The 53,365-nt window shown below is 39.1% G+C and carries 41 protein-coding genes; 18 read left to right on the top strand and 23 right to left on the bottom strand.

All coding sequences use genetic code 11. The annotated features are described in order from the left end of the window. Nucleotides 1–588 precede the first annotated feature (588 nt). Both IQ236_RS15440 and IQ236_RS15435 read left to right on the top strand, forming a co-directional pair. The gene (locus tag IQ236_RS15440) at nt 589–1,206 is read left to right on the top strand and encodes a L,D-transpeptidase (protein WP_193870062.1); all 618 of its coding nucleotides are present in this window, start codon (nt 589–591) and stop codon (nt 1,204–1,206) included. 150 nt (nt 1,207–1,356) lie between these two features. Beyond that, nucleotides 1,357–1,905, top strand: a complete 549-nt coding sequence (locus IQ236_RS15435) for a hypothetical protein (protein ID WP_193870060.1) — start codon at nt 1,357–1,359, stop codon at nt 1,903–1,905. 98 nt (nt 1,906–2,003) lie between these two features. On the opposite strand, the gene IQ236_RS15430 is transcribed toward IQ236_RS15435, so the two are convergent. The 5 genes from IQ236_RS15430 to IQ236_RS15410 form a co-directional block, all read right to left on the bottom strand. Continuing rightward, entirely contained in the window at nt 2,004–3,122 is a 1,119-nt protein-coding gene (locus IQ236_RS15430; RefSeq protein ID WP_193870058.1) for a site-2 protease family protein, read from the bottom strand. Between the two features lie 320 nt (nt 3,123–3,442). Continuing rightward, nucleotides 3,443–4,429, bottom strand: a complete 987-nt coding sequence (locus tag IQ236_RS15425; RefSeq protein ID WP_193870056.1) for an NAD-dependent epimerase — start codon at nt 4,427–4,429, stop codon at nt 3,443–3,445. Nucleotides 4,430–4,433: 4 nt separating this feature from the next. Next, nucleotides 4,434–5,723: a nucleotide sugar dehydrogenase gene (locus IQ236_RS15420; RefSeq protein WP_193870055.1), complete on the bottom strand. Its 1,290-nt coding sequence runs from the start codon at nt 5,721–5,723 to the stop codon at nt 4,434–4,436. Nucleotides 5,724–5,752: 29 nt separating this feature from the next. Continuing rightward, the gene (locus IQ236_RS15415) at nt 5,753–6,577 is read right to left on the bottom strand and encodes a polysaccharide deacetylase family protein (protein ID WP_193870054.1); all 825 of its coding nucleotides are present in this window, start codon (nt 6,575–6,577) and stop codon (nt 5,753–5,755) included. A gap of 110 nt (nt 6,578–6,687) precedes the next feature. Then, nucleotides 6,688–7,608, bottom strand: a complete 921-nt coding sequence (locus tag IQ236_RS15410) for a glycosyltransferase family 2 protein (protein ID WP_193870053.1) — start codon at nt 7,606–7,608, stop codon at nt 6,688–6,690. A gap of 97 nt (nt 7,609–7,705) precedes the next feature. Between IQ236_RS15410 and IQ236_RS15405 the strand changes: the two genes are divergently transcribed. The 5 genes from IQ236_RS15405 to groL all read left to right on the top strand — a co-directional run bounded on the left by IQ236_RS15405 (nt 7,706) and on the right by groL (nt 17,009). Next, nucleotides 7,706–9,412, top strand: coding sequence for a hypothetical protein (locus IQ236_RS15405; RefSeq protein ID WP_193870052.1), 1,707 nt, complete (start codon nt 7,706–7,708; stop codon nt 9,410–9,412). A 182-nt stretch (nt 9,413–9,594) separates the two neighbouring features. After that, nucleotides 9,595–12,126, top strand: coding sequence for a CHAT domain-containing protein (locus tag IQ236_RS15400; protein ID WP_193870051.1), 2,532 nt, complete (start codon nt 9,595–9,597; stop codon nt 12,124–12,126). A 216-nt stretch (nt 12,127–12,342) separates the two neighbouring features. Further along, the gene (locus IQ236_RS15395) at nt 12,343–13,047 is read left to right on the top strand and encodes a DUF928 domain-containing protein (protein WP_193870050.1); all 705 of its coding nucleotides are present in this window, start codon (nt 12,343–12,345) and stop codon (nt 13,045–13,047) included. A 31-nt stretch (nt 13,048–13,078) separates the two neighbouring features. Then, nucleotides 13,079–15,022 carry a CHASE2 domain-containing protein gene (locus tag IQ236_RS15390; RefSeq protein ID WP_228041664.1) on the top strand — a complete coding sequence of 648 codons (1,944 nt, stop codon included), beginning with the start codon at nt 13,079–13,081 and terminating at the stop codon, nt 15,020–15,022. A 322-nt stretch (nt 15,023–15,344) separates the two neighbouring features. Then, nucleotides 15,345–17,009, top strand: coding sequence for a chaperonin GroEL (gene groL, locus IQ236_RS15385; protein ID WP_193870048.1), 1,665 nt, complete (start codon nt 15,345–15,347; stop codon nt 17,007–17,009). Nucleotides 17,010–17,750: 741 nt separating this feature from the next. Here the strand turns inward: groL and eno are convergent. The 9 genes from eno to IQ236_RS15340 all read right to left on the bottom strand — a co-directional run bounded on the left by eno (nt 17,751) and on the right by IQ236_RS15340 (nt 31,887). Beyond that, nucleotides 17,751–19,040 carry a phosphopyruvate hydratase gene (eno, locus tag IQ236_RS15380; protein WP_193870047.1) on the bottom strand — a complete coding sequence of 430 codons (1,290 nt, stop codon included), beginning with the start codon at nt 19,038–19,040 and terminating at the stop codon, nt 17,751–17,753. A gap of 311 nt (nt 19,041–19,351) precedes the next feature. Continuing rightward, complete coding sequence (locus IQ236_RS15375; RefSeq protein ID WP_193870046.1) at nt 19,352–19,906, bottom strand: pilus assembly FimT family protein; 555 nt, start codon at nt 19,904–19,906, stop codon at nt 19,352–19,354. Nucleotides 19,907–20,090: 184 nt separating this feature from the next. Then, entirely contained in the window at nt 20,091–20,675 is a 585-nt protein-coding gene (locus IQ236_RS15370) for a type II secretion system protein (RefSeq protein ID WP_193870045.1), read from the bottom strand. Between the two features lie 41 nt (nt 20,676–20,716). Beyond that, nucleotides 20,717–21,619 (bottom strand): hypothetical protein, encoded by a 903-nt coding sequence (locus IQ236_RS15365; RefSeq protein WP_193870044.1) that lies wholly within the window; start codon nt 21,617–21,619, stop codon nt 20,717–20,719. 67 nt (nt 21,620–21,686) lie between these two features. Then, nucleotides 21,687–22,388, bottom strand: coding sequence for a hormogonium polysaccharide secretion pseudopilin HpsB (hpsB, locus tag IQ236_RS15360; protein WP_193870043.1), 702 nt, complete (start codon nt 22,386–22,388; stop codon nt 21,687–21,689). A 21-nt stretch (nt 22,389–22,409) separates the two neighbouring features. Next, on the bottom strand, nt 22,410–27,917 hold the full coding sequence (gene hpsA / locus IQ236_RS15355; protein ID WP_228041663.1) for a hormogonium polysaccharide biosynthesis protein HpsA: 5,508 nt from the start codon (nt 27,915–27,917) through the stop codon (nt 22,410–22,412). Nucleotides 27,918–28,419: 502 nt separating this feature from the next. Then, the gene (gene rpmB / locus IQ236_RS15350) at nt 28,420–28,656 is read right to left on the bottom strand and encodes a 50S ribosomal protein L28 (protein ID WP_072718535.1); all 237 of its coding nucleotides are present in this window, start codon (nt 28,654–28,656) and stop codon (nt 28,420–28,422) included. A 165-nt stretch (nt 28,657–28,821) separates the two neighbouring features. Next, the gene (gene htpG / locus IQ236_RS15345) at nt 28,822–30,801 is read right to left on the bottom strand and encodes a molecular chaperone HtpG (RefSeq protein WP_193870041.1); all 1,980 of its coding nucleotides are present in this window, start codon (nt 30,799–30,801) and stop codon (nt 28,822–28,824) included. A 192-nt stretch (nt 30,802–30,993) separates the two neighbouring features. Beyond that, nucleotides 30,994–31,887 (bottom strand): sulfotransferase family protein, encoded by an 894-nt coding sequence (locus IQ236_RS15340; RefSeq protein WP_193870040.1) that lies wholly within the window; start codon nt 31,885–31,887, stop codon nt 30,994–30,996. A gap of 61 nt (nt 31,888–31,948) precedes the next feature. Between IQ236_RS15340 and IQ236_RS15335 the strand changes: the two genes are divergently transcribed. Further along, the gene (locus IQ236_RS15335) at nt 31,949–33,193 is read left to right on the top strand and encodes a glycosyltransferase family 4 protein (protein ID WP_193870039.1); all 1,245 of its coding nucleotides are present in this window, start codon (nt 31,949–31,951) and stop codon (nt 33,191–33,193) included. Here IQ236_RS15335 and IQ236_RS15330 read toward each other — a convergent pair whose 3' ends face one another. After that, nucleotides 33,194–34,306 (bottom strand): glycosyltransferase, encoded by a 1,113-nt coding sequence (locus tag IQ236_RS15330; RefSeq protein ID WP_193870038.1) that lies wholly within the window; start codon nt 34,304–34,306, stop codon nt 33,194–33,196. A 294-nt stretch (nt 34,307–34,600) separates the two neighbouring features. On the opposite strand from IQ236_RS15330, the gene IQ236_RS15325 reads away from it, so the two are divergent. Next, nucleotides 34,601–35,548 (top strand): glycosyltransferase, encoded by a 948-nt coding sequence (locus IQ236_RS15325; protein WP_193870037.1) that lies wholly within the window; start codon nt 34,601–34,603, stop codon nt 35,546–35,548. A gap of 24 nt (nt 35,549–35,572) precedes the next feature. Here the strand turns inward: IQ236_RS15325 and hpsE (IQ236_RS15320) are convergent, their stop codons facing one another. From hpsE (IQ236_RS15320) to IQ236_RS15305, 4 genes are all read right to left on the bottom strand, one after another. Beyond that, nucleotides 35,573–36,511, bottom strand: a complete 939-nt coding sequence (gene hpsE, locus IQ236_RS15320) for a hormogonium polysaccharide biosynthesis glycosyltransferase HpsE (RefSeq protein ID WP_193870036.1) — start codon at nt 36,509–36,511, stop codon at nt 35,573–35,575. Nucleotides 36,512–36,577: 66 nt separating this feature from the next. Further along, nucleotides 36,578–37,525 (bottom strand): hormogonium polysaccharide biosynthesis glycosyltransferase HpsE, encoded by a 948-nt coding sequence (hpsE, locus tag IQ236_RS15315; protein WP_193870035.1) that lies wholly within the window; start codon nt 37,523–37,525, stop codon nt 36,578–36,580. A gap of 107 nt (nt 37,526–37,632) precedes the next feature. Continuing rightward, entirely contained in the window at nt 37,633–38,409 is a 777-nt protein-coding gene (locus IQ236_RS15310; protein WP_193870034.1) for a VanW family protein, read from the bottom strand. Between the two features lie 177 nt (nt 38,410–38,586). Continuing rightward, nucleotides 38,587–39,711 (bottom strand): THUMP domain-containing class I SAM-dependent RNA methyltransferase, encoded by a 1,125-nt coding sequence (locus IQ236_RS15305; RefSeq protein ID WP_193870033.1) that lies wholly within the window; start codon nt 39,709–39,711, stop codon nt 38,587–38,589. Between the two features lie 910 nt (nt 39,712–40,621). Between IQ236_RS15305 and amt the strand changes: the two genes are divergently transcribed. The 6 genes from amt (at nt 40,622) to IQ236_RS15275 (ending at nt 47,233) form a co-directional block, all read left to right on the top strand. Further along, on the top strand, nt 40,622–43,318 hold the full coding sequence (gene amt / locus IQ236_RS15300) for an ammonium transporter (RefSeq protein ID WP_193870032.1): 2,697 nt from the start codon (nt 40,622–40,624) through the stop codon (nt 43,316–43,318). A 397-nt stretch (nt 43,319–43,715) separates the two neighbouring features. Beyond that, a complete protein-coding gene (locus tag IQ236_RS15295) occupies nt 43,716–44,417 on the top strand; it encodes a V4R domain-containing protein (RefSeq protein WP_190524045.1) in 702 nt (233 codons plus the stop codon). Next, nucleotides 44,414–44,686, top strand: a complete 273-nt coding sequence (locus IQ236_RS15290) for a hypothetical protein (RefSeq protein ID WP_193870031.1) — start codon at nt 44,414–44,416, stop codon at nt 44,684–44,686. Before IQ236_RS15295 ends, IQ236_RS15290 begins: the two co-directional genes overlap by 4 nt. 103 nt (nt 44,687–44,789) lie before the next feature. Further along, nucleotides 44,790–45,266 (top strand): globin family protein, encoded by a 477-nt coding sequence (locus tag IQ236_RS15285; RefSeq protein ID WP_193870030.1) that lies wholly within the window; start codon nt 44,790–44,792, stop codon nt 45,264–45,266. Between the two features lie 95 nt (nt 45,267–45,361). Next, entirely contained in the window at nt 45,362–46,027 is a 666-nt protein-coding gene (locus IQ236_RS15280) for a V4R domain-containing protein (RefSeq protein WP_193870029.1), read from the top strand. Nucleotides 46,028–46,072: 45 nt separating this feature from the next. Further along, nucleotides 46,073–47,233: a pentapeptide repeat-containing protein gene (locus IQ236_RS15275; RefSeq protein WP_190524056.1), complete on the top strand. Its 1,161-nt coding sequence runs from the start codon at nt 46,073–46,075 to the stop codon at nt 47,231–47,233. 17 nt (nt 47,234–47,250) lie between these two features. On the opposite strand, the gene IQ236_RS15270 is transcribed toward IQ236_RS15275, so the two are convergent. The 3 genes from IQ236_RS15270 to IQ236_RS15260 form a co-directional block, all read right to left on the bottom strand. Then, a complete protein-coding gene (locus IQ236_RS15270; protein ID WP_193870028.1) occupies nt 47,251–47,733 on the bottom strand; it encodes a globin family protein in 483 nt (160 codons plus the stop codon). A gap of 67 nt (nt 47,734–47,800) precedes the next feature. Next, on the bottom strand, nt 47,801–48,298 hold the full coding sequence (locus IQ236_RS15265; protein WP_190524062.1) for a 2Fe-2S iron-sulfur cluster-binding protein: 498 nt from the start codon (nt 48,296–48,298) through the stop codon (nt 47,801–47,803). A gap of 123 nt (nt 48,299–48,421) precedes the next feature. Beyond that, complete coding sequence (locus IQ236_RS15260; RefSeq protein ID WP_190524065.1) at nt 48,422–48,733, bottom strand: hypothetical protein; 312 nt, start codon at nt 48,731–48,733, stop codon at nt 48,422–48,424. Between the two features lie 109 nt (nt 48,734–48,842). Here IQ236_RS15260 and IQ236_RS15255 point away from each other — a divergent pair, with 109 nt between their 5' ends. The 3 genes from IQ236_RS15255 to IQ236_RS15245 are packed head-to-tail and all read left to right on the top strand — an operon-like array spanning nt 48,843 to nt 53,169. Then, nucleotides 48,843–50,783, top strand: coding sequence for a serine/threonine-protein kinase (locus IQ236_RS15255; protein WP_193870027.1), 1,941 nt, complete (start codon nt 48,843–48,845; stop codon nt 50,781–50,783). A gap of 23 nt (nt 50,784–50,806) precedes the next feature. Then, complete coding sequence (locus tag IQ236_RS15250) at nt 50,807–52,432, top strand: hypothetical protein (protein WP_193870026.1); 1,626 nt, start codon at nt 50,807–50,809, stop codon at nt 52,430–52,432. 47 nt (nt 52,433–52,479) lie between these two features. After that, nucleotides 52,480–53,169, top strand: coding sequence for a GvpL/GvpF family gas vesicle protein (locus tag IQ236_RS15245; RefSeq protein WP_193870025.1), 690 nt, complete (start codon nt 52,480–52,482; stop codon nt 53,167–53,169). Here the strand turns inward: IQ236_RS15245 and IQ236_RS27790 are convergent. After that, nucleotides 53,157–53,365 (bottom strand): hypothetical protein (locus IQ236_RS27790; protein WP_228041662.1); only part of this gene is annotated, 209 nt, incomplete at its 5' end. The two genes, IQ236_RS15245 and IQ236_RS27790, sit on opposite strands and share 13 nt — an antisense overlap.

The following is a 53,365-nucleotide window of genomic DNA, read 5'->3' as shown; positions in this document are numbered from 1 at the left end:
CTGTCATAACTTTTGTTGGTTAACCCAAAGATAGCTTAAGAAACCCGGTTTCTGTCATAACTTTTGTTGGTTAACCCAAAGATAGCTTAAGAAACCCGGTTTCTGTCATAACTTTTGTTGGTTAACCGAAAGATAGCTTAAGAAACCCGGTTTCTGTCATAACTTTTGTTGGTTAACCGAAAGATAGCTTAAGAAACCCGGTTTCTGTCATAACTTTTGTTGGTTAACCGAAAGATAGCTTAAGAAACCGGGTTTCTGTCATAACTTTTGTTTCTTAACCGAAAGATAGCTTAAGAAACCCGGTTTCTGATTATTTCTTGATTCTGACCTCAGTTTAAGGAATAAAACTAAAAGGGGAGGTTGAGAAACTCAGTTTTTTGATTGTGACGAAACTTTTGGAACTGTTTTAAGTTTGCTTAGTCCTATTTTTTAGGGTACATTATAACAATTGCCAAAACTTAGGATATAGACGCTTGACGGGTACGAGTGGGGAACCTTGCCCCTAGGACTGTTAACTGTCTGTTCTCCACACCTTTCTTTTTCTCGTGTTTCCTACTATCAATATTATTTCTGAGTGAGGAGTCCAATATGACCGCCAGAGTCAACACTCAATTTTTATCTCAATCTTTTATCGCTACTGGTATTAGCCTAGCCACTTTATTCTTATTAGGACAACCCTTGAAGGCACAAACGCCTATTTCATCGGAAACGGTCAGTTCTGCGTCTTCTACGGTTGTTCCTATCCTTCCCGCTCAAAACCTCAACCCGGATGTTCCCCCCTTAGATGACCCGGGTTTATTTTTGCCCTCCTTAGAACAGCCAAGACGTCTAGTTTTGCGGTTGGGCCAACGTCGGGTTTATCTGTATCAAGGAGAACAAGTCGTTACCAGTTATCCCGTTGCTGTGGGTAAAGAAGGATGGGAAACGCCGACGGGGAATTTTAAAGTCATGCAAAAGATTGAAAATCCCGTTTGGCAAGACCCCTGGACAGGAGAAGTTCGTTCTCCAGGGCCTAATAGTGCGTTAGGATTGCGTTGGATTGGGTTCTGGACAGATGGAAAAGATGTGATTGGATTTCATGGAACCCCGACAATCAATTCAATTGGACAAGCCGCGTCTCACGGTTGTGTACGGATGCGGAATGAGGATGTTGTGGCTTTATTTGAGCAGGTGGAAGTCGGGACTCCCGTTATTGTTGAACCTTAATCTAATTTAGGTGTTATCGAGATTTTGAGGAATCAAATTGAGTTCAAACTCATCTGATTCCTTTTTTGATTGTCTCAAAAGACATCAAAGATCTGATAAGCTAAGGCGTATTAAGGTTATTTGAAAATTAATGCTCACCCAAGGGGAGGAATGATGGCGCGGAAACGTCTTTCCGATATGGTACGGCAAGAAACTGAAAAAAGTGCAACGGCTGAAGTGGAAGTTGTCGTCGATGAAAGTGGGGTTGGAGTTCAATCAACTGCCTCACCCACAGAATTTGAGGCTCAACCCGACTTATTAGAGAAAATTGTTGAGTTGAAAACAGATTTAGAAACGGCTCAAAAACAAGAACGTTCCCTTCAAGAAAAAGTTTTAAAATTACAAGCTGAATTAGATGATAAAAATCAATTTATTGACCGCATGAAAACCGAAATTCAAGAGGCAGATTTAAAAGGAAAATTACAAAAAGCGCAAGAGGCTGCGTTACAATTATCCGAGGCAAATTCTAAATTAATTGATGAATTAAAAAACCTTAAAGAAGAGAATGAATCTTTAAAACAAGCTTTACAACCGAAAGCGCAACCACCACAATCTAAAGCCATTGTCAAACCCAAGGCTCAAATCATCCCTCGTCCCTATTCTTCCCCCTCTCAACCTGTTTCTAATGATGATTTTTCCAGTAGCACTTGGTTGCTGTAGAGACTAATATAAAAGGGCGAGGAAACCTCGCCCCTACATTAGATAATAATTTTAAGGGTGAGGAAACCTCGCCCCTATGTTAGTCAATCGGTTAATTTCTAAGCGGGATTCGCTTGCAAACGTTGCTCTAATAAACGGCGAATCGATGCTTTTTCAATAAATCCCACTAACACCCCATTGCGAACAACGGGTAATTCATTTAATTGTTGTTGTTCCAAAACATTCACCACATCTAAGAGGGGTTGTTTGGCATCAACAGTTGTTGAAAATTCCACAGGTTGCATCACTTCTTGAACTTGAATTAACGGCCATTGAGAGGTGGGAATTGGTTTCAGGTCATCCCCACTAATTTGACCGACTAATTCCCCCGCTTCATTGGTGACTAAAAATTGACGGGTTGCGGTTTTTCCAATAATATAATCGTTGACAAAGGTTCGTAAAGAAAGAGTTTGAGGAACAATCGGATTTTCATCAACTAGGGCATCCTCTGCGGTAAATTGAGATAATTGATTGCGGAGGGTGGCATCTTTGGCTAAAATTCCGGCATTACTTAACAGGAACCAACCGATTAAGATTGTCCAGAAATTAATCGAACCTCCGGCAAATAGAGGTAAAAATCCTAATAAAATTGCTAACCAACCAAATCCTTGACCGACGCGACTAGCAAATACAATGCCTTTAAATTGATTACCTGTAATTTTCCAGATGAGTGCTTTGAGAATATTGCCACCATCGAGGGGTAAACCGGGAATTAAGTTAAAGATAGCTAAGGCTAAATTAACATAAGCCAAGAGATTAATTAAGGCTGTTAATGGGGCTGCTAAGGTCAAATAAGAACCCATCAAAGTTAACCCAACAAACAGGAATAAACTCACTAACGGCCCTGCAATGGCAATCCAAAAAGCCCCAGCAGGTGTTTTTGCTTCTTGGTCTAAACTGGCTAATCCACCAAACAAAAATAAGCTAATTGATTTAACGTTAATTCCTTGTTTGATGGCGACAACACTATGTCCTAATTCATGGGCTAAAACAGAAGCAAATAACAGTAACGCAGCAATTAATCCTAATAGAAATGGCAGTCCTAAACCCAATTGGGGAAATTGGGCTGCTAAACTTCCGCCATAACTTAAGGTCATTAATGCCAGAACAATAAACCAGGAAACGTTAATATAAAAAGGGATTCCGAATAAATTACCGACGCGAATAGAGCCATTCATGTTGGCTACCTCTCAACTCATCCAAAAGCTAATTTAACTTCTGGCTGTTCATAACCCTATCGTAACGAATTGTAAAAAAACTGAGCAATCCGCCCCAGGTTGTAAATACTAGACGATTGAGTACGGTTTTCCGCTTTGTCTTAGAAACCCGGTTTCTGTTCTAGTTCAGGGGATAACATCAAAATTAGAGTTAAGAAACCGGGTTTCTGTTCTAGTTCAGGGGATAACATCAAAATTAGAGTTAAGAAACCCGGTTTCTGTTCTAGTTCAGGGGATAACATCAAAATTAGAGTTAAGAAACCCGGTTTCTGCGGTTAACTTTAAACTTGATAATAAGAACGATACCACTCTACAAACCGTTGCACTCCGACTTCAATGGAAGTATTGGGTTGAAAGTTTACATCTTGAATTAAAGCATCAACATCAGCATAGGTCATGGGCACATCTCCGGGTTGAATGGGCATAAAGTTTTTAATGGCAGTTTTGCCTAATGCTGTTTCTAATACTTCAATTAAATGCAACAATTCAACGGGTTGATTATTACCAATATTATACACTTTATAGGGGGCTGTTGTCTGGGGATTTTCACCCGGTTGAGGAATTCTATCTAAGGTACGAATGACACCTTCGACAATATCATCAATATAGGTAAAATCCCGTTGCATTTTGCCATAATTAAATACATCAATGGGTTTATCTTCGAGAATAGCTTTGGTAAAAATAAACATCGCCATATCAGGACGACCCCAAGGGCCATAAACAGTAAAAAATCGTAATCCCGTTGAGGGAATATTGTATAAATGGCTATAACTATGGGCGATTAATTCATTAGCTTTTTTGGTTGCTGCATATAAACTAACGGGATAATCTACGTTATCTTCAACGGAAAAGGGAATTTTCTTATTTTCCCCATAAACGGAACTGGAAGAGGCATAAACTAAATGTTGAATTTGGGAATGGCGACATCCTTCTAAAATATTCAAAAAACCCACTAAATTACTATCGAGATAAGCATAGGGATTTTTTAAAGAATATCGTACCCCAGCTTGGGCGGCAAGATGAGCGACTCGTTGAAAATTTCCCTCTGCAAATAACTGATTCATTCCCTCTCGGTCGGCTAAATCTAGTTTTTTAAAAGTAAATCCTTCCCGATTTTTTAATAGGTCTAAACGGGCGTGTTTCAGAGAGATATCATAATAATCATTAATATTATCAATTCCGATAACAGTATCTCCTCGGTCTAATAACCGTTGACACAGATGAAATCCAATAAACCCAGCCGCACCAGTGACTAATAAATTTGCCATTTTTTTATAAACTCCAGTAGTGGATATAAGAGGGTATTAAATTAGGGTTAAGAACAGATTTGACATCCATCAAAACACCTTGATTTCCTAAACATCCTAATAGTTGTTCTAAAGGAAGGTCAAGGTACGTTTGATGGGGAACCGCGAGAATCATTGCATCTAGGTTCAATAAATCTGACCACTGTACTAATGTCATAGCATATTCTTGTTGAGTGGCAACAGGGTCAGCGAAGGGGTCATGAATTAACGGTTGAATTCCAAATTGATTCAGTTCCGCTACAATATCAGGAACACGGCTATTGCGTAAATCAGGTACGTTTTCTTTAAAGGTTAATCCTAAAATTCCGACTTTTGCATTAGGAATGGAACAATTGGCTTGAATTAACAGTTTAACCAAGCGTTGAGCTAAATAAGTCCCCATGCTATCATTAATCCGTCTTCCTGCTAAAATAACTTGGGGATGATAGCCCATTTCTTCTGCTTTTGCTGTTAAATAATAAGGGTCAACGCCAATACAATGACCGCCTACTAATCCAGGGGTAAAAGGTAAAAAATTCCATTTGGTTTTAGCTGCATTTAATACATCTTGGGTACGGATATTTAAGTGATCAAAAATGATAGCCAATTCATTCATTAAAGCAATATTTAAGTCCCGTTGAATATTTTCTATTACTTTCGCTGATTCTGCGACTTTAATTGAAGGTGCACGATAAACCCCGGCTTGAATAATTTTGCTATAAACTTCAGCAATACTATTTAAGGTGGGTTCATCTTCTCCCGAAACCACTTTCACAATTTTTTCTAAGGTATGGGATTTATCCCCAGGATTAATTCGTTCTGGAGAATAGCCTAATTTAAAATCAATATTTTGTTTTAAACCGGAAGTTTCTGATAATATTTTACCACAAATCTCTTCTGTCACCCCTGGATAAACCGTTGATTCATAAACAATAATATCTCCGGGTTTAATCACTTTTCCTAAGAGTTCTGAGGCTTTAATTAAGGGTGTTAAATTAGGTTGATTATTCTTATCAACGGGGGTGGGAACTGCTACAATATAAAAGTTACAGTCTTTTAAATCCTGAAGAGATGCTGTAAAGTTTAAAGGTGAATTTTTTAACCTTTCATTGTCAATTTCTCCGGTAATATCAATCCCTTGTTTTAAAGCTTCTACTCGTTCTAGTTTAATATCAAATCCAACGGTTTCGGGGAAAACTTCAGCAAAGGCAATAGCAACGGGTAAACCGACATATCCTAAACCAAGAACAGCAATGCGATAGGAATGAGAATACATTATTATTTTAAAGATAAAAGATTAGGGGATTATGATATTGAATAAGAAGTAATCACGTCACCCGCCGTCTTAAAAGTATACCCTAATTGTTGTAACCAATATAGTAAACGATTTAGGGTTTTTAAGGCTGAACCTTGTTGACGAGTATACCATAATTTTGCTCCCCAGGGAATTGATAAATCTTCGACAGAATAGGCAGGAATAAAATCAAAGGGGTGCATATAAACTTGAACAATAGGCGGAAGGGGAGAAACAGAGGATAACAGTTGAATTAAGGATAATTGAAATAAATCAATCCATAATAACCCCATTGGTAAGGGAATTAAGGGTAAACTATTAACGGGGATTTCCCAAATATTATCTTGTAAATAGGGTTCAATGGGAACATTTTGATTATTAAACCGAGAGGGCATTTTTCCGGCAAATACGGAGGAATCATATTCATAATTAGTTTGTTTTAAATAGTGATATAATCCTTGAGGAATTCGAGCTTGGGGCGCACGAAACCCTCTAATTTTTTGACCTGTATAATCTTCTAAAATCGCTTTTGATTTCGTTAATTCTTCGATAATTTCATCCTTTGATAATTCAGGCATTTTTCGATGGGTAAAGCCATGAGAACCGATTTCAAAGCCTTTTTGAATCGAAATATTAATTTCTTGTTGAATATAGGGAACAATTTCTCCATTAATAAATAAGGTCGCCGGACATTGATATTGATTTAAAATCTCAAAAATCTGGGGTAAACCTACTTTAACTCCTCGAATTGTTTCAGCAGAAGCGGGAAGTCTACCCCCCCAGTCCGTTTCAACATCAATAGAAATAATCGCTGTTTTAGATAAGTTTTGATTCATGATTTTATTCTCTTAACTCTTTAAGGGCGGGAGAACCCCGCCCCTACGGGATCTTGGGTGGGAGAACCCCACCCCTACGGGATCTTGGGTGGGAGAACCCCGCCCCTACATTATTGTTTCATTTCTCGACGAATTGCTGATAATTGATCCGCTAATATTCCATAGAAAAAGATGATGATTCCTGATAATAATATAATCACATCTCGATCTGCTAGGTTGTCTTCTAATATAATTCCTGAAATGGAACTAATTAAACCTGCAACAATTAAAAATAAACTGACGGGTAAAAACACTCTTAAAGGGGCAAATAACACCACAATTCTAATAATTAACAAAATGGTATTTAACCCATCTCTAACAATTTTGACTGAACTCGGACGACCGACTCTTGGATTAATAATAATCGGAACCCACTGAATTAACCAACCATTATTAATTAAGGCAATGGTTGTAGTGGTACTAAAGGAAAATCCATCGGGGGCAAGGTGCATACAATCAAAAATTGCCTCTCGTCTCATGACTCTTAACCCCGAATTTAAGTCAGGAATCTTCCATCCTGTCACCCAATTTGCCACCCATTTTAAGATTAATTTTCCGGGTTTTCTGATAAATGGAACTGGAGAATTATAACGAGTTCCTATCGCAACATCTGCCTCTCCTAACGCTATTAATAAACTGGCTAATTGTTCCGCATCGTGTTGACCATCGGCATCTGCAATGGCAATTAATCCATATTTGGCTTTACGAATTCCTGTTTTTAAAGCCGCACCATAACCGCGATTTCTTCCCTGACGAATCACTTTTGCTCCCGCTTGCTTTGCCTTTTCTGCTGTTGAATCCGTTGAACAATCATCAACCACTAAAACCTCAAATTCGCCCCCAGTCGGTTTCAATAACTCTATCATTCCCGTCACAACCGTTGCAATTGCGGCTTCTTCATTAAAGGCAGGAATGACTAAAGACAGTCCTTTTCCTTCCGCTAAGGTTGTTTGAATTGCTGTTGTTAACTCTCCATCCACCACTTGATACATATTGTTTATCTGCTGAATTTCTCAACCTATTGTATTATCTGAAAGGATCAGACTCGGATTTCGGGTCAATTATATCTGATTTTGGATCGATTTTTAGATGCTAGTATCCCGCCTCCAGAAGTTTTTAACCGCCCCAGAAGATCATCGATTTAGTCCTCGAATGATCTTTTGGTTGACCTTGAGTCTGGTTTTCTCCATTAGTTTTGCCATTCCGCCTCTACAAAAAGCCTTCAGTGGAGAATATTTAATCATGGATGACGCCCGACAACATCTATTTTGGATGCAACGGTTTGTTGACCCTGATTTATTTCCTAACGATTTAATTGCTGATTTTTATCAATCCATTACGCCTTCGGGTGTAAGTGGATTCTATCATTTAATGGCGAATTTAGGGGTTAATCCGCTACTTTTAAATAAAATTTTACCTTTATTTTTAGGATTATTAACCACTATTTTTTGTTTTGGGATTTGTATTGAACTTTTACCTGTCCCAACGGTTGGTTTTATTGGGTCTTTACTGCTGAATCAAAATCTTTGGTTACACGGTGAATTAACAACGGCCGTTAGTAGTGGTTTTGCTTATCCGGCGTTTCTATCTTTTCTCTATTTTCTATTACGTCGATCTCCTCTGGGTGTGGGAATTTGTATGGCAATTATGGGGAATATTTATGGCCCCTTAATGTTAGTTGCTTCTGGGGTTTTAATTCTGCGGTTAATTCAGTGGGACAAAGGCAAATTGCAACTTTCTAATCATCGTCAAGATTATATCATTTCGGCTGTCGGTTTAGGGGTTGCAACGTTAGTGATTATCCCTTATTTTTTCTCCACTTCTGAATATGGCCCTACCATTTCTGCCCAAGAAGCGAAAACGATGCCCGAATTTTTAGATAAGGGAAGAACAGGATTTTTTTATGGCAATAGTGGGTTAAATTTCTGGTTTAAAAATAGTCGCAGTGGGATGAAAATTTCGTTGAATCCACCTTTAGTTATATTAGGATTTTTCTTACCAATTTTCTTCCGATTTCCCCGTCAGTTTCCGTTGGTAGAAAAAATCAGTTCTAAAATTAATATCCTGTTGTACTTAATCTTAACATCTTTAGGGTTATTTGCGATCGCCCATCTCTTATTATTTAAGTTATTTCTTCCCAGCCGCTACACCAGTCATAGTTTTCGCATCATTTTAGCAGTTTCAACAGCCATCGTTTTAATTGTTGTCTTAGATGGAATATTTCAAGCTTCCCTTAAACAAATTATTGCTTTAGCATCAACGTTTGTATTTAGTTTTGTGTTAATTTTTTATCCGTTTTTTATCTGGGGAAAAGCCTTTCCCAGAACTGCTTATACCATTGGAACAGATCCGGCTGTTTACCAATTATTAAAACAGCAACCGAAGGATACTTTAACGGCTTCTTTGTCCTTAGAAGCAGATAATTTACCCATTTTTTCTCAACGTCCAGTTTTAGTTTCCTGGGAACACGCTTTACCGTATCAACAGGGCTATTATCGTCAAATTAAACCTAGAGTTTTAGATTTAATTTCTGCCCAATATAGCCCCAATTTAGACACCGTTAAACAGTTTATTCAGAAGTATGACGTTGATTATTTTCTGATTGATCAAAAAGCGTTTACTCCTGAATATATGACCGAGAATGTTTGGTTTAAACAATGGCCGGATCAAGGAAAACAAGCCTTAAGCCAACTTCAAGGAAAACAGAAACCGATCCTGTTACAATCTTGGAATCGTTGTACTATCTATCAAAATCAACTCTATCGTCTGGTAAAAGCAGATTGTCTCATCCAATAACCCGTAGGGTGCGTAAGCGCAGCGCACGCACCACCGGACATTTTATTATCGCAGTTTTTAGTCAGGTAAGGTACAACCACAAAGACACTAAGACACGAAGAAAGAAGGGGGGGGATTCAAGATTTATAGGGGTTTTTGTTACACTCACTAGCTAACAATAGGCTAATTTAGGGAGGTCAATCATGTTAAAAAAAGGTTTAATTAATCTCGGAATTTTACCGATTTTTTTGTTTAATAATTTTACCTTAATTTCCCTCAAAAATCAACCTCCGAGCCCTGTTGAAAGTTATAAACCTGATCCAGCAACATTATTTAACCAAGGAAAACAATATTATCACCAAGGACAATATACTCAAGCTGCTGATATTTTACAACAAGCTATTTTAGGGTTTTCTCAACAAGGAGATATTGTTAATCAAGCGATCGCATTAAGTAATCTATCTTTAGTTTTACAACAGTTAGGACAATGGGAACAAGCCGAAAAAGTTCTACAGGAAAGTTTAGGGTTAATTCAAGATTTATCCTTTCCTAAACAGCCTTTAATTCTAGCTCAAATTTTAGAGATTCAAGGTCAATTAGAATTCACAAAAGGACAACCAGAACAAGCTATTAAAACTTGGAAACAAGCGTTTAAACTTTATTCACAAACGGGAAATTGGTTAGGAGAAATTACTAACCAAATAAACCAAGCAACGGCTTTACAAACTTTGGGACTCTATCGTCAATCTTTAAAAACATTAACAGAAGTTAATGAAACCCTGAAATCTCAACCGAATTCTTTAATTAAAGTAACGGCTTTATTGAGTTTAGGAAATGCCTTAAAAAAAGTGGGAGATTTAAAAACGGCTCAAGCTGTTTTGCAACACAGTTTAGAGTTAGCTAAAACTGCTAATTATTCTCAAGTTTTAAGCCGAATTTATTTAAGTTTAGCCAATCTTAATCGCGCTCAAAATAATTCTGATCTCGCTTTAGAAAATTATCAAAATGCAGTAAAAACAGCCTCAAATGGTTTAGAAAGACTGCAAGGTTTGATTAATCAATATAGTTTACTGATTGATTTAAAACAATACAAAGAAGCAGAAACTCTATCGCAGGAAATTCAAGATTCTATTTCTCAAATTCCGGTGAGTCGGAGTTTAGTTTATGCTATGGTTAATTTTACCAATTCTTTAATCAAGTTAAATTCAACTTCTAACGATTCTAAAATTATTGATTTATTAAAGACTGCAATTCAATCTTCTAAAACCTTAAAAGATCTCCGTTCTGAATCTTACGCTTTAGGGAGTTTAGGGAAATTTTATGAACAAAATCAACAACCCTTAGAAGCTCAGAAATTAACCGAACAAGCTCTATTAATTGCTCAATCCATTAATGCTTCTGATATTGCTTATCAATGGCAATGGCAACTGGGAAGACTCCTGAAACAACAAAATCAGAAACAAGAAGCCATCGCCGCTTATACTGAAGCGGTTAATACTTTAAAATTTCTCAGAAAAGACTTAGTTGCGATTAACCAAGATGTGCAATTTTCTTTCCGAGAAAGTGTAGAACCTGTTTATCGAGAATTAGTCGATTTAATTTTACAATCTCCGACTCCCGATAACCTAAAAACCGCCCGTGAACTGATAGAATCCTTACAACTTGCTGAACTCGATAACTTTTTCCAAGAAGCGTGTTTAGATCAAGAAATTAAACCTCAAGAAATTGATCAAATTGATCCCAATGCAGCCATCATTTATCCGATTATTTTAGCCAATCGTTTAGAAGTTATTCTCTCAATTCCGGGTCAAGATTTACGTCACTATTCTACCGAAATTTCTCAACAACAGGTTGAAAATACAATTCGTCAATTACGACTGTCTTTTCAACCGATATTTTCGACAAAAGAACGGTTAGAATTATCGCAAACCGTGTACAATTGGCTCATCCGTCCAGCAGAATCTGATCTCAAAAATAGCTCGATTAAAACCTTAGTCTTTGTCTTAGATGGTTCTCTGCGAAATGTGCCAATGGCTGCCCTTTATGATGGCAAAAATTATCTAGTTCAAAATTATAATTTAGCTCTAACTCCAGGTTTACAACTCCTGGCTTCTCAATCTTTAAAACGAAATCAACTTAAAGCCTTAACCGTTGGGTTAAGTGAAGCTCGTCAAGGGTTTTCGGCTTTACCTGCCGTTGCGTCTGAACTTGAAAAAATTGAAGCAGAAGTTCCGACAAAAGTTTTATTAAATCAACAATTTACTCGTGAGGCTGTTCAACAACAAATTCAAGAAACCGCCTTTCCCATTGTTCATTTAGCGACTCATGGACAATTTAGTTCTAAAGCGGAAGATACCTTTTTATTAACCTGGGATAGTCGGATTAATGTTAAGGATTTAGATGATTTTCTCAGCCGTCGCCAACGGGGAGAACAAAATCCGGTAGAATTATTAGTCTTAAGTGCTTGTGAAACCGCAACGGGAGATCAACGGGCTGCTTTGGGATTAGCGGGTGTAGCGGTGCGTTCTGGGGCACGGAGTACCTTAGCGACGTTATGGCAAGTTAACGATATCTCCACCGCCTCCTTGATGGCAGAATTTTATCAAGAATTAACTCAGCAACAAATCAGTAAAGCCGAAGCCTTGCGTCAAGCCCAGTTAAAGCTGTTACAACAGGCTAAATATCAAGATCCCTATTATTGGGCGCCCTTCGTTTTGGTGGGAAATTGGCAATAGATTTGTAACTCTGAAGATAGGTTAATAAAATTAAAGTATTAGTGCATCATCCAAGACCCGTGATCTAACAGGAGTCCTCTTGACTCTAGTTCAATTCTTTCTGAGTATTCTTTGGAGACCCATACTTTTATGTTTCACAACCGTTTGCACCAGCACTGGATTAGCCTATCTCTCCTGACCCTTGTGGGGGGCGCTTTTGTTCCGCAACTGTCCGTTATGGCTCAACCAAACCCTTCAGAGGGAATCCAAATTAGTATGGCCTTTGAACCCCCACCAGGGGAAGGAATGCCCGCTCGCACCGCCGGAGGAGGGTCTCGCGGTCAAACTCTGGCTGCGATTCAAACCACACCCCCCTTAATGGCCTTAGTTCCAGCGTTTTATTCTCAAACCAATGGTCAAGAAACGGATATCAAAGGATTGACGCTGGCGGCTACCCCGACATTCTTTTTCTATGTTCCTGCAATTCCGGCAAAAGAAGCCGCTTTTAGCTTAAAAGATGAAAATAACAACGATATTTACCAAACTCGTTTAACGCTTCCCAATCAACCCGGTATCGTCAGTATTGCTTTACCAAAAGATACTCCTCCGTTAAAAATTGGTCAAACCTATCGTTGGTCATTTGGGGTGATTTACAACGATGAAAACACGCAGGAGCCTAAAGTTGTGTTTGTGAGCGGGGAAGTCACCAGAACAGAACCCGATGCCATGTTAAAAGCTAAACTACAACAAGCTAAAGCCCTAGAACAAGCTAAAATTTATGCTGAAAATGGAATTTGGTTTGAAAGTTTAGCCACCTTAGCCCAACTGCGTCAAAATCAACCGATGGATGAAACATTAACCAAGCAATGGAATGAACTGTTACAATCCGTTGGTTTAGAATCCATTGCGAATCAACCGTTTGTGAATGCCCTTGAGAACTAATTAAGGTTAAACTCAAATGAAGTATGGAGTTATGAAACAAAAACAAACGGTCTTCAGACTTCATACTTTCAGATGGAAACCTTCTGGGCAATGGCTGAAGTTATTTCGTTATTTATGGTTAAGTCCTGTGATAACAGCTTCAGTTATTGCCTTGCAAAGTACAGGATTTTTACAACTTTTAGATTGGGCAACCTTTGATCAATTTGTGCGGTGGCGTCCCCTAGAACCTCCTGATTCACGGATTGTCATTGTTACGATTGATGAACCGGATTTAAAAAAACTTGGACAATGGCCGATTCCTGATGCTATTTTAGCACAATTAATAGAAAAAATAAAGCTTCAAAACCCGATTGCGATTGGATTAGATATTTATCGAAATTTACCCGTTCAACCGGGACATGAGGATTTAATTAAGGTCTTTAAAACTACCCCGAATTTAGTGGGTGTAGAGAAAGTTGTTGAAGATCAAAATCGAGCTTCTATTGAACCGCCTCCGATTTTAAAAGATAAAGATCAAGTGGGGGCGGCGGATTTAATTTTAGATGCAGATGGCAAAATTAGACGGGCATTATTATCAATCAAACCCCCAGAACGTCCTACTATTTTAAATTTAGGTGCGACCGTTGCTTTAATTTATTTACAAACTCAAGGGATTACCCCTAAAATGACCGAAAATCAGCAAGTTATTTTAGGAAAAGCTGAATTTACACGATTTACAGAAAATGATGGCGGTTATGTTCGCGCTGATGATGATGGCTATCAAATTTTATTAAATTATCGGGGATCGCAGGATAATTTTCATAAAATTTCCATGACTCAAGTGTTAAACAATGAGATTCCACCGGATTTTTTTCGTGATAAAATTGTATTCATTGGCCCCTTTGCCCAAAGTTTAAATGATCTATTTTTTACCCCTTATACCAGTAATTTATTTAGTATTAATGATCGTACACCGGGAGTAATTATTCATGCTAATATTGCCAGCCAACTGATTAGTAGCGCTATCGATGGACGCACCTTAATTCATGTTTGGTCAGATCGGACAGAATGGTTTTGGGTGTTTCTTTGGTCAACGGTTGGTAGCAGTTTAGGATGGATTTATGGGGGAACCCGTTGGACAGTTTATTGGTTGATTTTAGCCAGTGGAGGTTTAATTATTATTTCTTATAGTGCTTTTATGAGTGGTTGGTGGCTTCCCTTAGTTTCTCCTTTATTAGCATTAGTCAGTTCTGGGATGGTGGTTACGGCTTATATTGCTAATGTTGAACGTCAAGATCGGAAAATGGTGATGACGTTATTTCAACGGTATGTTACCCCCAAAATTGCGGAAACAATATGGCAAAATCGAGAGGATTTATTACAAAAAGGTCAGATTTTAGGGCAGAAAATGATAGCAACTGTCCTGTTTACGGATATTAAAGGTTTTAGTACCATTGCTGAACGTATGGAGCCCGCAATGTTAATGACTTGGTTAAATGAATATATGAATGCTATGGCGAATATTGTGTTTGAACATGATGGGGTTGTGGATAAATTTATGGGGGATGCTATTATGGCAGTGTTTGGAGTTCCTATTCCTCGAAATAATCCTCAAGAAATTGCTCAAGATGCCACTTCGGCGGTATCCTGTGCCTTAGCAATGGGGGAAAAGTTGCGAGTGCTTAATCAACATTGGCAACAACAAAATCAACCCTTGATTTCTATGAGAATTGGTATTGCTACCGGAGTTGTCGTAACCGGAAGTTTAGGCAGTTCTCAACGGATGGAATATACAACATTAGGCGATAGTGTTAATATTGCGGCTCGCTTAGAAAGTTATGATAAATCCTTTTATAGTGAGGGAATCTGTCGAATTTTAATGAATGAAGAAACCCATCAACAAATTAATGGCAAGTTCCCCACTCGTTACGTCGGTCGTGTGCAATTATACGGACGTCAACAGTTAATTAATATTTATCAAGCTATCAACGATTAAAAGGGAACAGGGAACAGGGAACAGGGAACAGGGGTAATACTTCTAGCTGTTTCATATCACTTTTAAATTATTACAACCTATTTGGGATTGCTATATATATGATTTTTAATATTAGTATTTCTGCTTTCGCCCCCTATTCCCCATTCCCCAATCGTAATTCGTAATTCGTAATTCGTAATTGCCTATTGCCTATTGCCTATTGCCTGTTCCCTGTTCCCTGTTCCCTGTTCCCTCTTAAAACTTAAGTAGGACGGATTTCCGAACTAGCACTCGGAACAGTTGAGTGCTAAAGTAACCTATTGGTGATTAACAATATTGTAAGATGGCTAAAATTGTTTCGTTTAGTGAAGAATCTCGTAAAGCCTTAGAAAAAGGCGTAAATGCCTTAGCCGATGCGGTGCGCGTCACCCTTGGCCCTAAAGGTCGCAATGTCTTATTAGAGAAGAAATTTGGTGCTCCTGAAATCGTTAATGATGGCATCACGGTTGCTAAAGAAATTCAACTCGCTGACCCCCTCGAAAATACAGGCGCTCGGCTGATGCAGGAAGTCGCCTCCAAAACCAATGAAGTTGCTGGAGATGGAACAACAACCGCCGCTATTTTAGCCCAAGCCATGATTCATGAAGGGTTAAAAAACGTCGCAGCCGGGGCTAATCCGGTGGCCCTGAGACGGGGAATGGAAAAAATTGCTCAAATTTTAGTCCAAGAAATTCAAGCCGTTGCAAAACCCGTTGAAGGAGATGCGATCGCCCAAGTCGCTACAATTTCCGCCGGAAACGATGAAGAAATCGGTCAAATGATCTCCCAAGCCATGGAAAAAGTCACCAAAGATGGGGTGATTACCGTTGAAGAATCTAAATCCATCACCACTGAATTAGATGTGGTGGAAGGAATGCAACTAGATCGGGGATATATTTCTCCTTATTTTATTACCGATAATGAACGGATGGTGGTGGAATTTTCTAACGCCAGAATCTTGATTACCGATAAAAAAATTAGTTCTATTCAGGACTTAGTTTCTGTTTTAGAAAAAATTGCCCGTTCGGGTCAACCGTTGTTAATTATTGCTGAAGATATTGATGGGGAAGCTTTAGCAACTTTGGTAGTCAATAAAGCCAGAGGCGTGTTAAATGTTGCTGCCATTAAAGCTCCGAGTTTCGGGGAACGTCGTAAAGCTTTGTTACAGGATATTGCCGTTCTTACAGGCGGACAATTAATTTCTGAAGAAGTGGGATTAAGCTTAGATACGGTTTCTTTAGAGATGTTGGGAACCGCCAGCAAAATCACCATTGAAAAAGACAATACCATTATTGTAGCTGATAGCAAAACTCAAGCCGATGTGAAAAAACGGGTTGAGCAGATTCGCCGTCAATTGGAAGAAACCGACTCTGAATATGATGCCGAAAAACTCCAAGAACGGATTGCTAAATTAGCTGGTGGTGTGGCAGTGATTAAAGTGGGTGCTGCTACGGAAACGGAAATGAAATCTCGGAAACTGCGAATTGAAGATGCGTTGAATGCAACAAAAGCCGCCGTTGAAGAAGGAATTGTTCCGGGTGGTGGAACAACGTTAATTCATCTGGCTAAAAAAGTCGATGAAATTAAATCCCAACTCGATGATGAAGAAAAAATTGCGGCGGGAATTATTTCTAAAGCTTTAGAAGCTCCGTTATATTATATTGCCAGTAATGCTGGGGCTGAAGGTGCTGTTGTGGTAGAAAATGTCCGTGACACTGAATTTAGCATGGGTTATAATGCCTTAACGGGAATATACGAAGATTTAATTGCTTCTGGAATTATTGACCCGGCAAAAGTGGTACGTTCTGCACTGCAAAATGCCACATCTATTGCGGGATTAGTGTTAACAACTGAAGCCTTAGTTGTCGAAAAGCCTGAGAAGAAAGCCGCCATGCCCGATATGGATGCCATGGGCGGTATGGGTGGCATGGGCGGTATGGGTGGCATGGGTGGCATGGGCATGATGTAGAATGCCGTGATCTCTCGGTGAACTATCCCAGAAGCAACGGATCTACTCGGGTCATTGAGAAATATCCGTTGCTTTGATAATTTATTTTAATCAATTAGGCAAAATTATTTTGTTTTTTAAAAGATTGTCAGGAATTTTTGATATTTTATTGAGAATTACTTTCAAAGAGTTGACGAGATTATCGGGGTTCTGCTATCCTAGAAAAAACAGCACCCAAGGGGTTATTGTGTCTATTCGTGAAAATACAGGCTAAAACCCTTGTTGTGTCGTTAAATCTGTTGGTTTTATGACTAAATTTCGGCGTGGCGATGCACGAATTTTGGGAAAGGAAGGTTAAGCAAGGGATAGGAGTATTGACAAAACAAACAATTTATGCTATTCACCTCAAAAGCTGGGTTGGTAACAAACTAAAATCTCGGTTTGAAGACCCCCACCACAGCATCAGACTTCGGCGTGAGATCATTAGATGTGGGGTGATCTGCTTTTTACCCCGCCAGCATTTCAACAATTATCAATTTTTGATTTGTTGAAATAGATGGAATCCCCGTGCGTTCACGCCGGGGCGGATGTCAAAGCCATGAGCACGGTAACAAAGTAGATCACCCTCAATTGTAGAGACCGACCATGATCGGTCTCTACAACGAAAAGAGTTCAGCAAGCGTGTTGCATACTCCGTCAACCACCATCTCCCGTCAATCACAAAGCGATGTGACGGTGAGAGTGTCAATAAATGTTTTTCACTTATTTAGAAAAACGGGGGCCTAGGCCAACGGCTCCAGCATAAACCGCTTGGGGGCCGAGTTCATCTTCTATGCGTAATAAACGGTTATATTTAGCAATCCGTTCACTGCGACACAGAGAACCGGTTTTAATTTGTCCCGCCCGGGTCGCAACGGCCAGGTCTGAAATAGTGGTGTCTTCGGTTTCCCCAGACCGGTGACTAATCACCGAGGTATACCCATTACGGGTTGCTAAGTCAACGGTGGCTAAGGTTTCGGACAGGGAACCAATTTGGTTAAGTTTTACCAAAATAGAATTGGCAACTTTCTGCTCAATACCTGTTTTCAAGCGGGTCGGGTTCGTCACAAATAAGTCATCTCCCACCAGTTGCACTTTACCGCCTATTTTCTCCGTCAGGGATTTCCAATTTTCCCAGTCATCTTCCTGTAGACCATCTTCAATGGAAACAATCGGGTATTTGCCAATTAATTCACTCAGGTAGTCAATCAGTTGGGCCGGACTGTGGGGTTGACCATCGTAGGTGTAGGTTCCGTCTTTGTAGAATTCACTGGAGGCGACATCCAGGGCGAGGGCGACCTGTTCACCCGGTTTGTATCCGGCGATTTCAATGGCTTGGATGAGAATATCCAGAGCTTCTTGGTTGGAACCGAGGTTAGGGGCAAAACCACCTTCATCCCCAACACCCCCTAAAAGTCCTTTTTCTTTTAGCACCCCACTTAAGGAAGCAAAGACTTCCGCACCCCAACGCAGGGCTTCTTTAAAGGTGGGCGCACCAATGGGAACGATCATAAATTCTTGGATATCAACGTTATTGGCGGCGTGGGCACCTCCGTTGATCACGTTCATTAAGGGAACGGGGAGAACGTTGGCAATGGGGCCACCTAGGTAACGATAGAGGGGTAAACCGACGCTTTCGGCGGCGGCTTTAGCAACGGCTAGGGAAACACCCAGGATGGCATTGGCACCGATATTGCTTTTGTTGGGAGTGCCATCAAGATCGAACATGATTTGGTCGATGATGGTTTGTTCCAGGGCACTGACTCCGTTGAGGGCTGGGGCGATGATTTCAGTGACGTTTTTAACGGCTGTGAGAACGCCTTTACCCCCATAACGGCTTTTATCGCCATCCCGCAGTTCATGGGCTTCAAAGCTTCCGGTGGAGGCGCCGCTAGGAACTTGGGCGAGTCCATAAGCTCCGTTATCCAGGTAGACTTCGGCTTCCAGGGTGGGGCGTCCGCGAGAGTCAAGGATTTCACGGGCAATAATGGTGTTAATCGCGCTATCTGACATATCAATCCTTTGTAATGACGGATGGGGTCTCGTTGTTGAAATTTTTGAGACTAGAGAAAAGTTACCAGGTTCTTAGTATATCGGGTTGCAACTGTTGGAACATTTTAAGGTTTTGGTTAGCTGTTGACGGTTGGCTGATAGCCGAGATTGTCAAGATGAACCGATCGCAATTCTGACAACTCATATACCCACGTAGAGACGCGCCATGGCACGTCTCTACAGGGGACGGATGCGTAGCCAAGATTTTAAGGATGGAATATTAGCGCTAACCTTTAAAGGGTTTTGGGATGAAATCATTATTCAATTTTGGCTCAATAGCAATATTTTCCCTCTTTGGGTTTAGGATTGTTTTGAGCTTTTCTTAATGTTCCTAATAAAGTAGATACAAACACACAGCGTTTGGCTGGGCTACCATTCCGCAGGGATAATGTTACCCGGCCTAACTGACCATTGGCACGACCTTTATAGTCAAATTGCATTCTCCAAATTTTGGTGGTTTGATTTTGATAGAGGGTTGTTTCTGTGGGATCTATTTGAACATTTTGATCCAGGGTGATCCATTGAGGTTGTGTGGGGGTATCGTCTCGACGATGTATCGCCCATTGAACGGTATTATTTTGATCTCTCAAGCTGATTTGCCAGATTTCTTTGCTGCGTTTGGCTTCTTCACGGGTCATTTGCATCGCCCAATAAATTCGATCAATAGAAGTGGTGAGGCGTTGATGGTTGATGAAGGTTAACCAACTAGGGGCTGCAATGGCACTCAAAATACCCATCATGGATACAATGATGAGGTTTTCTAGTAGGGTAAATCCGCTATTGGAGGAGGTTAAGGAGCGATCGCAGGTTTTTTTTGGATTAATCATTGCAGCACACCTGATTTCAACTAAATAGTTATGTTTTCTAAACGAACTTAACTATTAGTTTCGGAGAAATCAGAGGTTTTGAATAGGTAAAAATTACGGATTTTTTATTGTTATTTTGGACATTGAAAGGTTAGTCAATTAGTGAGATTACGGAGTTAAGGAATGCGATCGCTTATAAAAAACTTTAAGATGGAACTCGACAACCTGTTTTATTAGTAGAACTGTTATAGTCTCCTGCTCCTATCCTCGTTCCTCCAAGTAGACTGTCTACAATAACACAGCGTTTACCTTTTCCATCAGGAAGGGAGATTGTTGCTGTGAAGGGGAGTGTTTGACCAGATTTAATACTTCCTCGATAATCAAAAATAATCTCTGAATCTGTAGCAACTGTTGTATCTCCTGCACCTGTAACAAGTTTGATTGTTCCTGCTTTAATTTCCCCAGAAACATTAAGTTTCTGTACATTACCCTCATAACTAACGGTAGGTGGATCAACTGGAGGATCATTAAATTTTATAGTAACATCACCTTTTTTACGTTTAGCTTCAGCTTGAGCCGATTTAATCGCTTGAAATACCTGATCATTAACAGTTTTAAGGCGTTGTCTGGTTGTAAATGCTTCCCAACTGGGGGCGGCGATCGCTGTTAAAATTCCAATTATTAAAACCACAACTAATAATTCAATCAGGGTAAATCCCTGATTAATCTGATTGGGATTTTTTTTTGATTGATTGATTAACAATCTATTTAATATTAGTTGAATTTTCATAATTTATCCTTTTTTATTATTGAATAACCTTTGAGTTGATTTTAATTTCCAAGACCACTTAATCCGCGCAATTGAACTGATGATTTGGGACAATAGGGTGAGTCGGGATTATTGGTACAATCTGCTTCAGCATCATTACGTCTGAGTGCATTTCCTTGAATCGTTAATTTAGCTATGTCATTTGTTGAGCTAGGATCTAGTTCAAATTCTTCAATGTAGTTAACTAACACCTGATTTGCCGGGAAATTAGCTTTATTAGTCACATTTTCCAAGGGTTTAGATAGACTAAAACTCTTATTATAATCTGTAATATTTTCTTCGGCGTATTCCTGAAGTTCAGTTGTAAGTTCAGCCTTTTTGTAGTAAGTTCCATCAGATTTCTTTAACCCATCAGAAATTTCATATCTAACTATTCGACTAGGACAAGGTTTATCTGAAGCTGAAGGTTGACACCAAATTGATGTTTTATCCGTTTCTGGAAGTAATTGATAACTGACTAATGACAAAACGTAAGTATCATCACAAGGCGTTGTTGTTGTGTTACAATCTTTAGGCTGTTTACTTGTATCTACTGGAACAGCATCTTCTACTATTTTTCGTTTCCAAAATACAAGAACTGGGGCTCCATCAGGAGGTAAAAAAGTTTTAACTGTTGTGTCAATATCCGATTTTGTGTAGATATGTAGAGCTTGACTAACATCTTCTCCAATATAATCTAATGCAGATTGAATTTCTTCTTCGGTGTTTGCTTTAGCACTTTCTCGTTGATCATCGTTTAATAGACCAATGACCATTCCCATTAATGGCGTGATCACAATAAAAGCAATAACTGTACCCACTAAGAGTTCAATCATTGTCATGCCTTTGACTTGATAGTTTTGATCAAATTTTGCCGGACTTGACCTGATTTTATGTTTAAATAATAATTTAAGAAAGATACTCATTTTTATTGCTCCATTAACTTAAGAAAAGTAGGTGAATTAAGTTAGACTTAAAATATTACGGTGAAGATTAAGGTTTTAGTCGTTTTTGAAGGTCTTCAAAGGTTGCACCCGGAGGCAAAACTTCAGTTTTCATAACAACTAAAGGTAAACTGCGATTACCTAAAGCATTGGTTGTTAAGCTATCCGATTTTAGAGGATTATCAGCAGTTGGTGTTTTAAGAGCAATACCTGAGCCAAAAGAGTTGGCTCGATAAACTCGAACTGCTAATTGATAGCTCTTAGTTTTTGTAATAGTGGAACCAGAGGTAGAATCATAGACAATTCCTTGCACGACCATATCTGTAACACTAGGAGTGTCACTTTTACAACCTCCTCCATCAAAATCCATGCAATATAAACCCGATGGAGTTTCACAGGCGATCAGGATTTTGTCAGGATTTGGGTCGGTAGTTGTTACAGTGGGTACAGAACAGCTTAAACTTGCGTTAGCTGGAGGATCAGCATTCTGCCATGAGTCTTGAGTAGTTTTAAAAGATAACTGATCAATCTCAATTTTGCCACTTTTCACCTTATCCACATAACTTCTGGCGGCTTGAGTTGCTAGTTCAACTCGTTTCGCTTGTACGCGAGTCCCCACAGAAAAGGCAATTACAGGGCCAATAGCTAACAACATGACAGATACAACAATTACCGCCATTAGTCCCTCAAGGAGGGTATAGCCTTCTTGGGAAGGTAAGCGTTGATTGAGTGGGCGTTGCTTTAAAAACATGACTTTTTCCTCCTATAAAACTTAACCACCATATTTAGCATCGCAGACTTGACTCGGTATTGCTTTAGTTGTGGAGATATCTTTGGTTGGGTCTACTACTTTAGAACACAACAACCCTTGAATCCAATCATCATCTCGGCTGACTTCGCGGAAATATTCATCCGGTGCAAGCGTTTCATCCGTTAAAGAGAATTTCTGGGCAAATAAATCCGGGGGTTGAGATAACAGACCCACATCAAAACCCCAGTTCCGAGTCGGGGGTAAGAAGTAGCCAATCTTACCACCCCCGGCATTACTTCTGTATCGACTCGCATTGTTACCCGCATTGCCGAATATTCCGGGTGGACGTTTACCATAGGTATAAGTCGCATTCTCATCCATGAGGCTCAAGTAAGGAGCGGAACCATAGGAACTGCGATTGGTCTGAATAAAAGCACCTGCGATATTAGAGGTTGCGGCTGGAAATTGCCAGTTTTCCAGGAAGCGCGGTAAGTTTTGCAAACCACCATTATTATCGCCAGGGCGTACTGGAATGTCTCCGGTCGCCATCACTAAGTTAAACTCTGTTGTTCCAGCCAAAATCCCCCATCGATTATTTTTAACGTCAGGATTATCGCCTACGGGAAATATTTTTGTTGCATTTGTCTCTGTAGCTGTAGATATAGTTGTCGAGTTAGTGGCGTGGATTTGCAGGATCGGCACTAACAGGGGTTGTTTATTTTCTAGCCCCACGAAAGTAGATACGGAAGTGGTAGGTGCTTCTGGATTATAATACCAGAGGGGATTAGCACCGTTAGTATTTCGGTTATTTCCGTTACGAGTTTGGAACCAAAGAGTGTTGTTTTGATTGTTTCTAATATTAGCAAAAACGTTAGTAATGTCTCCAGCAGCAGTAACTCCCAAGGGTGTTGGTAGATTACTATTCAAAATCATTTGATTAGTAGGATTTCGGCGAAAGGCGACACGGCGAGGAAAACGTTGATACTGTGCAGCAGGTGGAGTTGCGGTTGTGCCTGATAACAGAGAAGCTACGGGTACAACAGTATTGTCAAGATTTCGGGTTGGGATCACGCTACCACCGAAAGCAATAACAGACCAATCACCAGTCCCACAAGCAGACACAGGAAGTTTCAAACAAATTTCGGTCAGAAACTCCTTCGGATCATTAGTATTAGGCTTGGGTACACCAGTCGTAGAATTCTTCTCAGGATCAAGCCGTCGCTGAATGGGAGTAACAAAGTTATTGAAGTAGGAACTATTCAGAATTGTTCCTGTAGTTGAACGGTAATTCTCATCGGTAGGGGTAGAGCTTGTCCCAGTATCAGCAAAGCGACCTGTTGGCCCTCCACTACTCAAACCATTAATAGCATAGTCATTATTCAAAAAGCCATTTAACTGACGTGCCATTTTAGCAGTAATGACAATATCTGTTTCCTTGACTGCCGTATCAGTTTTGTCTCCATCACCATTCAAGTCAATGCCATATTTTGTTTCATCAAATGCTGCTGGTACTGGAAATAGAGTTTCTGTGAGTGGTTGTTTAACTGTTGGTGTGACTGGTGGTGGTCTGAATTTGAATAAAACATCTGTTTCCATGACTCCCGTATCGGTTTTGTTTCCATCATTATTGAAGTCAAAGTCATATTTTGTTTCATCATACTTCATCACAAAGTTAACTTCTGTTTCCTTGACTGCCGTATCAGTTTTGTCTCCATCACCATTCAAGTCGAAGCCATATTTTGTTTCATCTCCTGCGGGATCTAATGCGCTAATAGTGCCATTTCCATTCAAATCATGACCAATTCTGCCCATGAATAAAACCTCTGTTTCCTTGAGTCCCGTATCGGTTTTGTCTTCATCTTTATTCAAATCAAGGTTATAGGTTGCTTCATCAACTGTCGGATCGGTGTCGTCAATTTTGCCATTGCGGTTGAAATCATAACCAGCAGTAGCACTAATAATTCCATCCCCGTTTAAGTCATAACCAGCAGTAGCACTAATGATGCCATCCCCGTTTAAGTCATAACCTTTGATAATGGGGCTACCCGCATTATTTCTGAGATCAAAATCCCCTTCATCTCGATAACCAAACCGGAAGTTATCAGACAGCAGGGTAATAGCATCGGCTAGGACGTTAGCGGGACGCCAATCGTCTCCAGTATCACACTTGAACCCCGCAGCTTGAATTCTTGGATCTCCAGCATGACAAGCAAAGTTAGGATTGAGAGCACTGGCTGGACGACCATAGTAATCGGCAAAAGTCCAACTAAAAGTCCCTGTAAATTCCTGTTGGGTATGTTTATTAAAATTCCCTTGAACATAAACAGGCAGGTTAGAGACTAAAGTAAGTCCTTTGTCTTGAACAACCTCTTGCACTGTAGGAGATGCAGGCAACGGACGCTTTAAGACAGCACCATTAGCCAGAAGAATCCCATTCGGGCGACGGGTCGGATCTAATTTTAAGTCCGCCGCACTTTCTTCAAGATCAGCCGGGGTATCGAGGGTGTTGGGTTGGGCACTCAAATCAGGTAGCGCATCATCCCGACTCGCGTAGATAATCCCACTAAAAGGCAACAGGTATTCTTTACCCCCACTGGTTTTTGGCCCTGTAGTTACACCTTGGGTAATCTCTTGATTTCGCAAGGCTCCTAAATCAATTCGAGTCACGCGAACTTCCTGGGGCATCCGTTCTTCCAGGGGCAGAGTAGCACGGGCATTTAATTTCGCTTTCTGGGCAGTATTAGGAGGGCTGCTGAGGGTAAAGGTTTCATCAACAGTTGTGCTGGTATCATCCGGTTCATTGGCTTTGACTTCTCTGGCATTTAAAAGCGTAGCTTCCGAAATCGCTCCATGAGGAATTACCGTGTCAGATGGGGTAATGTCCCCACTGAGAATATCTAAAGAACAAAGGGTACTATCAATAGCGGCTTGATTCGCTAAGGTCAGATCATCTCCGTCTACCAGGGTTTTTAAGGCATCTCTCAAAGCTGGATTGGCAAATCGACCATCGGGAAAAACATAGTTAGCTTGGGTTCCCAGTTCAGCAGCCCCACCAGAGACGGTATAGAGTCCTGTTGTAGAACTGTAAGAGGCAGAAGTCGGTCGGGCTGTTGTCGGTTTGGGGTAGGCTACACCGTTATTAGATTTACCATTGGTAGTATCTTTTCCAAATCCTCCGTCAACGTCAATGCTATTTTTAGCGGTGATTCGATTGGTTGGGTCATAGTAACTACTAACACAAGCAATCGGTTGTTGATCGGTATCGTCATTGGCAGGATCATAGAAATCTGAGGAATAGTGGTAAACGACTGATGCCCTCATCCGCAGGTCTCCCTTAGCATATTGGGGAGTATTAGGATCAATCGTTGGGGTTTTAGCCGCAGGTAAAGTTGTGGGTAAAGTAGCCCAACTGTCAGATCCACTATTGTCATAAACCTGAACTCCACCAACACCCGTCACTGGAGACATGGGCATGGTATCAGGCCAGACAATGGGAAAAGTTTCCGTTGCTGATGTGGCAGGATCATCATAGGTATCAACAGTTGAAGCCCATCGGGGTCGTGGTAAAAATGAGTTTCTCGGTTCATACACTCCTGCACCTGTAATCACCCGTAACCCCCCAATAGAATCTAGTGGAGCTTTGGGTTTTTGGGCTGCGGCTTTTTCCCAATAGCCATCTCGTTTGGTATCTCCTAAGTTGGGTAAAGCTTTAACTTGGGTGCTGCGAGTTCGATCCACCGTATTCGGGTCAGTCCATTTTTCCGCACCAACAGGGAGGTTTCGTGCCGTTTTCCAAGGAGGATTGATAGTTGAATCGTACTTAAGGGCAGGTAAGTTATTCCCAGCTACGACGCGATCGCCTAAATAGTTTTCTTTTCCATTTGTCTTCTGAGTCTCTGGTTCGGTTTGCTCAAGTTGACCAGCAATAAAAGTTACACCAGAGGTACTGCCTGTTCCGGCTGCGTTAGTTGGTAACATCCAAGTATCTGTGGCGGGTCTTAAATCTTCTGTTCCTAATCCTATTGCCACTGGAGCAGTTGTAGTACCTGCTGGAATCGTTTTATCCTCTACTTGTGTGACTTTCCGAATTCTAGCTTTAAAATAAGCCCTTAGTTGTTCTTCACGGACTGTATCAGGTTTTAGTGTTGAATCTTCTGTTAGACGCTTTTGAACCACTGCTTCAAGTGAAGGTGGCATATTACTGGCCTGAATTTCTTTATCTCCTGTAGTTGCCCTCAAATCATCAATCAAAGCTTTGAGACGCGCTTTATAAGCAGCATCATCATACATCGCATCATTAACAGCAGTGCTGACTGATTGGTTTGTCGTGCTAATTGTTTGATCCTTATTAGGGTTAGTTCCGGCTCCTTGGTACAAATGCACTCCGACTGTTTCTGGCTTAACTTGATCTGTCATTCCGTTGAGAACGTTACCCGCTACAATGATTTTGCTATTTTCTTCTCTATAGAAACAAGAGTTAATCCCACTAACTTGATAAAGTGTTAAATTTCCAAAGTGGGAAACTATTAAATTACTATTAGTAAAAATTCGTCCATTTAAGTTAGCATCAATGGGCGTAATAATTAAATCATCTTCATAAACAACGGCATTATTAGTTAGGGGAACCCGTGAAACATCAACTTGATATTCTAAAGCTGAAAAGCTAGGAGTCCCTTTATAGAAACTATATGTTGTATCTAAATTAAACGCAGTAATATCTGCTTCAGTAATTGGTACAGTTGTTGTATAAACAAAAAAAGCTTTTTTTAGGTTCCCATCTGTTCTTGACCACCCGGAATCATCTACTAAAGTGCTTGTTCCTCCAGAGGAAAGAATTGCTTGACATTCCTTTGTCACTCCTGAACTCAGGGTCATCGGAGGCGTTCTAGCATCTAAAGGGTTTCTAGTTCTATTGGTTCCAGGTTTGCGAAAGAAGATCCCATAGTAGGTAAAACTATCAAATTTGCCATCATTATTTGTATCTACTGGAAATCGCCAAGCGGTTTGAATAGCGTCTTGATCTTCTAGTGGTTTGAAATTCGTGCCATTCTTGACGGTTATTCCAGCGACGTCATCAACGTCATACTGAATTTGCAAGCGTTCCTCATCACCTAAATCATAAAAAACATCATTTAAAGCCCGATTTAACTCATTATCAGATGGTGTTTCTCTAGGTAATGATTTATCGTTTCCTGATAACAAATATTTGATTTTCTCTCTAGCCCGATCTAATGCTGGGGTTGCCGCTTGTAGAACTTGTTCATCCACCCGCCGATATTGAGCCATTTTTGCCCGATCCATTGACCGGAACATAATGGTTATAGTCAACAGCACCACCACCAATAATACCATCGCCACCGTTGGCAACACAAACCCAGCCCGACCATAACGGTCATGACGATTTATCCTCATCCAACCTCGCAGAAGCGATCGCATTGTCCCTCGTGTCATTCGTTTGACAGCGATCCGGATCGCACTGAACAGAGACAGAATCAGATTATGGAATTTGTTGTTGTGACGCTTTGACATAGATGCCTACCTAACCTTTGATAGAAATGGTTGTGCTGGCTAATAAAGGATTCTTAAAAGTTCACAGTTACCTGTGGGAGTTGAGACAATATGCCTCAAACTAAAATTTAAGTAGATTTATAAACAGATTAAAATTTATTAAGACGAGAAAAACTCCCTATCTTTAGTTGTAGCATTCCTCCCCCTAAAATTACCTTAGTAAAAATACGGGTTTTTTAGACTTCAGTTTGGTTGAAATCTTACCGATTACCACGTTCTCCAGATACTCACCCTTTTATAAAATAACGCTTTTAGCTGGATTGGGACTGTAAATTATCACTGATTTGTTGTGTTTGCTATCACACTCCCCATCCTCAAAGACCCCTTAAGGGACTTTCCTCTATTTCTTAGAATGCCCAAAAAATTAGGAAAAGCGATCGCAGAAGCCAAAAATTAAGACATTGCAAAAATAACCCCCCAGTTGTTGCGGGGGGGTGAGGAAATCATTGCTATTTTGCCTCAGTTAAAATTTATTCAAATCAATTCCGGCTTTTTTCGCCATTGCTTGTAACCCTTTGAGTTCAATGGTTTTAATTGCTTTTGTAGATAGTTTCAATCTAACCCAGCGTTTGCCTTGGGGCCACCAAATCCGTTTCCATTGTAAATTTGCTTCTTGTAGCTTGTGGGTACGACGGTGGGAGTGAGACACAGCCATTCCGTTATTGGCTCTCTTTCCCGTTAACTGACAAATCCGAGACATGGTTAACTCCAGTTTAGTATTTTCTCAAAAGTCCAAACCTTTATTATACAGAGTTTTCGTTTGAGAAACCCAGTTTTTGGGTAAACCCTAATTACAATCCATGTGAGGGTGAGGCGCGCCTCACCCCTACGACACCCGAAATGCAAGTTCAGAGCTTGGGTGATTTTAATTGGACGTTAACCGCGTCAACACTTGGTTAGAACGTTCTACAAAGTCCTTCATTCCCTCCCCATCAAAGCCTTTTTGAGCAATTAAGGCTAAGTCATAAACATGATGACAAATCATTTTTGCTAATTCCGCCGATGGAGACTCGCCACCTTCTTGAATAATTGCTCCTTGACTCAAATTAACTAAATTTTGAATCAACGGATGGGCGGTATTAACTAACAGAATATGTTCTTCGGGAAATTCGGCTTTTTGTTGTTGAATTAAGGCGGTCATATCCTGTAACCGTCGCATAAATTCCGGTAATAAAACCATTGCGGGGGGTGTATTTTCTGATTTTAAAGATTCAGTCCGAATCGTTAATTTCGGTTTATTTAACGCTGCGGTAAATAAATCTTTAATTTCTTCACTGCGGGTTTTATTGGTTTTGGGGTCAACAATTTCGCTGTTGTTATCCTTATCAATTAAATTGTCATCCAGTTCTGCATCCACCCGTGAGAATTTAACATCGGTATGTTCCCGTTCTAGGAAACTAATAAAATGACTATCAATAAAGGAATCTAAGAACAGGACTTCTAACCCTTGACTGGTGTGTAACTGGATATAAGTGGCTTGAGTGGCTTCATCAGTACAATAAAACACCCGGTTTTCATGGCGTTGTTTATTGCGTTCGAGATACTCGCTTAAGGTGGTGTAATAACGTCCTTTTTCATCGGTATTTTCAGGGGTTTGGGACGCTACCTCCTGCCAAACATCTCCTGCTTCAGTTTGCACCTGTACCTCAACGGCTTTTTCTTCACTGTTAGAGATTTCTGGGGTGTAGGTTGTCCGATAAATTAGAATATCCTCAACTTGTTTTTTAAACTTATCATCGTTGAGGGAACCAAACTTAACAAAAGTCCCGATATCTTGCCAACAGCGAATATATTCTTTGCGGTTATCCCGATACAATTCTTTGAGACGGTCTGCAACTTTTTTCGCTACATAATCAGCAATTTTGCGGACGGTGCGGTTGGTTTGTAAAGCACTCCGGGAAATATTAAGGGGAATATCGGTACTATCAATTACCCCCCGTAAAGGCATTAAGAATTTAGGGATAATATCTTCACAGTGGTCACTAACAAAGACTTGATTACAGAAGAGTTTAATATTGCCTTGGGTAACATCGACATCCGGTTTGAGTTTGGGGAAATAGAGAATCCCATTGACAATAAAAGGATAGTCGGTATTCAGATGTACCCAGAGTAAGGGTTCTTCTTGGAAGGGATAAAGATAGCGATAAAGTTCTAAATAATCTTCAGACGTTAAATTATTAGGAGATTCCCGCCAAGGTGCTTTTTGACGGTTAATGGTTTCCCCATCCAATTTAATCGGGACGGGCATAAAATCACAATAGGTTTTAATTAATTGACGAATCCGGGATGTTTCCAAATATTCGGTTTCTTCATCCATCAAGGTTAGGGTGATGGTAGTTCCCCGTTGAATGCGTCCAGAGTCTTCCAGTTGAAACACCGGAGAACCATCGCACGTCCAGTGAACCGCTTGGGCTCCGTCTTGGTAGGAGAGGGTATCAATTTCAACTTGACGGGCGACCATGAAGGAAGAGTAGAACCCTAAGCCAAAATGACCGATGATAGATTGGTCAGAATTGGCTTTATATTTTTCGACAAATTCTTCAGCGCTGGAAAAGGCGACTTGGTTAATATATTTTTTCACCTCGTCGGCGGTCATCCCGATGCCATTATCCGTCACGGAGAGGGTTTTATTATCTTTATCGACGGTAATGGTGATTTCAGGTTCGCCAATATCCCCAGAATATTCCCCAGACCGGGACACCATTTTCAGTTTAGCAATGGCGTCAACGGCGTTAGAAACAAGTTCCCGCAGGAAGACTTCATGGTCTGTGTAGAGGGATTTTTTGATAATGGGGAAGATATTCTCGGTATGGATGGTAATCGTTCCCTGTTCAAGTACGGTCATAGTGATGTGAGGTTATCTATAAAATTAGGGTTGTATTTTAGATTGTGTGCGATCGCTTAACCCTGATAAACGTAATCCCCCTACAGTTTTGATTCGGTTTTCCCTACGTTCAGGTCGTCTAGCCCCCATGATGCTCATCTTACAGAAAGTTGGCCTATTGGGTTTTTTGTAGTGATATTCTAGGGCTGTTATCTATTCAATGAAAAGCTGAAATCTAGCTAATTTTTGGCTAAATTCAAAATTAGCTTCAGAAAGTTCTTGAAGAATATATTGTTTTTGTTCTTCGTTAAACAGTTGATGAAATTTCTGACCAAAGGGATTATAAATTCCTTGTTGTACCGAAACCTTCCAAGATTCAAAGGGTAATGTTATTGTTTCAGCAGCTTTTTGATAATTTTGCAGCATTGTCGGTTCATAGTCTACGCCAATAAACTCACAAAGTTTCCCTAAAACCAAAGGTTGATTTTCAATCAGTTGTTCATATTGAATTAAAATATGATTAGGTTTATGGAGATGGTGACAACTTAAACGAACATCTTTAATCCATTGTTGAATACAACGGTCTAAATCCCAAGCTCCTTTCCAGTCATCAGGATATTGATGTGTGACATCATACAGGGAACTGACAACATCAACTCCATTGCGGACTAAATGAATAAATTTAGCCCCGGTAACTCGTTTTTCAATATAGCTAATATAATATAAATTTCCAGGAGTTTTCTCTAACCATAAATGTTTTCCCTGCTGTTGGGTCAATTCATCTAAAACTCGAATAAATCCTTTTACATACTGAAGGGTAAATATGGCTGTTTGAGGTAAATATCGTTTCAATTCAGGATGACCTATTTCTTCTAAAAATTGGTTAAATCGTTTTCGAGCTAAAGGAGAAGCAATCCTCAATTTTGTCCGCAACATTGAACGATTTCTTAACAAATAACGAAAAAAATGGGATTCAGGAAAAGATGCAATTTGAGAATGGGCTGCTAATAAACTTTGTAATAGCGTTGTTCCTGAACGGGGACAGCCAACTAAAAATAATCGCGGGTAAGAAGGTTTCAACGGAAGCCAGACCTCAATCGATAGCATTGGGTTAACTTGTATCATACAATCTGTTTAGACTAATTGTCATCATAAAAGGTGAAATTTAATGTTAAATACTTCAGTACGGACGTTATTTATTACCCTGGATTTACCCTATCCCCCCAGAGCCGGGGCTCCCCTACGCAATTGGCAAAATATTAATCTAATGCAGAAATATGGGGATGTAGCTGTATTTTCTATTTTTAAGGGCCAACCGTCAGAAAAAACCTTACCCGGAATTAAACATTGGTATCACTATAATTTAGGAGAAAAGCGTCCTTTGAAAGAACGCTTAAGTCGCCGTTTATCAATATTACAACCCTGGAGATATTGTTATTCTGACTGGTTTTATACCCAACCTGCTATAGATATAGTAAACGAAATCCTTCAAGATTTGCAGCCTTCAATTGTAATTTTTGAGCATTTATGGTTATGTCGTTACCTTCCTATTGTTCAACGTTATCCTTGTAAAATAATTTTTGATGATCATAATATAGAAGCAGATTTATTTGAGCAAAAGATCAGCCAAATCAAAGAATTATTCCCAAAAATCAAGATGAATTTACAAAAATATTCTATTCAATTAATGGAAAAAAGAATAATGTATAAAGCAGATCAAATTTGGGTCTGTAGTTCATTGGATTCTGAAAAACTGAAACAGCGATATGGAAAAAATCTTAATCCCTATATTGTACCTAATGGAATTAATATGAGTAACTATGATAATGTGCGCCCAGGTGAATCTATTTTGGCTTTCGAGGGAAAATATAATCCCCATACTTTGATTTTTATTGGCACATTTAGTTATCTTCCAAATGTTGAAGCGGCACAGTTTCTAACTGAAAAATTTTATCCCAAAATTAAACAGCTTTATCCTGATACTTTATTAATTCTTGTTGGCAAAAATCCTCCCCCAACTTTAAGAAATGCAACCCAACAGGAAACCGGAATTTTATGGACAGGATTAGTTGAGGATGTTAAACCTTATTTAGCTGCTGCTACCGTTGTCATTACTCCTTTGTTTAAAGGGGGAGGAACACGCCTCAAAATCTTAGAAGCTTTTGCCATGTCCCGTCCCGTTGTGAGTACCTCAAAAGGTGCTGAAGGACTAGAGGTTGAGGATAAAAAACATTTATTAATTCAGAATGAAGTAGATGGAATGGTTCAGGCTGTTGATCAACTATGGTCAAATCCTACCTTCTCTCAATACATTGTTGATAACGCTTATCACTTAGTTAAAACTCAATATTCCTGGGAAGCTGTTTCTCTCCGAATTGAACCTTTAATTCAAAAATTAATTTCTCAAGCTTAATTAATATTGACCTAGAATAAATTGATAAAACTCGGCTGTTTTTTTGGCAATTAAGTCCCACTCTAAAGCATCACATTTTTGTTGAACTAATAAACTTAAAGTCGGTAAATCAACAGTTGTGCTTTTTTGTAAGGCTTTTAGTAAACCTTGTTCATCTTTGGGGTCGTATAAAAGTTGACTAGCAATACCCAAGGTTTCTGCAATTCCGCCTAAATCCGGTGCAATAATAGGTTTGTTATAAGACATGGCTAAAATTAAACTTCCTGATGTTAAAATCTTTTCAAAAGGAAATACAATCACATCCGCAGCACTTAAAAAAATAGGAATATTATTGGGTTCAACAAACTCTGGAATTAGAATCAATCCAGGGATATTTTTAGATAATTCTTCTAATTCTAAATAATATGATTTATTCACAGGCTTACCTACAATCACTAAGGTATCATTCGTAAAAAAATCTTGGTTATTTTTCCATATAGTTATCAATTTCTCTATCTTTTTATAAGGTTTTAAATAACCTATATTCATATAAATACGACCTGTTAAGGGCAATCCTAACTGTTTTCGAGACTCAGTAGAATTAATAGAAGCACCATAAACATCTCGATAATGTCCATGAGGAATAACAATTGATTTTTTCTGATTAAACTGAAAATCACTTTCGACTAATTTAAAGCTTGAATAACTATGAAAAATAATCCCATCTACTAACCGAGACAAAATATTTCTTGTCCAGCGTTCTAATTCGGGGAATAAATCATCATGAGAGACTTGGTTATGCACAGTCCAAATAATTTTAACGCCGAGCATCCGCACTAAAATCATATCCAATAAAAATTGAAGACAAGCCAGAAATTTAGATAACTTTTTTGGCTTATTGATATAAAATTCAAGCCAATGAAGATGAACAATATCAATAGAACGAATTTTGTTTTTTAACACACCTCTTAAAACGGGGAAATAATTTAGATAGTAAGACCAAAACTTAACCTGAATTTGTTCTTGACCTAACCCTTCAGAAAGTAAGGATTGATAGGGGTTATCCTTGCGAAAATCTGGCAGCATTAAAACTTTGATAGGAGAAAAAAATGCCATATACCGAGAACTCATCATTTCAGATTGACCGTAAAAATATTTTAATCAGATAAAATTAGGATAGAGGTAAAATTCAAACAACCTTATTAATGGAAAACGAAAAATTTCTATCCTCAGTATGAAGCTTTAATCTAAATTATGCTCTATGTAGTGTTAACTTAACATAGATAATCTTGTTTTAGTGGGAAAAATTATTAATTTTTTTAACCTTTTTTAAAGTTTTATAAATAACTTGTGTTGATCATTGATCAATTAATATAATTTTGATATAAATTTTATATTAAAAGTTAGTCTGCAAAGTTAATTTTAAATATGGCGATAATTTCAGTAGTCATCCCAGCTTATAATGCAGAAAAAACGATTAAACAAACAATTGATTCTATTTTAAATCAAACTTTTCAGGATTTTGAAATTATTGTAATTAATGATGGTTCAACAGATTCTACTTTAGATATTGTTTCTCATATTCATGATCCTCGAATTCAAGTTTTTTCCTATCCTAATTCTGGTGCTCCAACGAGCCGAAATCGAGGACTTGCTCTAGCAAAAGGAGAATATATAGCCTTATTGGATGCGGATGATCTCTGGACTCCTGATAAATTAGAATCTCAATATCAAGCTTTAAAAAACCATCCTCAAGCTGCGGTAGCCTATAGCTGGACAGATTATATTGATGAGTCAGGAAATTTTCTAAAATCCGGTAGACATTTAACATTTAATGGGGATGTTTATGCTGAGTTATTAATACAAAATTTTTTAGAAAATGGTTCTAATCCTTTAATTCGTCGGGAAGCTTTTGCAGAAGTTGGAGAATTTGATCCATCCCTATTAGGAGGACAAGATCGAGATTTATATATTCGTTTAGCTGCTCGTTATTATTTTGTAGCTGTTCCTCTGGTTCAGGTATTTTATCGGATGTCTCCCTATTCTATTTCATCTCAAATACTTAGACAAGAAAAACAATGTGTAGCGGTGATTGAAAAAGCCTTTTTGCAAGCTCCTTCGTCATTACAACATTTAAAAAAACAAAGTTTAGCTAAAATTTATAAATATTTTATTGATCGAGCTTTAGAAGGATATCCATCTCCAGAAAAAGGTCGTGCTACTATCGGTTTTTTATTCAATTATATTCGATATGATTCCTCCGCCTTACAACAATGGCGATTTTGCCTGATAATTTTTGTAAAAAGTTTAATTATTGTTTTATTTCCACCTGCTATTTCCTCAAGAATATTATCCACTTTAAAAGAAATCTTTTAATTCGATTGTTTTAATTTAAGAAAATCAAGATTTTTTGAAGATAGCTTTTTGTAAGAAATAAAAAGGACTGATAGCACTGGCTCTAAAAAATTTTAATTCACAAGCAGCAACAATATCAAAATTTATATCTTTTTGATGCTGAATTTGATATTGAATAGCTCGTTTAATCCCGCCTAACATCACCTTAAAAAATACTAGGGGTTTTTTCCAAGTCGGCGTAATTAACATTCTAAATTCACAGGATTTTAAACCATATAAAGAAGCTAGGGATAACAAATATTTTTTATCTAGGCGCTCACTGGGAATATAATGATCAAGGTGCATCTTGGGGTTATACCAAATTTCCCAACCTCCCCGATATAAATTCAAGGAAATTTCATAATCATTGCCTCCTCGCCCTGTATTGACTAATTTAGAAGGAACGTGATCTAACCAAGCTTTTTTCCCCACGACTAAACCAGCACCGGATGGTAATTGTAACTGTTCAGGACAAAATAAAAAAGGCTGATCACCACTTTCTCGAATTGCTAACAGTAAATGTTCAACTCGTTTAAAATTTTGAGGAGGCTCCACTTGATAATTTGCATGAATTTGTCCCCCATAACTCCCTGCTTTAGGATGTTCTTGACCAAATAAGTAAGCTTGTAATACCCAATTTTCATCAGGAAAATTATCATCATCGAGAAAACCAATCAATTCTCCTTGACTTTCTTCTACTCCTCTTTGTCTAGCAAAGGCAATACCCTGTTGTTTCTCAAAAATATACCGAAGTGTAAACAATTCATCCCATGATGTGATAATCTCCTGAATAATATTAGCGGTTTGATCATGGCTATTATTATCCACAACAATAATTTCCCAAGTGATATTTTCTGTTCCCTTTTGCGATCGCAATTTTTCTAAAACATCAGGAACACGAATAGCGCCATTATAGGTAGGAATAACAACGGTAAAATCGATCATAGTTCGTAAGTCTTCTTTAGAATGAGTTGATCCTATTTTATAACTAGAAAAATTAATAAGTTTCGGTTAATCTCGTTGTTTCCACTGCCATAAATAAAAAGGACTGATCACACTACTTCTTAAAAACTCCATTTCACAAGCTGCGACCACATCAGTTTTTAATGCTTTTCGATGTTTCAGATAGTAAGCGATCGCTTTTCTAATATCATTCACTAACCCCAAGGGACATAATAAGGGCCGTTGCCAAGGTTTTAACCGTAACATCCGAATATAATGTCGTGCTAACCCCGTATTACGACTTATATTAATCAAATAATTTCGTTCTAAACGATAAGCCGGAATTTGATGATAGGTTTTTAACATTGGACTATACCAAATTTCCCATCCTTTTTTTTGAATATATAGTATCGCTTCAATATCTTCACTCGCTAACCGATTATCTCCCAAAGGGCCAGTTAAAAATGTTTCTTCGGGAACACTTTCACACCAAGCTTGTTTACGAACAACTAATGCCAATCCCGGCGGTAATACTTTCTTTTTAGGATCATAGAAATAAGGTTTATCTCCACGTTGAGTTATCCCTAAAAAGCCTGCTATTCGCTCAAAATTTTGCGGAGGTTCGATTTCATAACTCCCATCAACTTGACTAGCATAAACTCCCGCTTGTGGATATTCTTGAGCAAATTGATAAGCTTTTTCTACCCAATCCAAGGCAGGTAAATTATCATCATCTAAAAAAGCAATTAGAGGAGCTTGAGATTCTTTTATTGCTCGTTTTCGGGCAAAAGCAACTCCCTGTTTTGTTTCTAAACAATATTTTAAAGGAACATTTATCTGCCTTTCTTTTTGATGATTTTTAATCAATTCTGCTGTATTATCGGTGCTATTATTATCAACAATTAGAATTTCCCAGTTGATGTGTTCTGTTCCTATTTGCGATCGCAATTTCTCTAACACCCCAGGTAAGCGGGTCGCCCCATTATAGGTAGGAATAGCAACAGTGATATCAACCATAGAATTGATCTCGATTAAGGTTGTTGCTTTTGAGTATAACCTATATTTTAGGCTGAGTTTGTTCCTCACCCATTACTTCACCCACCAATGGAATCCCATTTTCACAACTACTCTATTAAGCTAGGGTAGCAATTAGACGTAATTAAAACAAATTTATTTTCTATATTATCCCAACGAATTGTATTCACTTGTTTGAGTCCTTGTTTCGCTTCAATTTGAAACTCAATCTTAAATTCCTCTAGGGTTTCGGAAGAACATAAAAATCCAATGATTTCTTCCTCTAACAAATTAAACCGAAAATAAATAGGAATAGATAATGTATTTTGAAACCGTAGATCTTTATATCCATAAACCACTGTTGCATCTGAACCTAAAGGTGCAAATCGGCTTTCTTCGGTATAAATATCTTGGGAATGGGGGTGTCTTTCTAAGGGGATCAAACCTGCTTTTAAGATTAAATAATAAATCAATCCAGAAAGTTGACACAAACCCCCACCAATATTAGATTGAAGTTCATTATTAACAATTGCTCGTCCCTCTCGATAGCCATTTTTAGTATGAGGTTCTCCGACTAAATACCAAAAAGAAAATATTTCTCCTGGTTGAATTAAACGATTTTCAATTTGAGCGATCGCTGTAGCTAAATTATGTTTTTTATTTTCAAAATGGCTCGTTTTTTTTACGGCTTGACTAATTTTAATTTGTTCTTTAAAATCTTGCTGTTCTTCAATTGTCAAAATTTGTCGTTGAACAAACTTACTTTTTTGTCCTGATAACTGATCTATAATTTCTCTTTCTATAGATTTTAAATATCGTCTAAAATCCGAAGAAAATAATATTTTTAAATTAAAATTCGATGAAACTAATCGCAACGTTCTTTTCATATTCTTATTGACTTGATCATTTTAATTCATCAAGAGTTTTTATAGGCTATTTAACAGCTTTTTCTTGATGGCTTAATAGGGTAGTATGAGGTGATAATAACTTTCCCTATCCTAATTTATTCAGGTATAATTAATGGTTTTTAGCACAACTGAGGGCAGTTTGTGGAAGTTTATCAATTAATAAAGCTCATACTTTAATAACGTGCAGGGTAAGGAACCATTATAAACCGCAATTCTCCGAGAAGTTCTTAACCCGACTTGTTTTCCTAATGTTTTGTTTCCGGTCAAGATATAAGCTGTCCAACCTTTAAAGCGTTGCTTAAACGTATCCCCTAACTGTTTATATAAACCAGCTAATTCCTCCACCTCTCCCAAACGTTCACCATAGGGAGGGTTACAAATAATAACACCGTGATCCGCCGGAGGTTCTATTTGAGATAATTCCAGTTGTTGTAAACGAATTTGGTCTGCAACGCCACAACGTTGAGCATTCTCAAAGGCTTGATTCAGAATATCCCCATCTTGATCTGAACCCAGAATTGGGGCGGGTAAGGTGGTTAATTGTGCCTCTAATGCTTCATGTTTTAAAGATTCCCATAATTTAGCATCAAAATCTTTCCATTTCATAAACCCAAAGGTTTCTCGGAATAACCCGGGTGCAATATTTAAAGCTTTTAAACTCGCTTCTATGGGTAAAGTTCCTGACCCACATAATGGGTCTAAAAACGGTAAATCAGGATGCCATTCTGCCATTTCTAATAACGCAGATGCTAAACTTTCTTTTAAAGGGGCAAGTCCAACGGCGGGACGATATCCCCGGCGGTGTAAACTGGTTCCAGAACTATCTAAACTTAAAATTCCGTGATTTTCATGGAGATGAAGATTAATCCATAAATCAGGATTATTAAGATTAATATCAGAACGTTCCCCAAATTCTGAACGCTGTTGATCAATAATGGCGTTTTTAACCTGAAGAGCGGTAAAGTGGGTATGGTTTAAGACTTCATTTTTGCCTGTACAATTAACGGCAAAAGTATTCAGAGGGGATAAATACTCAGTCCAATTAATATTTTGAACTTCCTGATACAATTGTTGGGCATTGGCACAGGAAAATTCAGCAATCGGGACTAAAACCCGAAATAGGGTTCTTCCCCAAAGATTCACTCGATAAAGAAGCTTGCGAGAACCCGTGAAATGAACTCCTGTAAATTCAGGACGAACATTTTCAGCCCCTAAACGTTCTAACTCTTGAGCAGCAATAACTTCTAAACCCTTGGCAACCGTTGCAAAATACTGGGTCATTCAGGAGACAATTTTGGCTTTTACTGTGTAACAATCCCAGAATCAAATTAAGCTTGATCCAGGTTGCTTGCTAATATTTTAGGGTTTTGACTTTATAGCCAAATTCCCATATATCCCCAGCCGCTAAACCAGGGAGAAATAACTGTCTTGACACTCCCTAGCCTGAAGGCGTAGGGATTCGTGGTTCAACGAAACCACTTAATCAAAGTACCTTGCAGTGCTTTAATTAGAGGTGGGATTCTCCCCAAGCGTAAATTCGGGTATGCCCTACCCTATTCGCAGTTACGCGAGTTCTTTTTTCTTACTTGAAACTAATCGTTCCAAAAACTGTTCGTTGAGCTTCCCATGAATCTTTTACCCACTGCTGGGAAAAACTAGAACTGTGCAGTAGAACCGCCTAGATTCAATTGTCAAGGTGAGCGTGTTTTGCCGTTAAGCAACTAGGTTTTTAGACAGGTTTTTTACCTTTCCTGCTATGGGAAATAGTAGCACGATCAGATGTCAATAGACAACCCACCAATATAAAGCCTAACTAGAAGTTAGGGGTTTTAAACCCATTCTCTTGATAAACCGAAAGCAATTCTTCAAAATTAAAATTTTTTGAAGAACGTATGTTTCCTTCTGATCAGAAAGGACACCGGCGACTGGCCGTGTTTCGTCTCGGTGTCCTTAGCTGGTTCGCTCCTCACACGCTTGTTACTCTACCCAAACCGAGTTCCCTTTGTCAACACCTAAAGTATTTTTTTTCCTGATGAAAAGTTTTTTGCTTACGCCAGCTTGATTTCGGGCGGATGAGTCTTGTTCCCCAACCCCTTAACTCAACGGTTTGTAAATTAACTGTATAAAATTCCACAAAAACTTCTAGGATAAGTTGAGACAATCTTAAATTAAGTGAGTAATCGATAATTCAGTGATTGATATTCTCTGGCTGCTGGTCTGTTCGGGCTTAGTCTTTTTGATGCAGCCCGGATTTATGTGTTTAGAGTCGGGTTTAACCCGCTCCAAGAATAGTATCAATGTTGCAGTCAAAAATTTTGCCGACTTTGGGATTTCCGTAGCCCTGTTTTGGGCTTTTGGCTATGCCCTGATGTTTAGTAAGACACCCACAGGAGGAATTGACCCAGGATCTTTCTTTTTTGACACCACCTCTTCTCCAGGGGTAGCGGCTTTTTTTCTATTTGAAACCATGTTTTGCAGTACCGCCACAACTATCGTTTCAGGGGCATCGGCGGAACGCATGAAGTTTGGGTCTTATCTCTTGGTTGCTGCTTTAACTTCTGGAATTATTTACCCCATTTTTGGTCATTGGGTGTGGAATGGACTAGAAATCAATCAGGTAAGGGGATGGTTAGGAGAAAAGGGGTTTGTCGATTTTGCTGGGTCTACTGTTGTTCATAGTATCGGGGGATGGGTTTCTCTGGCGGTTGTGTTGGTTATTGGGCCACGAATCGGACGGTTTTCCCTCGATCAACCCCCCCAACAAATGCGGGGCTCAAACCTTCAGTTGTCCGTGTTGGGGACAATGTTGCTGTGGTTAGGATGGTTAGGATTTAACGGGGGAAGTTATCTACATTTAGATGTTCGCGTCGCTTCGATTATTGTCAATACCGTTCTAGCCGGGACATCGGGAATGTTAATCGGGGCTATGTTGGGTTGGCTACTGCATCGCCGACCCGAAGTAGAACTGATTATTAATGGTTCTTTGGCTGGTTTAGTAGCAATTACGGCATCTTCCCCCGTAGTTTCGACTCCCATAGCCCCCATCATTGGAGGAGTTGGCGCCGGAGTCATGGTGTTGGTTTCCCTAACCCTACAACGATGGCAGGTTGATGATGCGGTGGATGCGATTGCGGTTCATGCAGGCGGTGGGGTATGGGGAACTTTAGCGGTGGGTCTGTTTGGTAATCTAAGTTTACTCAATACGGACTTATCTCGCGGTCAACAAATACTGGTTCAAGCTTTAGGTGTTGGGGTGTCTTTCCTCTGGGGATTTGGCTTAACCTGGCTAATTTTATACACCATCAATCGTTACTTTCCCCTGCGAGTCTCCATTGAAGCAGAAACAACCGGATTAAATATTTCTGAACATGGAGCCAAAACCGAAATTTATGACCTATTTGAAGTTATGGAATATCAAGCTCGTACCCAAGACTTTAGGCGACGGGTTCCCGAAAATCAATTCACAGAAGTTGGTCAAATAGGCTTTCGATATAACCAAGTGATGCAAGCTTTGGAAGATGCCTTAACCCAAACCGAAGCCATCATTCACAATGCAACGGATGCCATGATTACCTTTTCCAACCCAACGGGAAAGATTTTAACAGCCAACCCCAGTGCAGAAGAAATATTTGGATATCCGGCCACAGAATTAATGGGAATGTCAATATTATATCTGTTTGATTGGCCGACTTCCGAAATCACCGAACAGCAAACCTTATTAGAAAAATGGTTATCACAAAGCCGTCAAGCCGTTATCGGTCGTCGAGCCAATGGAACTTGTTTTCCCCTAGAAGCCACAATTAATCAGGCAAAATTTAGCCATCAATCTTTCTTTATGGGAACTTTTCGGGATTTATCTGCCCATAAACAAGCTGAAGAAGCCTTACAACAAGCTGAAGAACGATTAAAAACTTCTCTGGAGTTAAAACGAAAAAATGATCAACTTAAAAATACCCTGAGAGAACTCAAAAAAACTCAAGCTCAATTAATTCAAGGTGAAAAAATGTCGAGTTTAGGTCAACTGGTTGCCGGAATTGCCCATGAAATTAATAATCCCGTTAATTTTGTCTATGGTAATTTAATTCATGCTGCTAACTACACCCGTGATGTTCTGAATTTACTGGAAACTTACCAACAAGAATACGCCCATCCTAGTCCTAAAATTCAGCAAGAAATTGAGTCGATTGAGTTGGAGTTTCTCAAGGAAGATTTTCCTAAAATTGTGGAGTCAATGCAGGTCGGAGCCGACCGGATTCGGGATATTGTGCGGTCATTGCGAACCTTTTCCCGTCATGATGAGGCGGAACTCAAACCCGTTAATATTCATGATGGATTAGACAGTACCTTAATGATATTGAAAAGTAAACTCAAACCTCAAGGCAAATTAACGGGAATTGAAGTCATCAAAGACTATGGAAATATTCCTTTAATTGAATGTTATCCAGGGCCCTTAAATCAGGTGTTTATGAATCTGATTAATAATGCTATTGATGCTCTGCACGATTCAATGATCCAAGATAAGTTTTCTTTACTATCCTGCGATAAATCCCTAATTCAGCCTCAAATTGTAATTCGTACCCTATCAACACACCATCAACGAATTTTGATAGAGGTTTCTGATAATGGTTTGGGGATTCCTAAAGAGATTCGGTCTAAGCTATTTGATCCTTTTTTTACGACTAAACCTGTCGGGAAGGGCACGGGTTTGGGTTTGTCCATTAGCTATCAAATTATTGTCGAACGCCATAAAGGTCAAATTTGGTGCGAGTCCCAATTAGGGGAATATACTAGGTTTCTGATAGAAATTCCGGTGAAACAGGGGGAGGGGATGAGAGGACAAGGGGATGAGGAAGCAACTGTCAAGACTTCCTCTGTAAAAAAAATGTGATGTTTCACCGCCAAGAATCGAGTTAAATTAGATACAGAGGTGCGTCCATGTTTCTGTTTGAGAACTGGGTAGAGACGCGCCATGGCACGTCTGTACATGGCACGTCTGTACATGGCACGTCTGTACATGGCACGTCTGTACATGGCACGTCTGTACATGGCACGTCTGTACTAGACAGGCTAATTCGATTCCTGACCCCGCGAGAAGAACCTGCTTTTACGGCAATAGACGCACCGCAAGAAGCTTAAGTCTTGCTTGTTGAGGTGAACTATTAGCAGCAACAGCCGCGACCCTCAATCAACGTTGCTCTGCTACAGTCTACTTCAATGATTCCCTATAAATTAAGTGTTGATTTTCTTGAATCTTACCTTGTTGATTAAAAAGGAGTATGCAGCAGATGGTGTTAACCACCGCAACCCAACATCCTATCGAGAATTATTCTAAACTTAAAAAAACTCATCCGAAAGCCCATAATCATTATCGGTTTCAAGACTTCTTCAGCTTTGACTCATCAACAGGTACAGTCACAGACTGGAATGAAATGCGAAACATCTTTACCAGTGAAGACTTTATTATTGGTTTAGTGGAGGGATTAGAAGAAGAAGTTGGCAATGCCTCATCCGTAATTATGTACACTATTGGAAAAGAATGGGGGGTTAAGGATGCAGAGTTTTTCCAACACTGGTATGAAGCCGAGTTTGGTCAAAGTATTCGCCAGTCTAACCTCATGTTTTTATTAGAAACTTGGTGGTGGCCCTTCACCTCCCAAGGCTGGGGACGTTGGGAAGTCGATATGAGCGATCGCAAACACGGCTGTATTTTCATTAACTTATTTGACTCCGCCGTTGCTCGTAGTTTAGGAGACATAGGAAAACCAGTTTGTCATATTTATGCTGGATTATTTGCCGGATTTTTTAGCAAATTAGTCAAAAAAAGTCTCAGTTGTATTGAACTGCAATGTTATTCCATGGGAGAAACTTATTGTAAATTTCTCTTAGGAAACCCTGATCGCATTGATGCCGCAGGTTTCTGGTTAAACGAAGGCGCAACAGCCAGAGACATTCAACGGAAACTACAAGATGGAGTTGTCCTACGATGAAAAATCAAAACACCTGGATGAGTGAGTCGGTTCAGGACTTTTTCAGTAACCTCAACTGGCTAGGTACACCCTCACGGGTACTACAAAACAGTCATTCTCCGACTTCATCCCAGATGAATTTAACTTTATCGGTCAGCGATTTTTTTCAAGGAATTGATTGGGAAGGCGTTCCTCAAGTGGGGGTTATGCCTATCTCCTCTTCTTCCTCTACTCCCGTTTCCTTGAATGATCCTGATGTCACCATTGAGGATTTAATGGGATTATTTTAAACACAAAAGCCGTCCACCCTGGCAAATAGGGGAGCATCAACAATGGCTTTTATTTCCTCTTCGTAAAATTTTCCATCAAATTCATGAACTTGATCAAATCTGTATGCAAGCCGAATTAAATGAGTTATTAGTTCAAGCGGAAAATCGCTATCTTCAAACAGAAGAATTAGTGGGTTTTAAAAGTTATGCAGAAACTTTAGCCCAGCGATTAAAAATTTATGAGTTCCTTCGGGATCGAGAAATAGCTATTTTCCAACCGATTGCGGATCAAATTTCTAGCCAATTTCCTCACGAAAAGGAAGAACGATTAGAAGAAATTTTACAGCAATGGATTCTGATTCTTCGTCATAGTGCAATGGCAATGTTATTAAATGATTCCGAATATCTTCAGCAACGAGTTATTGAGTGGTTATCGGGTTTAGTAAAAGCTCATAATACCCAATCAATTGATACTCAAATTTATCAATTGCTCACGGCTCGTTTAAACGAATTAATTTCTCCAAAAGCCACCGTTTTCCTGCAACCTTTCTTAGAACAAATCAAAACGAACTTACTAGAAGGAGGAACCGAGAAATCGTAAACCCTGGGAAACTAACGGTTTTTTCTTTGCATTTATTCCTCTGTTTGTCAACGGTTAACGGTTAATTGTCAACTGTCTATACAGCCTGTTTTATTATGATTGAAATCACCAACTTACTGAGTAAGCCCCAACTTCCAGGTAACTATTTCGCCTACAATGCTTATATTAAAGGAGACTTAGAACTAGGTTTACTAGAAAATCGTCTCGGTTCCCGTCTATTGGGGCTTCCCTTAACCCTACTTCAGGCAATCTATACTGGGTTAGAACAAGAAACAGGTCAAGCTACCCCCTTAGTTTTATTCAACTGTGGTCGTTGGTGGGGAAAAAACTTTTATGTTCGCTTTTGTGAAGAAACCAGCGAATATTATGGTAAAGCTGTGGCCCAGATGGAAATGATTGAATTCATTCAGTGTTTACAACAATGTTGGAAAACTCATGGATGGGGAACTTTTGATTTAGATGCACGCTATACTAACACGGGATTTCTAATCCTGATGACTAAAAATTCACCTTTTGCCAGCGCGGCTTCCCATGTGCCCCAGCACCCCGCTTGTTTTTTAGAAGCTGGAGTTTTTAGTTCCTTTTTTAGTCGATTAACCGGACGGGATCTCCATTGTGTTCAAACCACCTGTGAATCAATGGGAGCAGATTGTAATTACTTTATTCTCGGTTTAAGTAATCGTTTACAAGCCGTAGAAGCTTGGGTTGATGAAGGAAAAGATCATGAAACGATTCTGAAACAACTCTGTGAAACATCATGAGGAAGGAATAACCCGTTGATAGGCGAATTATTTTAGGTTAAACCCATGGATGCTATTGAACTGCTGAGTCGATATGCAGATGGAGAACGGGATTTTAAAGGTGCCAATCTGCGAGGGATTATTTTGAGCAGCAATTCTTATCGGCCTAATGCGGTACCGACTCTGGGTTTAACTAATATTCGAGAACCCCAAAATCGACCTCATCTAATTGGTGCAGATTTAAGCAATGCTGACTTAAGCGAAGCCCATCTCTGTTTGGTGAATCTGAGTAAAGCGAATTTGACCGGAGCTAATTTAGCAGGAGCAAATCTGAGTGGAGCGAGTCTGAGTGGCACAATCTTAACGGGGACGAACCTGAGTCGGGTTAACCTCGAAGGTGCTCACCTGAATTGGGCAAATTTGCAAGAGGCCGACCTCAACCATTGTAATCTCAAAAGTGCAGATTTTAGTTCTGCAATTCTGATAGAAGCGGTTTTGACTCAAGCCTGTTTGATCAAAGCTTATTTAATTAAAGCTAATCTCCGTCAAGCCATCTTAAAAAACACGGATTTAACCCAAGCGAATTTGAAAGATGTAGACTTATCAGGAGCGGATTTGTGTCAAGCTACTATTGTCCGAGCGAACTTAAGTGGCGCGAATTTAACGGGGGCTGATTTAACGAAAGCTCAAATGTTAAAAACCAATTTAAGACACGCTGATTTAACAGACGCTTTTTTGAATTCTGCTACTTTATTAGAAGCGGATCTCAATGAAGCTAATTTGAGCCGAGCTAACCTGAGTAAAGCAAATTTGAGCAAAACCTATCTGCGGAATGTGTGTTTAAATGGGGCTCATTTAAGCGGTATTAATTTAAGTGGTGCAGATTTAGGTGGAATTGATTTAAGGCAGAAATTATTAACAGGAATTAATTTAGCAGGGGCTTATTTAAGCGAAGCTAATTTAGCAGGAGCCTTACTCATGGATGCTAATTTAAGCGCAAGTAATTTAAGCTCGGCGAACTTAATTCAAGCTTGTTTAATTAATGCTGACTTAAGAAATACTCATCTTACTAATGCCAATTTGACAGAGGCTAATTTAATGGGGGCTAATTTGAGTAAGGCTGATTTAAGAGGGGCAAATTTGAAAGGAGCAATTTTAGCAAATGCGGAAATTAAGGGGGCACAGCTACAGGGTGCTATCTTACCCAATGGAAAAGTTTACAAATGATTTAAAGTCTGAAAAATTCATGATGTTCTTTTTTTGCACAAAATAGCGAGATTAAGTTCAATCAGAGGAAAAAATACATTTTTTTCCTCTGGTGTCAAATAATCTTCCAAGACATCGGACATGGCTTGGTAAGTCAATTCAGTAATATCTTGGACTTTAAACGCTTGTAAAATCGTGGCGAACCAAATTAATAAGCGTTCCTGTAAATAATCAGGATCATTTATTAATAAAATCATGGCCGAATATCGTAAAACTCGGATCGTATCTAAACGCCATTTTGAGGTAAAATTAATAGATCCTTTCATAAAAATTTGAGGATTAGTTTTGATGAGTTTATGGTGTATTTTTTGAAGAATTATAGGTTCATACTTTTGAAGTTTTTGATAGGCACTAATCCGGTATCGAAAAGTCTCCAAATAAGACTTTAAAAATTCTAATTCTTCGGGTGTTGCATAACGGCCATCAGCCTCAACACTCAAACGTTGTAACTCAGTTAGCATAAATACAAAAGTTCTTATTCCCTATTAACTGATCACTGATAACTGATCACTGATAACTGATCACTGATTAAGAGGCATCATCTTTAGCGTTACGAGTTCGAGCTAAATATTCGCCAACTTGCAAACGAGTATCTTTCAACTGATTCACAATAGATCGAGTAATCAATTTTCCCGTTTCCACCACAACTTGCCCCGTAATCGGATGCAGCAGTTCTTGTTCTGCTCGCCGTCCAATCAGTGATTCTACATCTTCGATGGCATCAATATACATCCCCGAAGGTAATTCAACAATAATTCCTTCCCCAATCACATGAGCTTGACAAGCTAAACGGGAATTGGGTTTGGCTGTTGTAATTACTTCCAAGGTTCTTTGTTCACGACGGCTGACCTTAGATAAACCCTCCATGCCATCTTTAATGAAAACATGGCAAGTTGCACACATTCCTCGTCCTCCGCATTCTTTCAGAACGTGCAGTTCCTTAGTCATTAATGCCGAAAGCAAATTAGAATTAGTCTTAACTGCCATTTCTTCGGCAATTGGTTCTAGTCGAAGTATTTTAGCCATTTCCAGTAAAAATTAAATTAGAGAACCCACTGAGCAGAAAGAATGTAGACTGCACAACTGAACCGCTCAATTCAGGATAACAGGAGCGTTAACTCCTTAAAATCGCAGCACAATACCGCGCATTTAGGCTTTAGAACGATGCAGTTCACCTTGAGGCTCTTTCACCCAAATTGCATATCCCTTTGGGGTTTTTGTAATTACCGTGCTGTCTCCTCCAGTTCCTAGTTTAGCCACAATTTCTAAGGTTTTATCAGCACCTTCTACCGCTTTAAAAAAGCTGTAGTATTCCTGATCAACACAAACCCCAGGAACCGGTTTTTCTAAATCCGGTACTTTGATTTGGCAGGTTCGATATTGGCTTTGAGATTGTATGATTTTAGTAGGGGCAGGCCCCTGCTGTAGTTTCGTAGATTCCGATTCAACGGGAGAAAACATAAGCACTCTTCATCGCTGGCTAACGGATTAATGGGTCAGTAATGCCTATATTTTAGGTATACTTTAATACTATCGGAAATACCGTTAATGAGGTGGTCTAAAATACACCATGCAGGCTTCTCGATACCGAATTTTGGGGTTAGTAGGACAAGGCCAGTTTGGTAAAGTTTACTGTGCCAGTGATCGTCGCACTGGACAACTGGTGGCTCTGAAGGAATTAAGTCATCAGCGCGCACCTACTCACCAATTCTTGCAGGAACTGTGGTTCATTATTAGTCTACAACATCCCCACATTGCTGCTTGTCTCGGTTTAGAACATATCCAAACCGGACGTTATTTGGTCATGGACTATTGCGAGGGGGGAACTCTGCGCCATCTTCTTGAACAACAGGATTCTCTGCGACTACAAGAAGCGTTAAACCTGATCATTGGTGTTTTAGACGGTTTACACTACGCTCATCAACGGGGTATTATTCATTGTGACATTAAACCTGAAAATATCCTACTGACTCTACAATCCCAAGGATGGTCTTCAAAATTATCAGACTTTGGAATTGCCCGTCGTCTGCCCCTCGTAGGCAAATTATCTATTGCCCAAAAAGCCTCCACCTTTACCGGAGGATCTCCAGCTTATATGGCCCCAGAACGATTTTATGGCCTTTATTCAGCCCGATCCGATATTTATGCGGTTGGAATTGTCTTATTTGAACTGTTAGTTGGCGATCGTCCCTTTCATGGTTTACCCGGTGAGTTAATGTGGGCGCAGTTAAATCAACGGTTGCAGATCCCTAACGAGATTCCTGAAGCGTTACAAGCTATCATTCAAAAAGCTTTAGAAAAGCTCCCGGCTCGTCGCTACAACACCGCAGAACAAATGGCAGAAGCCTTACGCGAAGTCATTGTTCATCCCCAAATCCAAAGCCTTGCTGATTTTATTGTTCCTTGGAAAAACTCTGATTTACCGACTAAAAATCCTACCCAATTAGCAGGAGTCTATACCTCTGTTTCTCCTCTGATCTTACATCACTCTATCTCTTTGCCCTCGGTTCATCAATCTAAATTCCCCTTCAATTGTATTGCCAATTTTCCTTATCTTTATACAGGATTTGGTCAGGCTTTAGAAATTTGGTCTATCCCCCAAGATTTATCTCCATCGGTTCAGCAAGTTGCTATTTCTTCTCAAGAAAAAATTCAATTTCCTGAACCTATTTTGGGGATGCTTCCCCTGGGAAATGGCTGCTGTGTTTTAACTCCAAATCGAATTTATCACTGCGCTCCTTTTCAAAAAAAATCTCAATCTTTGTTAAATCTAAGTTCGATTCAATCCTTACAATCTAATCATCAGCAATCTCCTATCTCTCCTGACTTTTCCGGGGAAAATGAAGATTCAACCTCTGTCATAAAAACCTTTTCTCCCGATTTATTATATAAAATTGCGATAGAACCCAATAGTCGCTATATGGCTTTAGCATTTTCAGGACAATTACGATTTTATTCTTTAACCCAAAAATTAGACTATCTTGTTCTCAAACCCCTGAAAAAATTATCCCTAGCCGTATCTCAAGTTCCCGAAATTGTCTTCTTAGATAACAGACATTTACTTTGTGTTTGGTTAAACTTTAAACAACAAAACTTTAATATGTTCAGGGTCTATACTCGCCGAGGAATGCCCATTGGAAATCTTAAATTATCTATTCCTTTAAAGCAACTTCTACCTACTCCTCAACCCTATACTTTATTAGGGCTTGGACTTGATGATCAACCTTACCTTGTTCTCTTACGTTTAAAACCCCTGAGTGTCATTCGCATTCCTTTAAGTTCTCCCCCAACTGTTGCTTGCGCTACCTCTTGGGGATATGTTATAGCAGATCAAGAAGGAAAATACACCTTTTTTGATTTGGAAGGGAATTTAATCAGTTATGATTTTGGCCCTGTTAATCCTAAATCTCTAGCTTTCTGGGGAAAAACGGGATTAGCCATTGTTACTTATACCGAACAACAAGGTTATCTACATTTTGTAAAATCTGTTAATTTTGAAAGAGACTTATGAATAACAACCCTTTGATTCCGTCAATGAATTCCCCCGATCAAACTTTAATTAAATTTAAAGATCCTGTCTGTTTTAATTTAGTTCCTCCCTCTCCTGAAATTTCCGCCCCTGTTATCCAGGCTATGCAAGAATTAGTTCAAATTATAGCTCATTTGCGATCGCCGAACGGGTCATGGCCTATTGATTTACCCCAAACCCCTGAAAACTTAATTCCTTATGTTACAGAAGAAGTTTCTGAAGTTTTAGCGGCTTATCAAACTCACCCAATCTCTGCTTCTAATATTCAATCCGACTTTTTTCCTAAAAAAGACAGCAATATTCAAACTCCTGTTATTTTATTCTTTAATACTTTAATTTCTCAGTTATTATGGAATTTTGCACAAACCTCTTATCAATTTATGCGACTTTTGACGGGAATTAATGCAGAAATTTTATTACCCCATCAAGATTGGACTCCCGGAAAATTAAGATTAGTTGCTAGTCTCATCATTAAAACTGAAAATCTCCAAAGTTCTATTGATTTAGCAACCAGTGATTCCCCACCTCCCCTAATTACTTCAGAAGCTTATCTTCAATCTAATGATTGTTCTTTTTGCCAAAATCCTTTGGAAGTTCAATTTTTTTTACGACAAATCACGCATCACTTTCAAGATAATTTTCAAGGGTTTAATCTCTTGAATCATCCTATACAAGCTGAATTTTTATCCCCTAACAGTCAATGGGAACCCATTGAAATGAGTATAGAAATAGGATTTCAATTTATTCCTGATCCTAAAACATCCGAAGTGAGTCCCTTTGATTATTTTTTAGAAAATGACTCTATAGATGAAGAATTGTTTCAAAATACCCCCATTCAAGATGTTGAATATTCTATTTTAGCTTCTATTCCCCACTCTTCCTTACTCAAAACTCACGTTCGACTGACTGATCCGAATATTATTCAACCTTATATTCAAACCCAAATTAAATATTATGGATTACACGGACTACAACGAAAAAAACAGTTACAACTTACCGATTCTGTTAACTCTTCCTCGGAATTATCCTTAACTCTTGGCTCCCAAACAGAAGAATTTGAATTAATCGAGTTAATTCAAATTGCTGATGAATTAGTTGATATAATTTACAGTCCTAAATCGCCATCTAGTTTAATTCGTCTTCAACCCGAAATCCCCTTAATCGATTTATCGCTAAGATTATTATGGCAAATCGTTAAAAGCAGTTATAATGTTATGCAATTAATGAGCGGGATTCAAGCCAAAGTCCTCCAACCTGGATTTTTATGGCAAACAGGGACATTAAGATTATTAATGGTTTTAAGTGCAGAGTTTTTAAGCGATTCCTGGGAATTGGATATTGCCACTAGCCAACCTCTTAAATTTGATTTAAAACCCATTATTCCTGAATCTATTATTCAATCTGATTGGAGTGAATGGTGTCGATCTCCTCAATCCCTAGTTGTTTTAAAATTACAAGTCATTAATTTATTAGAAACTCTTCCTGAACTCCAAAGCTGGATGAAAGGAGTTAAAATAGATTGGGGTAATCCTAATGAGGATTTAGAATTATCCACCAATTGGCAACCTGGATTAGCTCAACTCAGCCTTGATTTTGAGTGGATTCCTGCACAGCCCAGTTCCCCAGAATAAATACCCTGATCTTTGGATTCTATATATTCACTTGTAGATATTAACCAATGTATATTTACGCTTTTTTGAAAACACCCACATCACCCCTCAAGCTTCCTCAAGGGATTAAGGGTTCTTTAGAAATTATTAGTGATCAAGGATTATCTGCTCTTGTAGAACCCAATTTACAAGCCGAAGATCTCCCTGATACAGATGAACAATTAATGCAAGCCGTTGTCACTCATGATCAAATCACCTGTACCATTTTTCACCAAACTTCTCTGTTACCCGTCCGTTTTGGCACCTGTTTCCGTTCAAAAACAGCCCTGTTGGAGCATTTAGTTTTATATCAACAAAACTATTTCAACAAATTAGACCAACTCGAAGGAAAAGCAGAGTATTGTTTACAAGGAGTTCCCCTCGACCCGCCAGCAAACACACTCACTCAAACTAATCCTACGGACTTAACTCCTTTGCGCGGTCGAGATTACTTTTTAGCTAAAAAACAATTACATCACCATCAATTACAACAACAGCAACAGCAAACTCAACAATGGCAACAGTTACTTGAGGTATTGTGTCAAACCTATCCAGAAACCTATTTAGCCGATAGCCAACCCAATAGAGAACGAATCTATATATTGATGCAGCAGAGCAACGAATCCAAACTGCAAGAGCAACTAAAGCAATGGCAAAGCCAATATACTCATTGGCAACTCAGTCTGGGGAACGCTGTACCCCCTTATCATTTTTTGTAATAACCAGCTTGCATGGCCATTACAAGCAGATTCTTTCCAATCGTTCCATCTCCAGAAAGACAAGAGAAGCTACAACCCTTGCCAGACAAGGATTTCCCCTGGATCAAAAAAAAGTTAAGAAAAGGGGTTGACAAAGCCGAAGAGATTAGATACATTGGTAAATGCGCTTGAGAGACGAAAGAACCGAAAGCGCACC

Source organism: Planktothrix mougeotii LEGE 06226 (assembly GCF_015207485.1).
Lineage (GTDB): Bacteria > Cyanobacteriota > Cyanobacteriia > Cyanobacteriales > Microcoleaceae > Planktothrix.
Note: the sequence above shows the minus strand (reverse complement) of the source record. Positions and strands in the feature narration are given on the sequence as shown.

Bases quoted from the DNA above. Each gene is read 5' to 3' on its own strand.
- groL (WP_193870048.1), top strand. From the start codon at position 15,345: ATGGCTAAAATTGTTTCGTTTAGTGAAGAATCTCGTAAAGCCTTAGAA.
- hpsE (WP_193870036.1), bottom strand. From the start codon at position 36,511: ATGATCGATTTTACCGTTGTTATTCCTACCTATAATGGCGCTATTCGT.
- IQ236_RS15280 (WP_193870029.1), top strand. From the start codon at position 45,362: ATGATTGAAATCACCAACTTACTGAGTAAGCCCCAACTTCCAGGTAAC.
- IQ236_RS15420 (WP_193870055.1), bottom strand. From the start codon at position 5,723: ATGTATTCTCATTCCTATCGCATTGCTGTTCTTGGTTTAGGATATGTC.
- IQ236_RS15330 (WP_193870038.1), bottom strand. From the start codon at position 34,306: ATGATGAGTTCTCGGTATATGGCATTTTTTTCTCCTATCAAAGTTTTA.
- IQ236_RS15370 (WP_193870045.1), bottom strand. From the start codon at position 20,675: ATGAAAATTCAACTAATATTAAATAGATTGTTAATCAATCAATCAAAA.
- IQ236_RS15390 (WP_228041664.1), top strand. From the start codon at position 13,079: ATGAAACAAAAACAAACGGTCTTCAGACTTCATACTTTCAGATGGAAA.
- IQ236_RS15295 (WP_190524045.1), top strand. From the start codon at position 43,716: ATGGTGTTAACCACCGCAACCCAACATCCTATCGAGAATTATTCTAAA.
- IQ236_RS15395 (WP_193870050.1), top strand. From the start codon at position 12,343: ATGGCTCAACCAAACCCTTCAGAGGGAATCCAAATTAGTATGGCCTTT.
- IQ236_RS15435 (WP_193870060.1), top strand. From the start codon at position 1,357: ATGATGGCGCGGAAACGTCTTTCCGATATGGTACGGCAAGAAACTGAA.
- IQ236_RS15340 (WP_193870040.1), bottom strand. From the start codon at position 31,887: ATGCTATCGATTGAGGTCTGGCTTCCGTTGAAACCTTCTTACCCGCGA.
- IQ236_RS15255 (WP_193870027.1), top strand. From the start codon at position 48,843: ATGCAGGCTTCTCGATACCGAATTTTGGGGTTAGTAGGACAAGGCCAG.
- hpsA (WP_228041663.1), bottom strand. From the start codon at position 27,917: ATGTCAAAGCGTCACAACAACAAATTCCATAATCTGATTCTGTCTCTG.
- htpG (WP_193870041.1), bottom strand. From the start codon at position 30,801: ATGACCGTACTTGAACAGGGAACGATTACCATCCATACCGAGAATATC.
- IQ236_RS15325 (WP_193870037.1), top strand. From the start codon at position 34,601: ATGGCGATAATTTCAGTAGTCATCCCAGCTTATAATGCAGAAAAAACG.
- IQ236_RS15270 (WP_193870028.1), bottom strand. From the start codon at position 47,733: ATGCTAACTGAGTTACAACGTTTGAGTGTTGAGGCTGATGGCCGTTAT.
- IQ236_RS15265 (WP_190524062.1), bottom strand. From the start codon at position 48,298: ATGGCTAAAATACTTCGACTAGAACCAATTGCCGAAGAAATGGCAGTT.
- rpmB (WP_072718535.1), bottom strand. From the start codon at position 28,656: ATGTCTCGGATTTGTCAGTTAACGGGAAAGAGAGCCAATAACGGAATG.
- IQ236_RS15250 (WP_193870026.1), top strand. From the start codon at position 50,807: ATGAATTCCCCCGATCAAACTTTAATTAAATTTAAAGATCCTGTCTGT.
- IQ236_RS15245 (WP_193870025.1), top strand. From the start codon at position 52,480: ATGTATATTTACGCTTTTTTGAAAACACCCACATCACCCCTCAAGCTT.
- IQ236_RS15405 (WP_193870052.1), top strand. From the start codon at position 7,706: ATGCTAGTATCCCGCCTCCAGAAGTTTTTAACCGCCCCAGAAGATCAT.
- IQ236_RS15335 (WP_193870039.1), top strand. From the start codon at position 31,949: ATGTTAAATACTTCAGTACGGACGTTATTTATTACCCTGGATTTACCC.
- IQ236_RS15305 (WP_193870033.1), bottom strand. From the start codon at position 39,711: ATGACCCAGTATTTTGCAACGGTTGCCAAGGGTTTAGAAGTTATTGCT.
- IQ236_RS15285 (WP_193870030.1), top strand. From the start codon at position 44,790: ATGCAAGCCGAATTAAATGAGTTATTAGTTCAAGCGGAAAATCGCTAT.
- IQ236_RS15365 (WP_193870044.1), bottom strand. From the start codon at position 21,619: ATGAGTATCTTTCTTAAATTATTATTTAAACATAAAATCAGGTCAAGT.
- IQ236_RS15310 (WP_193870034.1), bottom strand. From the start codon at position 38,409: ATGAAAAGAACGTTGCGATTAGTTTCATCGAATTTTAATTTAAAAATA.
- IQ236_RS15440 (WP_193870062.1), top strand. From the start codon at position 589: ATGACCGCCAGAGTCAACACTCAATTTTTATCTCAATCTTTTATCGCT.
- hpsB (WP_193870043.1), bottom strand. From the start codon at position 22,388: ATGTTTTTAAAGCAACGCCCACTCAATCAACGCTTACCTTCCCAAGAA.
- IQ236_RS15415 (WP_193870054.1), bottom strand. From the start codon at position 6,577: ATGAATCAAAACTTATCTAAAACAGCGATTATTTCTATTGATGTTGAA.
- IQ236_RS15400 (WP_193870051.1), top strand. From the start codon at position 9,595: ATGTTAAAAAAAGGTTTAATTAATCTCGGAATTTTACCGATTTTTTTG.
- IQ236_RS15275 (WP_190524056.1), top strand. From the start codon at position 46,073: ATGGATGCTATTGAACTGCTGAGTCGATATGCAGATGGAGAACGGGAT.
- IQ236_RS15290 (WP_193870031.1), top strand. From the start codon at position 44,414: ATGAAAAATCAAAACACCTGGATGAGTGAGTCGGTTCAGGACTTTTTC.
- IQ236_RS15375 (WP_193870046.1), bottom strand. From the start codon at position 19,906: ATGATTAATCCAAAAAAAACCTGCGATCGCTCCTTAACCTCCTCCAAT.
- IQ236_RS15425 (WP_193870056.1), bottom strand. From the start codon at position 4,429: ATGGCAAATTTATTAGTCACTGGTGCGGCTGGGTTTATTGGATTTCAT.
- IQ236_RS15410 (WP_193870053.1), bottom strand. From the start codon at position 7,608: ATGTATCAAGTGGTGGATGGAGAGTTAACAACAGCAATTCAAACAACC.
- IQ236_RS15260 (WP_190524065.1), bottom strand. From the start codon at position 48,733: ATGTTTTCTCCCGTTGAATCGGAATCTACGAAACTACAGCAGGGGCCT.
- hpsE (WP_193870035.1), bottom strand. From the start codon at position 37,525: ATGGTTGATATCACTGTTGCTATTCCTACCTATAATGGGGCGACCCGC.
- IQ236_RS15430 (WP_193870058.1), bottom strand. From the start codon at position 3,122: ATGAATGGCTCTATTCGCGTCGGTAATTTATTCGGAATCCCTTTTTAT.
- eno (WP_193870047.1), bottom strand. From the start codon at position 19,040: ATGTCAGATAGCGCGATTAACACCATTATTGCCCGTGAAATCCTTGAC.